This window comes from Anoxybacillus sp. TBDG-1 (assembly GCF_054815885.1).
Genome location: NZ_JBTZSY010000017.1, coordinates 1 through 47374 on the forward strand (window position 1 = coordinate 1; position 47374 = coordinate 47374).

A 47374-nucleotide genomic window follows, 5' to 3' on the forward strand; every position below is an offset into this window, starting at 1 on the left:
AATTGTATATAGAGTTTTATGGATTTTCACAAAAATATTTTAACAGTTACTAACCTCCTTTGCTTTTTTCTCATTATAGCACGACTGTTAGAGAAGAAGGGAGAACATTTTTGGACAAAATGCCACGAATTTTGTCACAAATTTTTTGTTGCAATCGGTTTCAAGTTCGTTTACAATTCAAATCAACAAGGAATCCGAAACGTTTTGGAGGAAATGAAAGTGACAACGATTAAAGATATTGCGAAAGCAGCTGGCGTGTCGGTAACGACCGTTTCTCGCGCGTTAAACGGTTATTCGGACGTCAGCGAAAAGACGCGGAAAAAAATTATGGACATCGCCAAGCAACTCAATTACAGTCCAAATACGCTTGCGCGAAGCCTTGTCATGAACAAATCGAAAACGATTGGGCTGCTCGTTTCAGGCATGACGCGTTCGGCGTTAAAAGATAACTTCACGTTTGAAGTGATGACAGGCGTCAACGATTATATTGCGAAGACGGACTATGACGTCATTTTGTTTAATACAAATTCGACAAAACAACGGGAAAAAACGTATTCGCAATTATGTCGCGAACGGCGCGTCGACGGCGTTATTTTACAAGGTATTAAAACAGACGATCCGTATTTAACGGAAGTCGTTGAAAGCGACATTCCGTGCGTATTAATCGACATTCCGATTCAGTCGGATCGCGTCGGATATGTGACGACCGATAACGTGTACGGGGCGAAAAAAGCGGTGCAACATTTGCTTGAACTAGGACATCGCAACATTGCGATGATGAACGGGCACGATTACGCGTTTGTAAGCAAACAGCGCCTGCAAGGGTTTTGTGAGGCGATGGAAGAAGCGAACGTGCCGATTCAAAAAGAATGGATTATTAATGGCGATTTTTCTGAAGAAATGGCAGAAGCGCGAGCGTATGAGCTGTTTACGAAATATGAAAACATTACCGCGGTCTTTTGCGCGAGCGATTTAATGGCGCTCGGTGTCATGAAAGCGCTCAAACAGCTCGGTTTGCGCGTACCTGAAGATGTGTCGGTCGTCGGATATGATGACATTTTGCTTGCGTCATACGTTTCCCCAGCGCTAACAACGATTGCGCAAAATAAATTTCAAATGGGCTATGAAGCAGCAAGCATGCTCATTGATATGCTCGAAGGAAATGAAGCGAAGGTTGTGACGTTGCGGACGCAGCTTGTCGTGCGCGAGTCAACGGCGAAAATGAAGAAAAGGTGAAGTGCCATCGCCCTTGGTCGATGGACGGGCGCTTTGCGCTTTTCTTATACACAAAATCCGAAACGTTTTGGAAAAACTACATTCACACGAGGAAAGGGAGTTTACGATGCTGCAATACAACTTAGGAACAGGCGAGTATAAAAACTGGATCGTGTCGGAAGTGCAATTTAACCCATATGCACTCGGAAAGTGTGAAGCAATTATGGCGCTCGGCAACGGGTATATGGGGCTTCGTTCGGCAACGGAAGAGTCGTACGTCGGACAAGTACGCAATTTGTTTGTCGCGGGAACGTTTAACCAATTTGATGAATATGAAGTGACGGAACTGCCGAATGCACCAGATGTCGTTGAGTTGGACATTTGGTTAAACGGCGAAAAGTTTTCGCTAGAAAAAGGAAAAATCATTCATTATCGCCGCGATTTAAACATAAAAGATGCGGAATTAGTGCGCCACGTCATTTGGGAAAATGCGCGCGGCGAGCAGTTTGAATTCATGTTTCGCCGATTTGTATCGCTAAAAAACTTGCATCTTATCGGCATGAAAGTTGAGATGAAACCGTTGAATTGCGCGGCGAACATTCACATCACATCAGGCATTAACGGACAAATGACAAATAGCGGGGCGCAACATTTCCACGAAGGCGAAAAGCGCATTTTTGATAAAACATATTTGCAGTTGATTCAAACGACGACGGAATCGAAAATTGATTTTGTTGTGAATGCGACGCATCGTTATATGATTGACGGAAAAGAAATTGAAAAAGATCCGCGCATGGCGATCGATCGCCGCAAAGTGTTTATTCAAGTCGCGTTCGATGTGAAACAAGGAGAGACGCTCACATTTGAAAAGCTCGCTAACGTGTACACAAGCCGCGATAAAGCGTACGACCACGATGCATACAGCCTTGATGTCATGCGGCAAGAGGCGTTAAGCGACTTAAAAGAAGAAGCGAAAAAAGGGTACGATGCGCTCTTTGCCGAAAACGTTTCGGAATGGAAAAAACGTTGGGAGCAAATGAACATTACGATTGAAAGTGAAAACGAATTTGATCAATTGGCGATTCGTTTTGCTCACTATCATTTAATCATTATGACGCCAGCGCATGACGCGCGCTTTGGTGTTGCGGCGAAAGGATTAACAGGTGAAGGATATAAAGGTCATTCGTTTTGGGATACGGAAATTTTCATTTTGCCGTTTTTCACATACACGTTCCCGCATATTGCCCGCAGCTTGCTTGAATATCGATACAACACGATTGAAGGGGCGCGCCGAAAAGCGAAAGCGAACGGCTATGAAGGAGCGATGTATCCGTGGGAGTCAGCGTTTACAGGCGATGAAGTGACGCCGGTATGGGGCGCGGTTGATATTGTAACAGGAAAAGCGACGAAAATTTGGTCGGGCTTTATCGAGCAACATATTACGAGCGATATCGCGTTTGCGGTATGGCAATATTACAAAGTGACAGGCGATGAGGATTTTATGAAACGTTGCGGCTATGAAATGTTGTTTGATACCGCGACGTTTTGGGCGAGCCGATTAGAATGGAACGAAGAAAAGAAACAATATCACATTAACGATGTCATCGGTCCAGATGAATATAAAGAGCACGTCAACAATAACGCCTTTACGAACTATATGGCGCATTGGAACATTGAAACAGCGATTCGCTATTATGAAAAATTAAAAGAAACGAACCCTGCGCTCCTTGACGCGTTGCACGAAAAAATTGGCGTGCATGAATCATATAAAAAATGGAAAGAAAAAGTCGATCTTATTTACTTGCCGCAGCCGCGCGAAGAAGATCTCGTCATCCCACAAGATGACACGTATTTAACGAAACAAATCATCGATTTAACGAAATATAAAAAGCAAACGCGCGTCGGCACGATTTTTGAAGATTACAACCTCGAACAAGTGAACAACATTCAAGTATCGAAACAGGCGGACATTATGGTGTTGTTTTACTTATTAGAAAATAAGTTTTCACAAGAAGTGAAACGAGCGAATTGGAGCTACTATGAGCCAAAAACGTTGCATGATTCTTCGCTCAGCTTATCGACGCATTGCATTTTAGCGAGCGATATGGACGATCGTGAGTTAGCGTATGCATTGTTTGAACAAGCAGCACGCATCGACTTAGGTCCGAATATGAAATCATCGGATCACGGCATGCATACCGCGTCCATCGGTGGTGTTTGGCAATCAGTTGTATGCGGATTTGGCGGCGTGCGCATGCTTGATGGGAAATTGCGCATTCATCCGAAACTTCCAAAACAATGGAAAAAACTATCGTTCCCGATCTATTGGCGTGGTGATCGGTTAGAAGTAACGGTGACGCATGAACAACTTGTTGTGAAAAAAGTGACGAACGTTCACGATGCCGTGACGTTTGACGTGTTCGGCACAGCATATGAAGTCAAAGATGAAATCACCATTCCACTTGCATGAAAGGGTTTGACATGATGAACAAACAATTGAACGCAGTTATTTTCGATTTAGACGGTGTCATTACCGATACCGCAGAGTATCATTTTATCGCATGGAAACAGCTTGCAGAGGAATTAGGCATCACGTTCGATCGCGCGTTTAACGAGCAGTTAAAAGGAGTAAGCCGCATGGAGTCGCTTGAGCGCATTTTAGCGCTCGGCGGCCAAGCGGATCGCTATACGATGGCGGAAAAAGAGGCGCTTGCGCATAAAAAAAATGAGCATTATAAACAGCTCATTGCGCGCATGACGCCAGACGATTTGCTTCCTGGTATCCTCGATTTATTGCGCGAGTTGAAACGTCAAAACGTAAAAATCGGCTTAGCCTCCGCAAGTAAAAACGCCTTTACGGTTATCGAGCGGCTACAAATTGGCGCGTATTTCGATACGATCGTCGATGCCGCAAAAGTAAAAAACAGCAAGCCGCATCCGGAAATTTTTCTTACTGCCGCCGAGCAGTTAGGCGTGCATCCGTCTACGTGCATTGGCGTAGAAGATGCCCAAGCAGGTGTGGCTGCCATTCAAGCGGCAAACATGTTTGCCGTTGGCGTTGGCGAAAAAGAGGCGTTAAAAGAAGCGGACTATATTGTCCCAACGACAGCCGATTTAACATACGATGCGATTGTACGTGCCTTTGATCGGGAATAAGGGAGCTCGTCTCCCTTCCACATATAAAATATGAATAAGAAAGGGGTCTTTATATGATGAACAAGAAAACATGGTTAACTGTTGGTATGTCGACGATGCTTTTTGGAAGCGTTTTAGCAGGATGTGGTGGTGAAGAGAAAACAGCGAAAAACGAAAACAAAGGTGAAACGAAAGAGGAAACGGTCGAAGTGACGCTTGCCGGTTGGGGCGGCAATCCAATGGAGCAAAAATTGTTGAAACAAACGTTAGATGAATTTGAGAAAAAATATCCGAACATTAAAGTAAAACATGAAGTCATTTCCGATCAATATATGGACGTTATTAAAACACGCTTAATTGGCGGGGAAGGTCCAGACGTATTTTATTTAGATGCGTTTGAAGCACCAGCGATGATTGAAACAGGCGTGTTAGAGCCATTAGATGACTATGTAACAGACGATTTTGACATCGATGATTTTGAAAAGCCGCTTCTTGATGCGTTTAAAGGTCCGGACGGTAAAATGTACGGCTTCCCGAAAGACTATTCGACGTTAGCGCTTTTCTACAACAAAAAGATGTTTGCAGAAGCAGGGCTAGACGTACCGAAAACGTGGGATGAACTGCGCGAAGCGGCGAAAACATTAACAAAAGGAACAGAAGTGTACGGTTTCGGGGTGGCACCGGAATTAGCGCGCCTATACTACATTGCGGAATCAAAAGGCGGTAAAGTCGTGACAGACAATAAAGCAAGCTTTGCTGATCCGAAAGTTGTTGAAGCGTTGCAACCGATTGTCGATATGCGCTTAAAAGATAAATCAGCAGCGCAACCAAATGAAGTTGGCGCCGGCTGGGGCGGCGAAATGTTCGGTCAACAAAAAGCAGCGATGGTCATTGAAGGAAACTGGGCGATTCCATTCCTCCAAGAAACGTTCCCAAATACGGAGTTCGGCACCGCAGAAGTACCAACGATTGACGGCAAAAAAGGAACGATGGCTTATACAGTAGCGTACGTGATGAACAAAGATTCGCAAAAGAAAGAAGCGGCATGGAAACTCATTTCATTTTTAACAGGAAAAGAAGGAATGAAAATTTGGACAAGTAAAGGATTTGCGTTGCCAACACGGAAATCGGTTGCTTCAGAATTAGGATACGATAAAGACGAGTTGCGCGCAGCGCTTGTTGCAGGGGCACCGTATGCAACCGTATGGCAAAACGGCACGAACTTGCCAATTATTATGAACAACTTTAACAACCAATTTGTGAGCGCCTTTTTAGGTGAACAACCACTTGCGGAAGCGCTCAAAAAAGCGCAAGACATTGCGAATAAAGAAATTGAAGCGAAGTAACGGCCGAGGGGGATGTTCCCCTCGCTGTTCCCTTCTTTCAAGTGAAGTGTTGCACAATCTTCACTTGAAAGAGGCGAATAGCATGACATAAAGGAGATGAAAATATGTTTAGTCGTAAGCGATGGAAAGAAGCAGGCACAGCATATACGTTATTGTCGCCAACGTTATTTGTCCTTCTTTTATTTGTCATCGGTCCGATTTTATTTGCGGTTTATTTATCGTTTCATAAAGTACAGCTATTAGGAACAGCAAGTTTTCAATTTGTCGGATTCGATAACTTTACACGCATTTTAGACGATACACGGGCAAAAATTGCGCTTTGGAATACGGTCAAATACGTGGCGATTGTCGTACCGACACAAACGATGTTGGCGCTCGTTTTAGCGGCAACGCTTAATGCGGGGTTAAAGGGGGAAAAGTTTTTCCGCATCGTTTACTTTTTGCCGACGTTAACGTCATCAGCTGTATTGACGCTTATTTTTATGTGGATGTACAACCAAAACGGGCTTGTCAACCATGTGCTTCAATTTTTCGGCTTGCCGACATACAACTGGCTTGGCGATCCGTCTGTTGCCTTAAACGCGATTATGATCATGAACATTTGGTCAACGGCACCGTTTTTTATGGTCATTTATTTAGCGGCATTGCAAGACATTCCCGATTCGTTATATGAAGCAGCGGAGCTAGACGGGGCGAACGCTTGGCATAAGTTTTGGTACGTCACTGTTCCGTATTTAAGACCTGTCACATCGTTTGTCGTCATTATGGGGTTAATCGGTACGTTCCAATTGTTTGACCAGTCATACATTTTCTCTGGCGGTTCAGGCGGTCCAAACAATGCAACGTTAACGGTTGTTCTTTTAATTTATCAATATGCGTTTAAATCGCTCGGAACGATGGGCTATGCGGCTGCGCTGGCGTTTGCGTTAGCGATTGTCATTTTACTTGCGACGTGGCTACAGCGAAAATTTTCAAAAGAAGAGTCGCTTTACTAAAGGGGGCAGGAAAATGAGAATAGGCAAAGCGTTGTTATATACAATTCTCGTCTTATATGCGATCGTGACGATGATTCCGTTTTTATGGGCACTTTCGTCATCGTTTAAAACGCTTGAAGAAATTGTGAGCGGTTCGATCAGTTTTATTCCGAAAGACTTTACGCTTGATAACTATAAACAAATTTTTATCGAACAAGAGCTTTTCCCGCGTTGGTTTATGAATAGCGTCATTATTGCGGTGACGGTGACGATTTTGAATTTAATTTTTAACTCGATGGCTGGTTATGCGCTTGCTCGTCTTCATTTCCGAGGAAAACAAACGATTTTTATGATTATTTTGGCGGTATTAATGATTCCAGCCCAAGTGACGATGATTCCGAACTATTTAATTTTAAAACAGCTCGGTTGGCTGAACTCGTATCAAGGAATGATTGTCCCAGCGATGATTAACGCGACATTTATTTTTATGATGCGTCAGTTTTTCATTAACTTCCCGAAGGAGCTAGAAGAAGCGGCAGCGTTAGACGGATTAAGCCGCATCGGCACATTTTTCCGCATCGTGTTGCCGCTCGCTCGCCCAGCGCTCGCGGCGCAAGCCATTTTCGTCTTTATGGGTTCGTGGAACGACTTTATGCGTCCGCTTATCATTTTATCCGATCCGCAACTATTTACGTTGCCGCTCGGGTTAAATAGCTTTAAAGGACAATACATTAGCTATTGGAACTACATTATGGCGGCATCAATGGTATTTACGCTGCCTGTGTTAGTGATTTATGCATTTTTCAACCGTTACTTTATTAAAGGCATTTCATTCACAGGGGGAAAATAACCTCGTGCAAACATGCACGAGGTTATTTTAATCCGCACCGTATCCGACATCTTTATCTGGGTGCATAAATGGCGCGTTTCCGCCTCGTTTTTCTTCGAGTAGTTCGCGGTTTTCCGCCGTATTCCAGCCGATGTCGTTTGTCGGGTGCACCCATTCATCACCTGACATGATGCTCGGATCCGTTTCATCGCTCCATTGATTGAGCGGGGAGTTTGGCGAATTGTATTTGCTGTCGCCGATAATGACCCCGTGTTGATTGACAAACGGCGGCTTCATCTCGATGCCTGTTCCTTTAAACGACGGGGCATGGATTTGATGCGGCTGCGTTTCATCGAAAATGGGCGATTCGATTTCTTTTTTCATTATCATCACCTCGCTATTAATGTGGCTAAATGGCGTATAAAATATGTCGCTTTGCGTGACATTACTTATGAGGGGGGATTCACATGCGTTTTCCAATTGCGCAGTTGCATGAACGCGACATCGCCCAAGTGCAACAATTTGAACGACAACTTCGCCAACAAACAGGCGAACCCATCATACTTATCGCATACAAAAAAGAACAAACAGATGGACGAGGTGAACGATCATGAAGCGAAAAGTGACACATGATGCTGCAAAAACGAACAACCAAACACCGACAGAAAGCATGCCAAAAGACGAATTTGAAGCGCAATATGCTGGCGGAGAAGATATGAGCCGAGGCGCCAATCGCAATTCGAAAAAAGGACGGCAAGGGAAATGAAAAAGAAACAAGCAGGCAAAACGGTTCCGATTCCAAGCGACATACTAAAAGAAGAATTCGGGCAAGAACAAGGCGATGTCAATGCGCATAAAGTGATGGAGCTAATCGAAGAGGCGAAGAAGAAGAAATAAATGATATGTGTACATTGACGAAATAACGGTATATTATAGGATATAGACGACATAGGTTCGGACTATGTCGTCATAGAGAAAGGGCTGCTTACGTATATACGAAAGCAGCCCGCTTATCGTTGCACTTGTTCAAAGTCTTCTTTCTTTAGAAAAAAGTGGTCATCACATAAATCTTTCAAATATCCCGCTTTTTGTTGGTCAACGAGACCAACTACGACATTTTTGCCTAGTTGCTGTACGATACGAATGGCAGGTTCATAATCAGTATCCGCGCTTAACAAGATTGCTTCATCATAGGCATGATAGTAAGCTAAAGACACTAAATCAACGGCTATGTTCACATCTGTACCTTTTTCAATATAAATGTCTTTTCCGTTTGCATCTTGACCAACATATTTAAGGTAACCAGATTTTGCAATACAGTAAGGGACGTGCTTGTTTAACGTATCAATAAACTTTTTTGTTGCGGCTGCCTTTGATTTATCGTGGCTACTCATAGCTGTATAGTAATATAACCTTTGTAGATGGCCATTTCTTATCACGGCAATATAGTTTGCTAATTTTCCGTAGTCAATTCTTTGATAATTTCCATTAAATAGATTTGTGACAGCATTTTCAAAATTATTTCCATCAATAAAAACCATAATCCTTTTCACATATTTCTCCCCTAATATGACTAAAAGCGCTAGCTCCTCATGCTAGCGCTTTTTCATCATCTCTAAGCCATCGAATTTCGAACATTCGATGGTTATCTTCTCTAGCAAGGAACATCTCCGAGTGATGTCCTTTTTCATGTCTACAGCTCCTTTACACTTGAAATTATAAAACTCGGATGAGAACCCAGTCAATTATGATGTGACTTGTTGTTCCACTTCCAAAAAATATGCCTCCGTTTTCATCGTCGTTTGATTGAAGTACACGATCATTGCCATGTCGCATTGGCGGACGTGTTTTGTTTGTAAATAATGCGGCAAGTCGAACGGGATCATTTCAACGACGGTATGTTTAAATAGCTCTTTTTCGGTTAATGAGAGAAGATGCGGTTGTTTTGACAATTGTTCATATACGTGCGCGCGTACATGTTTGTCCGTTTTTTCGTACCACCACGGTTTGCGCGGTTTTTGTTTTTGATTGCGCAAATAGTCGTATTTCATCAACGCCTCAACGATCGGTAAGTTGTCTGTGTTGATCGTTTGTAAAAACGAATACAGGCGGCGGAATAAATCTTCAAGCTGGTGACCGATGCGCGCCCAACCTTGTTCGTCCCAATACGTGCCGAACGATTGGAAAAAGTCAAACGGTGTGTCAAACAGATGGGTGACGATGTATTCGATCGTCTCATCCATACGATGATCGTTCCAATATTTTTCGAGCACATCTTCGACTTGTTTTAAGCGAATGATGTCATCAAACGGAAGTACATTGTTGCGCAAAATTTCATACGGTGCGCGATCCATAAACACGTACCCGTACTCGTTCGCCTTATGGCGCAAGCCTGTGCCGCGCAACATTTTTAAAAAGCCGAGCTGCAACTCTTCTGGGCGAAGGGCAAACACGTCGTTAAACGTTTTGCGAAACGATGTATAATCTTCTTCCGGAAGTCCGGCAATTAAATCGAGATGTTGCGCAATTTTCCCGCCTTGCTTCACCATCGTAACGGTGCGGGTGAGCTTTTCGAAATTTTGTTTGCGCATGACGAGCTTGTTCACTTCATCGTTTGTCGACTGGACGCCAATTTCAAACCGAAACAGCCCTGGGGGCGCTTCTTTATTTAAAAACTCAATCACTTCTGGGCGCATAATGTCAGCCGTAATTTCAAATTGAAAGACGACGCCGGGAACGTGCTCGTCAATTAAAAATTGAAACATGTCCATCGCGTAGCTGCGGCTAATATTAAATGTGCGGTCGACAAATTTAATGACTTTTGCGCCGTGTTTCATTAAATAACGTAAATCTTCCTTTATTTTTTCACGGTCAAAATATCGAACGCCAACTTCAATCGACGATAAACAAAATTGGCAGCTAAATGGACAGCCGCGGCTCGTCTCGACATACGTCACGCGCTTCGACAAATGCGGTACATCTTCTGGAAAGCGAAACGGCGACGGCATGTTCGCTAAGTTGATTTTGTTTCGTTGCGGGTTGATGATTGCTTTCCCGTCTCGGTGAAACGCAAGCCCTGCGATGTTTGCCACGTCTTCGCCTTGCTTTAGTGCAGTAAGCAGTTGTTTAAACGTTTCTTCTCCTTCGCCGATGACGATATAATCAAATTCCGGCACGCGCTCAAGCCAATAAGCGACGTCGTATGACACTTCTGGCCCACCGGCGACGATCGTGACGCTTGGATGCACTTTTTTTAGTAATTGTACGACTTCAATCGTCTGTTCGATGTTCCAAATGTAACAGCTAAACCCGACGACATCAGGTTTGCGGCGGTATAAATCGGTGACGACATTTAACACCGGGTCTTTAATCGTATATTCAACAAGCTCCACATGAAACTCTGGCTGGGCGTATGCTTTTAAATATCGAATCGCTAAGTTTGTATGAATATATTTTGCATTTAACGTTGTACAAATAATATGCACTGCAAACGACTCCTTTATGTGTAGGTTGCAACGAGTAATTATATCATATCCGAAAGGAAGGAAAAAGGGTGCCCTTTTTGTGAGGACACCCTTTTGTATTATGCAGATATTTGGTTTTCTGCTCGTTTCGTTTTGCCGCGGTTTGATGCCATAAACAAAATGAATGCGATAACGACAACGGCATAAAGGATAAACCATATGTTGAAGCCACCGACGATGAAGCCCATGCCGAGCATACCGGCAGCTAAAATGTAATACGTCATCGGAATGAGCGCTTTGCGAATTAAGCTTCCTTCTTGACCGACGAGCCCAACTGTTGCGGAAGCGGCGACGACGTTATGAACACAAATCATATTTCCAGCTGCGCCGCCAACAGCTTGTAGTGCGACGACAACGGCAGCACCTGAAGCCGATAAGCCGATGCTTTCTGCTGTACCGAATTGGAAAAGCGAGAACATCATATTGCTGAATGTGTTGCTGCCTGCGATAAACGCTCCGAGCGCACCGATAAGCGGCGCAACGACTGGCCATGCCGAACCAGCAATATGTGACACGCCTTCGGCTAAAACGAGCGGCATGCTCGCAAGCTCTTCTGTTTTTGAGTTAATAAAAATGTTGATCATCGGCACGGCGAAAATGAGTGCGGACCCTGCGCTTAATGCTGTTTTAAACGAATCGCTAAACGCTTTTTTGTAGCTTGAAGCGTCCATGCGATGCAATACGTATGTGACAAGCGAAACGATGACGAAAATCGTACCCGGTAAATAAAGTGGTGTCGATTTAATCGCAATGCCAGAGTTAAATAAGTTGTCGATTAAAATCGTGACGCTTTCTCCTGTTAAAAACGCTTTCACTTCAGCGACGGTGCGCGTAATGACAAGCAAAATCGCAACTAAGACGTACGGGAACCAAGCGTTCAAAAGCGAAATGCGCTTTTTCCCTTGCCCGATGTTCGTTTGTTCGTTGTTTAAACGACCGATCCACTCTTGTTCCCATGCACTACGCTGCTCAAAATCAAACGTATCTTTCGGCATAAATAGCCCTGCTTTTGCGGCTGGGACGACGATCATAAGACCAATGAGTGAACCGAGCAACGAAGGGAACTCTGGTCCAAGCACGTTCGCGATGATCGCATACGGAACAGTGAACGCAAAGCCGGCAAGCATCGCAAACTTCCATACGCGCAATCCTTCACGGAACGAACGATTTTTGCCGAAAAAGCGCGTGAGCATACCGACCATAATAAGCGGAATAAACGTTCCGACTAAGGCGTGAATGATGCCGACGTTGGCGGCAATTTGTAATAAGTAATCGGTAAATTCCATATCTCCAATGGCTTTCATGACCGCTTCTTGATTCGCAAGCCCTGTGTTCACTCCAACGAGAATAGGTGTTCCAATCGCTCCAAACGAAACAGGTGTACTTTGAATAATTAGCGCCACTAATACGGCAGCCATCGCAGGAAAGCCGATCGCCACAAGAAGAGGGGCAGCGATCGCTGCTGGCGTACCGAATCCTGCCGCACCTTCAATAAATGAACCGAACAACCAGGCGATAATGATCGCTTGAATGCGGCGGTCAGGTGAAATGTGAATAAACCCTTGGCGAATCGTTTCGATCGCGCCGCTTTCTTTCACCGTATTTAAAAGCAACACCGCTCCAAATACGATAAACATAATTTCAATCGCGGTTTTAATGCCATTCACGCTTGCGGCGGCGACGACATTCATTTTCGTCCCCCACACGAATAAAGCAATCGCCGCCGTTACAACGAGCGCGACTGGCATTGCACGGCTCGCTGGCCATTTTAATACAACAAGGAATAAGAAAACTGTTAAAATTGGCAATAGTGCGATAAATGATAACATACCGATACTCATATGCATCCCCCTTTGTTCAATATGATGATGTAATTCCTTATCTCCTTATCATAAGGTCATACAATCATCTGATGAGTATATCATAATGTAAGCGCCATCATTTTTCAATATAAATATTTAAAAATTTTTCACATTTATTTTGTAGAAAAATATGATATGATATTCTATTTGTATGGGGGACTAAACAAGAGATGATGGGGTGGACAACGTGTACAAACAAATTAAGCCGAAAAAAATATATGAAGAAGTAGCGGAAGCCATTTTACATATGATTCAAACCGGGGAGTTAAAACCTGGGGATAAACTCGATTCCGTTCAACAGCTAGCCGAAAATTTCCAAGTTGGACGGGCAGCCATTCGTGAAGCGCTGACGGCGCTTCGGGCGATGGGGCTCATTGAAATGAAACAAGGGGAAGGCACATACGTGCGCGAGTTTGATCCAGCGATGTTATCGTTTCCGATTTCTGCGGCTGTGCTTATGAATAAAGAAGACGTTGCTCATTTACTCGAAGTGCGCAAGCTGCTTGAAGTCGGTGCCGCAGGCGTTGCAGCGAAACGAAGAACAGACGAAGATTTGCGCGCGATGCAAAGCGCCCTTACGCAAATGCGTGAAGCGATTGGCGACGAAGAGCTTGGCGAAAAAGCGGACTTTTTATTTCATATGGCAATTGCCGCAGCAACGAAAAATCCGTTGTTAGTCAGCTTAATGAACAACGTATCCGGCATGATGATGGAGACGATGCGAGAAACGCGCCGCATTTGGTTGTTCGCCAAACAAGCGACGACCGAGCAGTTGCTTGAAGATCATATCGCTATTTTTGAAGCGATTCGCGACCAAAACGCGGAACTTGCCCAAGAGCGAATGAAAGATCATTTAGGGCATGTCGAAAAAGTGCTTGCTGACTACATATCTTCATAACGGAGGAGATCCCTCCATCCGTACTCATCAGATGACCAGTTGACTAATTTGGCAATGAGATGTAAAGTGAAAAAAAGAAAACGTTTTCTTGGAGAGGGGATCGGGAATGAACGTCACATTATTCGTTACATGTTTAGTTGATTTATTTCACGTCAATGTTGGAAAAGCGACAGTAGAGTTGTTAGAACGGCTCGGCTGTACGATTCATTTTCCAGAAGCGCAAACGTGCTGTGGACAACCTGCCTACAATAGCGGCTATGTAAAAGAAGCGAAAGAAGCGATGAAACATATGATTCGCACGTTCGAACATGCGGAATATATCGTCACCCCGTCTGGTTCGTGTGCAACGATGTTTAAAGAATATCCGCACATTTTTAAAGGGGATGGCGAATGGGAAGAACGAGCGCAACGCGTTGCTAATAAAACGTATGAACTGACGCAATTTATCGTCGATGTGTTAAAGGTAGAAGACGTTGGGGCGCGCTTAGAAGGAAAAGCGACGTATCATACGTCATGTCATATGACGCGTTTACTTGGCGTCAAAGACGCCCCGCTTACGTTATTGCAACACGTGAAAGGACTTGAAGTCGTTCCTTTGCCGAACGCGCACAATTGTTGTGGATTTGGCGGTACGTTTTCGGTAAAAATGGGACCAATTTCAGAACAGATGGTCGATGAAAAAATTCAATGTATCGAACAAGTGGAAGCGGATTATTTAATCGGGGCCGATTGCGGCTGTTTAATGAACATCGGCGGTCGCATCGAGCGAAAAGGCAAGCCGATTCGCGTCATGCACATTGCCGAAGTGCTCAATAGTAGATAGGGGGGATTCATATGGCGATGAAAATTAACATGGGAGAATTTCACGAGCGAGTGGAAAAAGGGATTCATAATACATTTATGCGCGGCGCGGTGGCTGGAGCGCAAGAGCGGCTGCGCACGCGTCGGTTGGAAGCAGCAGCGGAGCTTGGCAATTGGGAACAATGGCGCGCGCTCGGAGAAGAAATTCGTCAACATACGCTCGAAAACTTAGACTATTATTTAATGCAACTGAGCGAAAACGTAAAAAAACGCGGCGGGCACGTCTTTTTTGCGCAAACGGCGGAAGAAGCGAACGACTACATTTGTCGCGTCGTTGAAAGCAAACAAGCGAAAAAAATTGTGAAATCAAAATCGATGGTGACGGAAGAAATTCATATGAACGCTGCACTAGAGAAGCTTGGCTGTGAAGTCATTGAAACGGATCTTGGCGAATACATTTTGCAAGTTGATGACCACGATCCACCGTCGCACATCGTCGCGCCTGCGCTTCATAAAAATAAAGAACAAATTCGTGACGTATTTCAAGAAAAGCTGGCGTATACAAAAACAGAAAAGCCAGAAGAGCTGGCGCTTCATGCGCGCCATATGCTTCGCAACGAATATATGACGGCAGACGTCGGCATTACAGGATGCAACTTTGCGGTTGCAGAATCCGGTTCGATCACGTTAGTTACGAACGAAGGAAACGCCGATTTAGTGACTGCGTTGCCGAAAACGCAAATTACGGTCATGGGCATGGAGCGCATCGTACCGACGTTTGAAGAAATGGAAGTGCTCGTCAGCTTACTGACACGAAGCGCGGTCGGGCAAAAATTGACGAGCTACATTACGGTATTAACAGGTCCGCGTGATGAAGGAGAAGTGGACGGACCAGAAGAATTTCACCTCGTCATTGTCGATAACGGACGTTCCGATATTTTAGGAACGGAATTTCAGCCGGTGTTGCAATGTATTCGTTGCGCCGCTTGCGTCAACGTTTGTCCGGTATACCGTCATATCGGTGGACATTCGTACGGTTCGATTTATTCAGGACCGATCGGAGCGGTGTTGTCGCCGCTTCTTGGCGGCTATGACGATTATAAAGAATTGCCGTACGCATCAACGTTATGTGCCGCTTGTACGGAAGCATGTCCGGTAAAAATTCCGCTTCATGAACTGTTGTTAAAACATCGCCAAACGATTGTTGAACAGGAAGGAAAAGCGCCAATTTCGGAAAAATTGGCGATGAAAGCGTTCGGGCTTGGTGCGGCTTCGTCCATGTTGTACAAACTCGGTTCAAAAATTGCGCCGTCAGCTGTCAATCCGTTTACAGTAAACGACCGCATTTCCAAAGGTCCAGGACCGTTAAAAGCGTGGACGGACATTCGTGAATTTCCAGCGCCAGGAAAAGAACGGTTTCGCGATTGGTTCAAACAAAGGGGGGATGAATAATGGAAGCTTTTTTACAACGTTTGTCTTCTCGTCTTGGACGTGACATGCCGACATTTGTCGAACGTCCACAGTGGAAACATGCACCGCAACAAACGGTATTTCAAGGGTATAGTCAAGACGAGTTACTCGCTGAGTTAAAAAAACAATGCACTCGCATTCATACGACGCTCGTTGAAACAAACAGCGCCGAGCTTTATGATGCGATTGAACACGTCATTCATGTGCATGGCGGCGGTCCGATCATCATCGCCAACGATAAGCGCTACGAACAGTTTGGATTATCTTCTTTTTTAAAGCGAGAAGATGTGCACATATGGGACGCTACACGTGGACGTGACAACATTGAAGCGGCAGAGCGAGCAAATATCGGCATCACATGGAGTGATATGACGTTAGCGGAATCAGGAACAGTTGTATTATTAAACAATCCAAATCAAGGGAGAACGATAAGCTTTTTGCCAACAACGTACGTGGCACTTATTCCGAAAAGTACAATCGTTCCACGTATGACGCAAGCCGCACGCATTATTCGCGAGAAACGCGTCCCGTCATGCATAAACTTTATTACAGGTCCAAGCAACTCGGCAGATATTGAAATGAATTTAGTTGTCGGTGTGCACGGACCAGTAAAAGCCACATATATCGTCATTACCGATCGTTGAGCAGCCAATGAGCTGCTCTTTTTTATTCCGATAAGATTAGTAAAATTTTCGGAATTTTAAGAAGGAATAACAAAATATGTAGTGAATATATATTATAACTATGGAGAGGGAGTTTGTTAGGAGGGAACGCGTTTGAGTTTAAAAGGTATGATGGGAGAGTCAACATTCGTTCAGCTTTCGAAACAAGAGAAAGAAATGATCGATGAGCGAATAAGTCAGTACGAGTTCATTTTGCAACAAGTGACGGATGCGATCGTTTTAGTACAAGACGATGGAACGTTCATTGACGTAAATGAGGCAGCGTGCCGTTTATTTCGTACATCAAAAGAACAATTGTTGCAAAAAAAATTTGACGATTATTTGTATCTTGTACCTAAACATATTTTTCAGTTTCAAAAACAAATGTTGCATAAATTTGGGACATACGATGATGAAATGGTCATCCGCTTGGCAGATGGCGAAGTGAAGCATGTGCAGCTATTTATGCGCCGCCATAAAAAGCAATCATTTAATTTATACATGATCCGCGATATTACCTCAAAAAAAGCGCTTGAGCGTGAACGAACGATTAATGAAACGTTATTTAAAGATTTGTTTAATCGTGCTGGCGATAGCATTGTCATTTTTGATGGACAAGGTCGCTTTATTGATGCAAATCCTTCCTTTTGCGCAAGCGTCAACATTACAAAAGAAGAGCTATTTAAATTATCAATTCAAGCATTTATCCCAATTGAATATCACGATTTATTTGCCCAACTGTTAGTGACGTTAAAACGAAACGGGACGGTATCGAGCGAACTGCCGTTTATTTTAGGAGACGGCATGCAAAAGCTATTTGAGCTGACATTAACCGCAAACATACATAGTGGATTTTTTATGGCAATTATGCGCAATGTGACCGAAAAACGAAATATGGAAATGAACTTGCAACGAAGCGAAGAACGGTTTCGCGCCATTTTTGAACAAGCCCATGAAGCGATTTTAATTTGTGACGATTTCGGAAATATTTTGCGTGCCAATCCTGCCGCAAGCCGAACGTTTGAATTGCCGCTTCACGATCTCGTTCATGCGAATCTCATGCAGTTTGTCGATCCAAAAAGTAAAAAAGTGCGCCACGTATTACGGCAATTTTTCCGCCACGGAGAAATTCGCGATGAATTAACATTTCATATGCCAAACGGCGAAAAAAAACAGCTCGAATTTGCATCGAAAAAAGGCGTCATTAACGGCTATCATTTAACGATTTTTCGCAATGTCAGCGAACGGCGCAAAATGGAAAAACAGTTGCGCGAACAAGAACAAAAGTTTCGTAGCGTCTTTAATCATGCGATGGATGGCATTGTGTTAATTGACGACAAACAGCGCATTTTTGATGCCAATCCGATGGCGTGCCGCATTTTCGCTCTTTCAAAAGAACAGCTCGTTGAAAAAAGCATGCATGCCTTTATCGGGAGCAACGATTTAAACAAATTTCAAAAATGGTTGGCAAGCGGCGAGGAAGAGGGAGAATTTGCGATTACAGACGGCGAAGGAAAGAAAAAAATCGTTGAACTGTCGTTTAAACCGAACATTATTGAACATGTCGGGCTGATGATGGTACGCGATATAACAGAGAAAAAAGAAATGGAAGAGCAATTACGGAAATCCGATACGTTAAGCGTTGTCGGGCAGCTTGCGGCAGGCATTGCCCATGAAATTCGCAATCCGATGACGGCGCTAAAAGGATTTATTCAACTATTACAAGGAAGTATCGGCAACGATTCCGAACAGTATAATATGTACTTTCACGTTATTATGTCGGAATTAAAGCGCATTGAGTCGATTATTACCGAATTTCTCGTATTGGCAAAACCGCAAGCGATTCATTATGACCAAAGCGACATCGCAAAAATTATGCAAGAAACAGTCGATTTATTAAGCGTGCAAGCGACGATGCATAATATTCAAATTGAAGCGACGTATGAACGAGTTCCGCTTATTTATTGCGAACCAAAACAATTAAAACAAGTGTTTATTAACATATTAAAAAATGCGATTGAAGTGATGCCAAACGGAGGAACGATCACCGTCTCCGTTGCGCATGTCGGAGATGATATACGCATCGCCATTCGCGATGAAGGAAGCGGCATTCCAAAAGATAAAATCAAAAAATTAGGCGAGCCGTTCTATACGACGAAAGAGCGCGGAACGGGGCTTGGCTTAATGGTTAGCTATAAAATTATTGAAGAACATCGTGGGCGCATTGATGTCGAAAGCGAAGTCGGCGTTGGTACAACGTTTTATATTACTTTACCAATAAATAATGACATGCAATGAGCTGATATAGTACAATAGACTTATATGTCAAGACAGCTAAAGAGGTGAATGGCATGTTATTTAAACGCCTTCGTCCGTCGTTCAACGAATTGCTTGAAAAAGGGACAGACTATTCGTTTCACGGACGATTTGTTGATACGTTATCGTACAACCATTTTACAACCGAAGATTTCACAAAGTTAAAGCAAATTGATGAACTCATCGCCCCGCACAAACAAGAAATGGTTCGGCTCTTTTATGAAGGATTAAAACAAGTGCAGCCAGAAGCGGCAAAAACGATTACTGAAGCCCGCATCGAAGCATATTTGAACGCCTTTTTTAAGATGGAACGAAACCGCGCGTACGTTGATGAATCGCTTCGCTTTTTCCATTTGTTGCGTAAAGAACAAGTGAACGTTGGGAAGCTCATCGTTGCGTTTAACCAATTTAATTTCTTCGTTTTAACGACGTTGTTAGCGAGAGTAGCGCTTGCACCGAAACGGTGTTTAACGCTCATGGAGACATTGCAACGGGCAATTAACATCGAACAGCAACTTCTTGTCGAAGTGTACACAGAAACGATGATGGAACAAATCGCAAGCGGAACGGCAACGCTGATGGAACAAAACGCCGAAATTATGTTTATTAAAGATTTGCTTCAAGCGCTTGATCAACAAAATAGCGATGTGCAAATGGTAACCGCCGCAACAGAAGAAATGACGACAGCCGTATCGGAAGTAGCCCATGCGGCGACAGTGATCGCTGAAAAAACGACGACATCGGTTGAACGGGCAGAAAAAGGGCAACAAATGATGACGGAAGCGTTCGGAGAAATTATTGAAACGTCTGAACAATTTACGAATATGGTTGACCGTTTTGAACATTTACAACAACATTTAAGCGCGATTGAAAAAGTGATGCAGCTCGTTAACGGGATTGCAGATCAAACGAATTTGTTAGCGTTAAATGCATCGATTGAAGCAGCACGTGCTGGGGAATACGGAAAAGGGTTTTCGGTCGTCGCAGAAGAAATTCGCAAACTCGCTGACCATACGGTACAATCGCTCGGTGAAGTGCAGCGAAACGTCGGAGAATTGCGCGCCATTTCCTCCGAAGTATCATCAGCCATTTATTCCACGTCATCAACGATTCGCCAAGCGGTCCATCAAGCACAAGAAGCGATGCCGCTTTTACAAGAAATTGTATCTGCTATGGGAGACATTCAAGATAGCACAAATACGAACGCCGCGATTGCTGAAGAGCAAGCCGCTGCCGTCGATGAAATCGCAAGCCGTATGTCATCCATTGCTTCATTGACGGAATACGTGCGCGAGCTTGGTGAAAAAACAGGAAAGACAGTTCATGCATTAAGTCAAGCGATCGACCGTTTCCGTTTAAATATGGTAAATGAAAATAGCGTGAAACTATCTGCGAAAGCGCTATTGCATTTAGCAAAAACAGACCATTTATTATGGAAATGGCGCATTTACAATATGATTGTTGGCTACGAGAACGTTCGCCCGGAAGATGTCGCCTCTCACCATCAATGCCGATTAGGAAAATGGTACTTTGATGAACAAACGAAAAAACAACTGCAAGGCACGCCAGCGTACGAAAAGTTAAACGCCCCGCACGAGAAAGTGCACGCAGCGGCGAAAAAAGCGGCGGAAGCGTACGCCAAAGGGGATATAAAAGGTGCCGAAGCGCAACTGATCGAACTTGAGCAAGCATCTGCAGAAGTGATTCGTTTTATTGACGAATTAATTGAAAAAATAGAAAAAGAACGAACGTTTGAAACCCACCTCGCATAAGGTGGGTTATTTTTTGACCATATGGGACAACGCAAGTGCGAAAATTAAAATTGCTTCTCAAATAATGTCGGCAGTTTCGTTTCGTAGTCGCCAAAGATGATGCCTTTTTCGGTAATGATGCCGGTAATGAGTTCATGCGGTGTGACATCAAATGCCGGATTGTAGACGTTCACATCTGGCGCGATGCGCACGCCAGCGATATGTGTGACTTCTTCTTTCGGTCGCTCTTCAATCGGAATGTCGTCGCCTGTTTTCGTCTGTAAGTCGATCGTCGATAGCGGAGCGGCGACGTAAAACGGAATGTTGAACGCTTTCGCTAAAATGGCTAAGCCGAACGTGCCGATTTTGTTTGCTGTATCGCCGTTGGCGGCAATGCGATCCGCCCCGACGATGACAGCGGAAATGTGCTTTGCTTTCATTGTTTGTGCCGCCATGTTATCTGTAATGAGCGTCACATCAACACCAGCTTCGGATAGTTCCCATGCGGTTAGTCTTGCTCCTTGTAACACCGGTCGTGTTTCGCAAGCGTACGCATGAAGCGACATGCCTTTTTCTTTCGCTAAATGAAACGGCGCAAGCGCGGTGCCGTAACGGGCTGTGGCAATCGCCCCAGCATTGCAAATCGTCATGATACAGTCGCCGTCTTGAAACAAGGAAAGGGCATGTTCGCCGATGCGACGGCATACGTCTTCATCTTCGATTTGTATGCAAATCGCTTCATGAATAAGCGTCGTTTTCGCTTCGTTGACGGATTTTGCTTGCGCGACGCTTTTCATAAGCCGATCAAGCGCCCAAAATAAATTGACGGCGGTCGGACGCGAGCTCGCTAAATATTCACGGTCGCGTTTTAGTTCGGTATGAAATGTCGCTAAGTCATCGGTTTCATATGATTTCGCCGCAAGTGCTAAACCGTAGGCGGCAGTCATGCCGATTGCTGGTGCCCCGCGCACTTTTAACGTCACGATCGCGTCCCATACGTCTTTTATGTTTTTTAATTCTAAATATTCAGTCTTATGAGGCAACGCTTGTTGGTTTAAAATCGTAATATGTGTATCGTGCCATTGTACCGATTTCATTTTGTTCCTCCTAGCTGTTGACATGCACCGTTTGTTGTACAAGATGTTTCAAGTCTTTCATCGTCAATGTGTTTCGCTGCACGATGAGCTCACGACCGAGACGAAGGGCATGGCGTTTTGCGTGGAGTCGGTGTTCAAGCGGCAATTCATCAAGATCCGCCACATGCGCCAACCCGATCGTCCGGCGAATGACTTCACAGCCCGCAAAGCCGATCGCCTCAACGAGCGCATCGCTTATGATGTCATCAAGCACGCCACATGTGTGCGCATACGGTTCGTTGCTTTCGCGCCAAAGCTCAGCAAACGTGCGGGTAAACACGTCCCATGTGTTTTCAATATGAGCAAAAAGCGGTTTGCGGTCACGTTCATAACGAGAAAGGGCGTTTAATAGTAAATTAGCAAAAAATTGCCCTAAATCGAAGCCGATCGGACCGTAAAACGCAAATTCCGGATCGATCACTTTCGTTTCCTCGTCGCTTGCGAAAATGCTTCCCGTATGTAAATCGCCATGAAGCAACACATCTGCCTTTGTTAAAAAAAGCCGTTTTAATTTCGCTGTTTCGCGTTTTAATACGTCATCCTGCCAAAGTTGTTCGACATCCGCACGAAGCTCTGTTTCAAAGTTGTTCGTGTCGTGGTCAAAAAACGGATCAGTAAAGACGAGATCTTCTGTAATTTTACATAGCTCTGGATTTGTAAACTGTTGTACGAGCTTCTTTTTTTGTTGTTGATTCATGCCAAAGTCCGACGTGTAAAACGCCGTTTTGGCGACAAATTCGCCAATATGTTCCGATAAACGCGGGAACGTTTTTCCCTCGATCAGCCCGCGGCGTGCAATTTGTAAATGCGATAAATCTTCCATCACCGTAATAGCTAATGTCTCATCGGAATAGTACACTTTCGGAACATAGTGAGGGACGTAGCTCGCGAACGTGCGCAACGCTTGGCTTTCAATTGTTGCCCGTTTTAATGTCAGCGGCCAGCTTTCGCCAACGACTTTTGCATACGGCAACGCTTGTTTAATGATGATGCTGTCGTTTGTTCGTTCGTTGACGATGCGAAAGACGAGATTTAAGTTCCCATCACCAATTTCTTCGCTAGAAAGAAGCGCATCTTCCCCAAATAGCCCTAAACGAACAGCAAGAGCAATCGCTTTTTGTTCTGTCAATGGTTCGTACATACACATGCCTCCTCCCAAAATAAAAAACCTCTTTCGCTGAACGAAAGAGGTTTGAAGTTTGCTTCGCACCTCTTATCTCTCAGCCTACTGCTGCAAGAATTAGCACCGTGCGTCATCGCCGGTTGCCGGGCTTCATCGGGCTCGTCCCTCCACCTGCTCTTGATAAGAGTGTTTATCGTTATTTGAATGTTCTAAACAGTGAAAACGTTTCGTGAATTCGCTTGATTCGAATCATACATCGCTTTATGCTCGTTTGTCAATCCTTTTTTTCAAAAATTTTATACACATCTGGGCGACGATCGGAAAAAATCGGGATGTGCCCGCGCGCATGTTGCACTTCGTTTATGTCAATATTCGCCGCAATGATCCCTTTTTGTTCGTCCCCTTCAACAAGCACGTTTCCCCACGGATCAATGATCAGCGAATGTCCAGCAAACACGTTGTTCGGGTCTTTTCCCGAGCGGTTGCAAGCGACGACGTAACATTGATTTTCGATCGCCCGCGCCGTTAATAGCGTACGCCAATGATGAAGGCGAGAAAGCGGCCATTCCGCAACGACAAATAATACTTCTGCACCATGCAGCGCATGCGCGCGAATCCATTCTGGAAAACGAATGTCGTAACAAATGACGCCGGCGCACGTCGTTTCATCGAGCGAAAATAGCCCCATCGTTTCTCCAGCTTGCAAATACAAATGCTCATCCATCAATTGGAACAAATGAAGTTTACTATATTCGCCAACGACGTCGCCGTTTCGGTTGACGACATACATCGTATTTGTCATTCGTTCGTTCGTTTTTTTCGCGACCGATCCGCCGACGATATGTACATCGTACGTGCGGGCAAGTTCGGAAAGAAACGCTTTTGTTTCTTCCCCGTTTTCATCGGCAATACGAGCAAGCCTCGTTAAATCATAGCCTGTCGTCCATAGTTCAGGCAAAACGACGACGTCAACGTCACGAGCGATTTGTTCGATGTAGCGCAAGGCGGTTTGTTTATTTTTTTCGGGTGTTCCAAACGCAATGTCCATTTGTATGCAAGCGATGTTCATATCATTCACCTCAACAAAAAATTTTCTTTACATTTTGATTTTTACGATATATGATACTTGACTAGAATTTCAACCTTTTTGTGAAGTAGGTGTGAAAAAAATGAATATATTTCCACAATCAAACGTGTTACAACAACTACCGAAGCAATTTTTCGCCTCGCTCGTGCAAAACGTACAGGCGGTCATCGCTGAAGGGCGCGATGTCATTAATCTCGGACAAGGAAATCCCGATCAGCCGACGCCTGCACATATTGTGCGCGCGATGCAACAGGCGGTGGCAAAGCCGATGTATCATAAATATTCGCCGTTTCGCGGCTATTCGTTTTTAAAAGAGGCGGTCGCTACGTTTTACGAACGCGAATACGGGGTGACGATTGATCCAGAAAAAGAAGTCGCCATTTTATTTGGCGGAAAAGCAGGGCTTGTCGAAATGCCGCTTTGTTTATTAAACCCGGGCGATGTCGTACTCGTTCCCGATCCCGGTTATCCAGACTATTGGTCGGGGGTCGTGCTTGCGCGGGCGCGCATGGAAATGATGCCGTTGCGGGCGGAAAACAGCTTTTTGCCAAACTACGATGAGCTAAACAAAGACGTCGTTCGCGAAGCAAAACTCATGTTTTTAAACTATCCGAACAATCCGACAGGCGCGACAGCAACGCAATCGTTTTTTCAAGAAACCGTTTCATTTGCTGAAAAACATCATATCGCTGTCGTGCACGATTTTGCATACGGGGCGATTGGCTTTGATGGGAAAAAGCCGGTCAGCTTTTTACAAGTCGAAGGGGCAAAAGACGTCGGCATTGAAATTTATACGTTTTCGAAAACGTACAATATGGCAGGGTGGCGCATCGGCTTTGCGGTCGGCAACGAAAGCATGATTGAAGCGATCAACGTGCTCCAAGACCATTTGTACGTCAGCATGTTCGGTGCTATTCAAGAAGCGGCAGCAGTCGCGCTACTCGAGTCGCAACAGTGTGTCGCTGAGCTTGTTGCCACATATGAAGCAAGGCGAAATACGTTTATTCATGCTTTACGTGACATCGGCTGGGACGTCCAAGCGCCATCAGGTTCGTTTTTCGCTTGGCTGCCGGTGCCAAACGGCTATACGTCAGAAACGTTTGCCGACCTGTTGCTCAAAAAAGCGCACGTTGCGGTCGCCCCAGGGATCGGGTTTGGTGAACATGGGGAAGGCTACGTGCGCACAGGGTTACTGACAAGCGAAGAAAGGCTAAAAGAAGCGGTCGAACGAATCGGGAGGCTACAACTTTTTTAAAAAATGATTGACAAAATGAGAGACTGCTGTCATAATTCGAATTAAATTTATGAAAAACGAACCATTCAAAAAATTTCATACATTGCGAATTCTTATCAAGAGTAGGCGGAGGGACGAGCCCGATGAAGCCCGGCAACCGACTTAAACAGCTGTTTAAGCACGGTGCTAATTCTCGCAGCAGTAGGCTGAGAGATAAGAAGAGACGAACAATTAAGCCTCTTCTTATGAAGAGGTTTTTTATTTGTAAAGGGGTGGGCATATGATTACGGCAACATATTTGATTCATGACGACAAAGATTTAGCTAAAAAAGCAGAAGGCATTGCGCTTGGACTGACTGTCGGGTCGTGGACCGATTTGCCGCAACTGGAACAGGAACAGTTAAAAAAACATAAAGGAATCGTTCAGTCGATTGAGGAGCTAGAGGAAGACGAGCGCGTCAATACGTTTTTTGGAAAGAAACTAAAACGTGCGCTCGTGCGCATTTCATATCCGAGCGTCAATTTTAGCGCTGATTTTCCAGCCATTTTAACAACGACGTTTGGCAAATTGTCGCTGGATGGAACGATTAAACTTGTTGACTTAACATTTTCGGACGAACTGAAGCGCGCGTTTCCCGGTCCGCGCTTTGGCATTGACGGCATTCGCGAAAAACTTGGCGTCTTTCAACGTCCGCTCGTCATGAGCATTTTTAAAGCGGTCATCGGGCGCGATTTACGATACGTCACCGAACAATTGAAGCTGCAAGCGCTCGGCGGCGTCGATCTTGTCAAAGACGATGAAATTTTATTTGACAACGACTTGACGCCGTTTGACAAGCGTATCGTGGCAGGAAAAGAAGCGTTACAAGACGTGTACGAACAAACAGGGCATCGGACGTTATATGCGGTGAACTTAACCGGAAAAACGTTTCAGTTAAAAGAAAAAGCGAAAAAAGCAGCGGAGCTTGGTGCGGACGTATTATTGTTTAACGTGTTTACATATGGGCTTGATGTGTTGCAAGCGCTTCGTGAAGATGATGACATTCGTTTGCCGATTATGGCGCATCCGTCATTTAGCGGAGCGATCGCCTCCTCACACGTATATGGCGTGAGCTACGCTTTGCTTCTTGGCAAATTGTTGCGCATGGCAGGGGCGGACTTTTCACTCTTCCCGTCACCGTACGGAAGCGTCGCCCTTGAAAAAGAACAAACGCTTGCGATTCGCGATGAATTAACGAAAGAAGAGCCGTTTTTGCGCGCGTTCCCTGTCCCATCGGCTGGCATTCATCCGGGACTTGTGCCGCTTCTCGTGCGCGACTTTGGCATCGACTCCGTCATTAACGCAGGCGGCGGGGTACACGGGCATCCAAGCGGAGCGGTCGGCGGCGGGCAAGCGTTTTGCGCCGCAGTCGAAGCGGTGCTTGCAGGGCGTTCGCTCCATGACGCAGCAAAAGAAAACGAACCGTTGCAACAAGCGCTTGATTTATGGGGGAGCGCATCATGAAGCCAGTCATTTTTTGCGACTTTGACGGAACGATTACGTTAAACGATAACATTATTGCGATTATGAAACAGTTCGCCCCATCGGAGTGGGAAGCGATCAAAGACGATGTACTTGCGCAAAGATGTTCCGTACAACAAGGCGTCGGGCGCATGTTTTCGCTGTTGCCGACGACGCTGAAAGAAGATATCGTGCAATTTTTGCTTGACACCGCCCGCATTCGCGACGGATTTTCCGAGTTTGTCGCGTTTACGAATGAGCGGCAAATTCCGCTTTATATCGTGAGTGGCGGCATCGACTTTTTCGTGTATCCGCTTCTTCATGGACTCGTTGAAAAAGAGCGGATTTTTTGTAATAGCGCCGATTTTAGCGGGGAAACGATCCGCATTACGTGGCCGTATGCGTGCGATGAACATTGTCAAAACGGCTGCGGCTGTTGCAAGCCGTCGCTTCTTCGTAAACTAGCGCCAAAAGGGGCAAAAACGATCGTCATCGGCGACTCGATTACCGACTTGGCGGCGGCTAAACTAGCTGATTACGTCATTGCGCGCGACTTTTTGCTTGAAAAATGCCGTGAGCTTCACTTGCCGCATACGCCGTTTACGACGTTTTATGATGTCATTGACGTGTTAAAAGAAAGCGAGGCGATCGCGTGAGACAACAAAAATGGGCAGAGCTTGCCGAAGTGAAACGAGAGCTGGCGGCGCGCGATTGGTTTATGGGGACAAGCGGCAACTTGTCGATCAAAGTGAGCGATGAACCGCTTACGTTTCTTGTCACCGCAAGCGGAAAAGATAAACGAAAAGAAACGGCGGAAGATTTTTTACTTGTCGGAGCAGACGGACAGCCAGCGGAGGCGACGCATTTAAAACCGTCGGCGGAAACGTTACTTCACGTTGAAATTTACAATAAAACGAACGCCGGTTGTGTGCTTCATGTCCACACCGTCGACAACAATATCATTTCCGAATGGTACGGAGACGAAGGGGAAGTCGTTTTTACAAATCAAGAAATGATTAAAGCGTTCGGATTATGGGAAGAAAATGCGGCGTTTCGCATGCCGATTATTCCGAATTTCGCCCATATTCCGACGTTAGCAAAAGCGTTCGCCGACCATGTTCATGAAGATCGAGGGGGGGTGCTTATTCGCAATCATGGCATTACCGTTTGGGGAAAAGATGCGTTCGAAGCGAAAAAGTGTTTAGAAGCTTGCGAGTTTTTATGTCAGTATCACGTCAAATTATTACTTTTAAAACGATAAGGGTGAGTACGTATGGCAGTCATTAAAGTGCGCAACACAGGCGAAGTGATTGAAGGAAAGGAAAACGTCGCAGCGTTTTTAAATAAGCAAGGAGTGCTATATGAACATTGGGATGCAAGGAAACTTCCCGCTCATCTTCAAAACAAATTCGTATTAACAGACGAAGAAAAAGCGGACATTTTAGCAACGTTTCAATCCGAAATTGAAGATTTAGCGAAGCGAAGAGGCTATCAAGCGTGGGACGTTGTCGCTCTCTGTGAACAAACACCAAATTTAGAAGAACTGTTGAAAAAATTTGAACAAGTGCATACGCATACAGAGGACGAAGTACGGGCAATTGTTGCCGGTCATGGCATTTTTGTTATTAAGGGTGATGAACAAACAGGCTACTTTGACGTTGAACTTGAAGCAGGGGATGTCATTTCTGTTCCAGAAGGAAACCCGCATTTCTTTACATTAATGGATGACCGCCAAGTCGTTGCTGTTCGGTTGTTTATTGATCCGTCTGGTTGGGTGGCACATCCATACGAAGAAAAAGAAGGGGAATAACGCCCCTTCTATTTTTTTGTGAACAAAATGACGCCTGTAATCGTAATCAATGAACCGATCCATTGTGGTGTGGTTAACATTTCGTCAAGTAATATGTATGCAAACAGCGCAGTAAAAAGCGGATTGAAGTTTAAAAACATCCCAGCGGTTGTAGCACCGACTTGCTTCACGCCGACGTTCCAAAGAAACATCGCAAGCACCGTCGCCCCAACGCTCGTATATAAAAGCGCCAATACAAATGAGAAGTTGACGTCATGAACGGAAAAAGAAGAAAGAAACGGCAACAATCCGATGACGCCAAACACACCGGACCAAAACGTCGCCGCAAGCGGAGAATACGACTTCATAACTGCTTTTGCGCAAGCAGAATACACGCCCCAAATGATGACGGCAGCAACCATCCATATATCCCCGACGTTTACGTCCGATAGACGATGAAGTTGTCCGTGCGTCATCACGATCAGCACGCCAATGAGAGAGACGACCATCGCCAGCCATTGCTGAATCGTGAGTTTATCGCGGTAGACGGCGTATGCCACAAGCGCAATCGCGATCGGATTTAATGTCGAAATTAACCCAACATGATCAGCAGATGTATAGCGCAACGCTTGAAACATAAACATGTTAAATAAGACGACGCCTGAAAGCCCCATCGCTATAAGCGGTACGATACTTTGCTTTTGTAAACGAACGGATCGTTCTTTTTTCAACACGATCGGAAATAAAAAAAGGACGGCGATCGTCCAACGAATAAACGTTAGCGAAAGCGGGGAGGCGTGCGCAACAAGCAGTTTGCTTGCGACAAAGTTGCCTCCCCATAAGGCGCTTGTCAATAAAAGAAGTATATAATATTTCGACATGTTCATCATCCTTTAAAACGTTTCAATTAAAAACACCATCACTAACAGCCCGACAATAAAGGCATACGTTGACGATTTTTCATTTCCATCCCCATGGCTTTCAGGGATTAACTCTTTATAAATAATAAATAGCATCGCCCCAGCCGCAAACGCTAATCCGTAAGGGACGAGCGCATCGACGACAGACGTTAAATAAAAGCCGATGACAGAGGCGACAAGTTCAATGAGCCCCGTTCCCGTTGCCATGAAAAATGCTTTTCCTTTTGAAATATGTTGATTAAACAAAAAAAGCGCAACGAGCAATCCTTCAGGCGCGTTTTGGAAGCCGATCGCAAGCGCAATTAAATCGCCAATGTGCGTTTGTTCGCCGGAAGCGTAGCTCACGCCGACAGATAGTCCTTCTGGAATGTTGTGGAGCGTAATCGCCGCAAGCACAAGCAACGCTTTTTGGTCCATCTTCATGCCGCTTTTTGTATGGGTTAAATCGATGTGCGGCACGATATTTTCAAGAAACGTTAACGTAAATACCCCAATGCATAATCCGATCGCGAGGGCAAAAAACGTGCCAGAAGAAAGAGCCTCTGGAATTAACCCGAGCATCGATGCGGCCATCATAATGCCAGCTGTAAAAGCAAGCAACATATCGCGCCATTTGTGCGTTAATGAGCGCGACAAAAATAAAATCGGAATCGCGCCAGCCCCTGTTGCTAGCGCGGATAATGTGCTTCCGATCAGCATGTCAAACATCATTCCACCTCCTATTTTAAAGGAAGACGAACGGTAATCGTCGTTCCTTTCTTTTCTATACTATGAATGTCGATCGTCCCTTCGTGCATATCGACGATGCGTTTACATATGACGAGTCCAAGCCCTGTTCCTGTTTGTTTCGATGTGACAAACGGCTGAAAAAGTTTGTTTTTCACATGTTTTGGCATGCCGCAACCTGTATCAGCGACGTGCAACACCGCCCAATCGTTTTGTTTCGTAAGAGAAATTGTCAGTTGTCCGCCATTTGGCATTGCTTCGATTGCGTTTTTTGCTAAATTTAATACGACTTGTTTTACATGGTCTTTTGAACAGCGAATCGGAAGCGGCACATCGGCACGATGAAACGTATACGTGATGTTATGGAAATGCGCTTGCGACTCAATCATCGGATGAATGCTTTGTACGATGCAATTGAGATCGCACGTTTCAAGTTTTTGCGCCGTTGGCTTGCCGAGAATTAAAAATTCATTCACGATGTCGTTAATGCGTGCAATTTCGTTTTGAATGACGGAAAAATAAAGTTGTGATTCGTTATCTTTATGTTTTTCACTTAATAGTTGAATAAACCCCTTAATGCCAGCGAGCGGATTGCGAATTTCATGCGCGGTACTTGCGGCGAGCGTACCGACTAATTCAAGCTTTTGTGCTTCCGTTTCCATGCGCTCGATCATCGTTTGTCGCTTAAGCAGCCAATATTGAATGAACAACCAAATGATATGAATGAAAACGATGAGCGACAAAATATATGGAAGAGCCGTTTGCATCTTTTGTTTTATACTTACGCTTGGCACGTTCGCCTCAATCATCCACGGTGCGTGATTTAAATGCACGATCACCGTCTGGTTTGACGAACGAAGTTGATTTGTTGTGAGAAGGACGGTGCCATTCTCATCGTATAAGCGAAATGACGTATTTGGATCAATAATTTTTATCCGATGTTTTATATAATTTGTCCGTAACTCTGCTACTAAAAAGCCAGCTGTTTCATTTGTTTTTTCATATATAATTGGTGTGACAATCGTCGCTGTATGCTGGCTGTCGATGATCGTTTGTTTTGTCGCCTTCGCTAACTGCATTGCCTCATTTGTACTTTCAGAAAAAAACGAAATGCGTTCAAAGCGAACGTCTTGCTTTTGCAGCTGTTGCAACAAATTATTAATTTCTTCTTTTTCTAGCTTTGTCACATGTTTGCTGATCACGAGCGCCAATGTTTCAAGCCGGGCCGTCGTTTCCGCAAGAAAGCGATCTAAATCGTTTTTATGTATATTCGCAAACATGCGCGTTTCTTCGACGAGTTGTTGCTGATGTTGTTCATCTTGCCAAAGCACAATCCATGCGCTCCCTACAAGGCACGGCACAATGACAAGCAAGATGTACAGCCATCGTTTCATTTTCTCTCTCCCCATATATGCTCCCTCAACAAAACAAAATTCAAGGAATATTATAACATAAACATGTGAAAAAGACTGAGAAAATGATAACCGTATTAAATAGAGTATGTTTATTGACAAGTACAGAAATATATTTTGGTTAAAAAGCAATTTGCAAAAAAAAAATGATACAATAAACTAGGCTTTAAAAAAGTAAAAGATTTCTAGGAGGAAGCGGATGTGAGAAGATTGACTTTTTTCGTTATTATCATGTTATACTTGATTCCTAGTAGCAGTGTTCGTGCTTATGAGCTATTTGGTGGCAAATATAGGAATCCAAACTCGCTAAAATATTGGATCGATTCGTCGGTTATTAATGCTGGTTATGAAGCGAGAGCGGTTTATGGTTCAGAAGCGTTTAATAGTTCTTCTCTTATTGGTACGACTAGAACGTACGATGCCTCCCAAGCTAACTATAAATGGTGGGCTAGTACGAAGGATATGGGTTCCGTTGTCGCTGATTGTATTAACTATCATGTGAACTGGTTGGGACAAGTGACTGCTTGTTGGGATTGTACATACGATAAGTCGCAGTTGAGAATGTATTTACCGGGTTTTCAAAAGTTATCTTGGGTTCAAACGAGAGAAACGACAGCTCATGAGATAGGGCATGCTTTAGGATTAGATCATGAAGATGATGTTCGTGCTATCATGCTTTCGAAAGGTTTTCTAAATGATGAGTATCCGCAAAGTGATGATTGGAATGGAATAAATGCTATCTATTAGTGGAAAGGAAGTAGCCTGATGAAAAAGATTATTTTTCTTTTTTTTACCATTTTATTTTTGTCTGCCTGTAACAATACACAATCTGAACTAAGCAATGTGAATACAAAATATGTTCATAGTGAGTCGAAAATTATAGACGAATACAATTATTTAGAAGAAATGGAGAATGATAGTGAAGTTATTTTGATAGGTACGAAAAAAAATGGAGAGAGTTATTTCGATAAAGATGGCGATATGGTGACGGGTTTTTACACGATAAGTGATGTTGAGATCAAAAAAGTGTTTAAAAATGAAAAGGGATACGCGTTAAATAAGGGTAATATCATAAAAGTTATGGAGAACGGAGCGTTTGATAAAAAGGCTAATACAATGTACGGTTCGGCAGGGTACCAGTTGATGAAAGATAATAAAAGCTATCTGTTGTTTTTAAGAAAAAGTACGACACATGATGAGTATACGATTAAAGGTGTTTATTATGGAAAAGTGCCATTAGAGAGTAATGAAATCGAATACGACGGTCATTTGAACGGTAGTAAGCAAGCAAGTAATAAACAAATTGAAAAACTAAATCGAATATTTGAAGAGGCAAGAAAAAAATATAAAGAATAAAGATGGTGAGACCATGAACCCCCGCCAAATGGGCGGGGGTTTTGTTAGTGCGCTCGGCATGGGTGCAATCTCTAGGGTGAAAGTCCCGAACTGCGAAGGCAGAAGTAGCAGTTAGCTTAACGCAAGGGTGTCCGTGGCGACGCGGAATCTGAAGGAAGCGAGCGGCAAACTTCCGGTCTGAGGAACACGAACTTCATATAAGGCTAGGTATCATTGGATGAGTTTGCTAAACAAAACAAAGTCCTTTCTGCCGAAGGTGATACAGAGTAAATGAAGCAGATAGATGGAAGGAAAGATTGCACTCTTACCCGAGGAGGTCTGATGGATACGTGAAGTACCCTTCACAACCTACTTAGCGATAAGTAGCTGAACCATCAGAAGTCAGCAGAGGTCATAGTACGAATCGGTCTAGAACGATTCGGAAGGACTGAACAATCAAGAGAAAATAGCCCTTGGCATTCAGTTCGTCATGATGAACACAGAAAACATTGTACCTCCCAAGAGAAAGGAAACGGTGAATCCCGTGGGGGATCTTTTGGAGGGTGGAGTGACGACTGGCATAAGAAGATCAGCTATTTACGGAAGGAAGAGGAACGATGCTTTTGAATCAAATCTTGTCACGGGAGAATATGCTCCTCGCATTGAAACGAGTAGAACAAAATAAGGGAAGCCACGGAGTAGATCAGATGCCCGTACAAAACCTACGAGCGCATATCGTTGAAAACTGGCAGTCCATCAAGGAGGCGATTCTCAAAGGTACCTATGAACCGATGCCTGTCCGAAGAGTCGAAATCCCGAAGCCTGACGGCGGTGTTCGGCTACTAGGTATCCCAACCGTGACAGACCGTTTGATTCAACAGGCGATTGCCCAAGTATTGTCGAAGATATATGACCCGATGTTTTCCGAACATAGCTATGGCTTTCGCCCAAATCGAAGTGCCCATGATGCAGTGAGGAAAGCACAAGGATATATCAGAGAAGGATACCGATGGGTTGTAGACATCGATTTGGAAAAGTTCTTTGATCAGGTCAACCACGACAGACTTATGAGCACATTGGCGAAAAGAATCCACGATAAACCGTTATTGAAGCTAATCCGCAAATACCTACAGTCGGGTGTCATGATTCATGGAGTGGTTTCAAGTACAGAGAAAGGAACGCCACAAGGTGGTCCATTAAGTCCGCTCCTTTCCAACATCGTCCTTGATGAGCTGGATAAAGAATTAGAGAAAAGAGGACATAAATTCGTTCGTTACGCAGACGACTGTAACATTTACGTAAAATCAAAAAGGGCAGGGGAACGAACAATGGCAAGCGTTCAACGATTCATCGAACGTAAACTTCGCCTAAAAGTGAATGAGAAAAAGTCGGCAGTAGACCGTCCTTGGAAACGAAAGTTTCTGGGATTCAGTTTTATCGATGCCGAAGAGCCCAAGATTCGAGTGGCAGAGGAAAGTCTCAAACGAATGAAGAAGAAAGTACGAGAAATCACCTCGAGAAAGATGCCATATTCCATGGAATACCGAATTCAGAAACTGAATCAGTATGTATTCGGATGGTGTGGGTACTTTGCGCTGGCAGATACGAAATCAATCTTTCGGAAAATGGACGGGTGGATTCGTCGAAGACTTCGTATGTGCTTATGGAAAAATTGGAAAACACCAAAAACGAGGATACGAAACTTGATCAAATTGGGAGTTCCTTCGTGGAAAGCCTATGAATGGGGAAATAGTCGGAAGGGGTACTGGCGTATTTCAAATAGCCCCATCTTACACAAAACCCTTGGAAACTCCTACTGGAATGACCAAGGGCTCAAAAGTCTACAAGAACGTTACGAATTCTTGCGTCATTGATCTTGATTGAACCGCCGTATACGGAACCGTACGTACGGTGGTGTGAGAGGACGGAGGTTAATCACCTCCTCCTACTCGATTGCTGATTGTTTTTGTTTGTTCGGTTGTTCGTTATGTTGCTTCACAAGAAGTGGGTAAAAAAGCAAGCTGCTGGCAAGCAAGGCGACGCCGAGTAAAAATGTTTTCATATCGGCCGTTCCGGCTTTCACAAGCCAAATGGAATAAACAGTCGCAAGAAGAGCGATGATGCCATCTGTCATTCGTTGTTTCGTCGTTTTATACGTTTCACCCGTCCAAACGAGCTTGAATTGGAAGACGGAGGCGATGAAATACGGAACGAGATACGATAATGTCGCAATATAAATGACGAAATCAAATGCCGCTGCCATCGAGTTTGAAATCGTTGAAAAAATAAATAGTTGCGCAATGATGTTTGAGACGGTTAAAGAAAAGTTCGGTATTCCTTTTTTGTTTTCACGTAAAAAGGCGCGAATAAACAATTGTTGTTTTGCGGCTTGATACGGCACTTCAGCACTTAAAAACACCCAGCCGAGCGTCGAGCCGATTAAACTAATTAAACCGAGTCCGGCAAGCAGTTGCGATCCGATAGGACCTAATACAGTACCGATTGCATCGACGAGTGGTTTTTCAGATTGAATAAGCGCTTCTTGTTTTAACAGTCCCATGACGAGGATGCTAATGCCGATGTAAATCGCTAAGGCAATAAATAAACCGACAATCGTTGCGCGTTTCACATCGCTTTGTTTGCGTGCCCGTGAAGCGAAGACGATCGCCGATTCAATGCCGATAAACGCCCAAAGCGTGCTTAATGCGACGTTGTTGATTTGTGAAAGAAGTCCGAGCGTATGACCTGCTTCATCGTAACGCGGAGAAACAAACGGTTGGATATAGCTTTTTTCAAAGGCGAACAGCCCGATAACAATGAATAAGAAAAAGCCGAGCACTTTCGTTGCGGTGGCAACAAAATTTAATTTTCCAGCGTTTTCTGCTCCTTGTAAAATAATTGTATGCATCATCCATAAAAGCGCCGTACAAACGAGAAACGTCAGCAAATTGCCGAGCTTTAACGTAAATGAACCGGCGGAAAAGACGACATGCCCGCTCGTTAAAATAGGGAAAAACGTTGATAAATAACTAGCAAACGTCGTAATGATGGCGACGTTTCCAGCGACATTGCCGATCCAATATCCCCAAGATGACATAAAACCGGATAAGATCGACGCATTTGAACCTTTCGGAAACAGCTCTTTCGCATAAATTTGCGGTCCGCCGTTTAATTCTGGTTTACGAATGGCTAAGTTGCCAAAAATAATGGCAATCATGAGCACACCAGCCCCCGTCAACAGCCAGCCAAGCAACACGCCAGCAGGGCTTGCCGCCTCCGCAAGCGAACGAGGAAGCATAAAAATACCAGATCCGACCATATTGCCGACAACGAGCGCTGTCAATACCCAAAAGCCGAGTGTTTGTTGTTTCATGTTATTCATCCTTTCGTTCATAAAATATACGGTGCGTACGGTAGAGCGCTGTTGTCGTTGGAAGCGGGCGTGATAAATAAAAAAGTGCACCCTAAGTTTTCAACGGGTGCACCATGACACATCCGCATCAAACTTAAGATCGATAGCTCTCCACCGCATGCGCGATGACAGTCCTGCACCTATTCGGCAACAGGCCCAGCTTATAGCGCCAGAGCACGCTACAAACTTCGGCGGCAAATCCTTTCATCTCACTTCAGCGACGTCTCTGCGTCTCCATGAAATTACTATTATTTGCCGCGACCTCTATCTCATCTTAGTTGACGAGAAAGATTTCGTATGCAATTGACGTTACTATCGTACAAAAATCTTTTCCTTTCGTCAATGAAAAATTTTTTGCACATATGTACAAGAAAGATAAGTTTAAACAAATTGTTGAGCATTTCCAACAAAAAGGGGGACTGGCGTTGCTCCCACCGGAGACGATTATTCGGCTGACGATCACGACAATTGCCGGTTTTTTATTAACGCGCTTTATCGTCATGCCTGATTATCCGTGGGATGATGAACAAGAGATGGAGCGGACGATTCAGTTTTTGATGAATGGACTTAAAGCCTAATCCATTTGCGGATTAGGCTTTTTCAGCATGAACGACGATGCGATCGTCTTTTACATCGATGTGGATCGTGCGCACATCTTGTTCATCAAGCAACACGTCGGCAATTTCATCTTCGACATGTTCTTGCATGACGCGGCGGAGTGGACGAGCGCCAAACGTTGGATGATAGCCGAGCTCAGCTAGTTTTTCTTTCGCTTTGTCGCTAATGGTCATCGTCACATGTTGTTCCGAAAGCGTGTGTTGCAACTCCGCAAGCATTAAGTCAACAATTTGTAACATATGCGCCTTTTCAAGCGGTTTAAATTCGATGATCGCGTCGAGACGGTTTAAAAATTCTGGTTTGAAGTATAGGCTGAGACGTTGGAGCAAGTCGCCTTCGATGTTTGTGCCAGCATTCGATGTCATAATGATGACTGTATCTTTAAAGCTGACGGTACGGCCTTGGCTATCCGTTAAACGACCGTCTTCTAAAATTTGCAAGAACATATGTTGCACATCTGGATGCGCTTTTTCCATTTCATCAAGCAAAATGATGCTGTAAGGGTTGCGGCGCACTTTTTCTGTTAATTGGCCAGCTTCTTCATGACCAACGTAGCCAGGAGGTGCACCAATGAGTTTGGCAACCGCATGTTTTTCCATATATTCGCTCATATCTAAGCGAATCATCGCGTCTTTTGAGCCGAATAATTGTTCCGCGAGCGTCTTTGACAATTCTGTTTTACCGACGCCAGTCGGACCGACGAATAAAAACGAGCCGATCGGACGGTTTTTCGCTTTTAAGCCTGCACGGCTGCGACGAATCGCTTTTGCGATTTTTCTCACCGCTTCTTCTTGACCGATCACTTTTTTCGCTAAGTTTTCTTCTAAATGTTTCATTTTTGCTTGTTCATCGGATTGTAATTTTCCAACTGGAATGCCTGTTTTTTCTTCAATGATTTGTTGAATGTGAATGACATCGACGACAGGTTGTTCTGGTTGTCCGTTTTGTTGTAATTGTTTTTCAAGCTGCAATTCTTCTGTGCGCAATTTCGCCGCAAGTTCGTAGTTTTCTTCTTGCGCGGCTTTTTCTTTTTCTTTTCTTATTTGTTCGAGACGTTGTTCGATGGCTTCTTTATTTGTTGGCGTTGTTTGTAAGCTCACTTTCGAACCAGCTTCGTCTAACAAGTCAATCGCTTTGTCAGGAAGGAAACGGTCTTGAATGTAGCGATGTGACAACGTGACGCAGGCGTGAATCGCTTCATCTGTATATTTTACTTGATGGAATTGTTCATATTTTGGCTGAATGCCTTTTAAAATGTTGATCGCTTGTTCGATTGTTGGTTCGTGGACGATGACAGGCTGGAAGCGACGTTCAAGCGCAGCGTCTTTTTCAATTTTGCGATATTCTTTTAACGTTGTTGCGCCGATGATTTGTAATTCACCGCGGGCAAGCGTCGGTTTTAAAATGTTGCTTGCATCCATTGAACCTTCTGCCGAACCAGCACCGACAAGTAAATGAATTTCGTCAATGAACAAAATGACGTTTTTCCGTTGTTGCAATTCGGCAATAAGTTGTTTCATTCGCTCTTCAAATTGACCGCGAATGCCTGTGTTTGCAACTAACGAAGCGACGTCAAGCACGTACACTTCTTTGTTTAATAGTTTGGCAGGCACGGCTCCTTCGACAATTTTGAGCGCCAACCCTTCGACGATCGCCGTTTTCCCAACGCCCGGCTCACCGATTAACACCGGATTGTTTTTATTGCGACGATTTAAAATTTCGATGACGCGTTCAATTTCTTTTTCTCGTCCGATGACAGGATCGATCAATCCTGCTTTCGCTAATTGCGTTAAGTTGCGACCGAATTGGTCAAGCAATCCGTTTCGTTTCGGTTGTTGTTCTTGTTGTTGGGCGTGGAAACTTTCAGCAAGCGGTGCGAAGAAGTCGGAGAACAATTGATCAAAACGATCAAAGTGGAATCCTGCTGGAACTTTTAATTGTTGTTTTTGTTTTTCATAGCACGCCTCGCAAAGGTGTAATTGTTGTTTTTCGTTGTTGACTTGCACATGTAAAAAGATGTTTGCTTGTTTTTGTTTACATACTTGGCACATCATAGGCACCAACCTCCTTTTTTGATCTTGACTATATTTGACCTTTCTGACTTTATTATAATTTGACCTTTTTTGACTTTCAAGACCTTTTTTAAAAATTTTTTAGGACAAAAAAAACTGCCGCAATGGGCAGTTATAAAAGTTTCGTCAATTTATCTGTAATTTTCACCATATGTTGTTGTACTTGATGAAGTTCGTCGATCGCTTCGGCGCTATTGTTTATTTTTTCAGCGACTTCTTCGAGCATATGAACCATCTCCAACACCGAGCCTGTAATATGATTAAGCTGTTCTGAAATGTCTTCGGCGGAATGTTTGCTTTTTTCCGCCATTTTGCGCACTTCTTCTGCGACGATCGCAAAGCCGCGACCGTGTTCGCCAGCGCGGGCTGCTTCGATGGCAGCGTTTAATCCGAGCAAATTTGATTGCATCGCGATGTCTTTTACGAACGAAATGACGCCTTGAATTTCCTCTGTGCTTTTGCTTACTTTTTCCGCTTTTTCACTCAACTGTTTGACGTGATTGTTGATTAAGCGGGCCGTTTGTTGAATATCGCTCGTGCTCGCGTTCATTTCTTCAAGTAAACTTGCAAACTCTTCATTTAACGTTTGGTGACGGTCGGTGACATCGGTGGCGAGTTTAAAGATCGCTTGCACTTGTCCTTGTTCATCTAATACCGGAGCGTAAAGCGCCTCGAGCCATATATGTTTGCCGTCGCGTGTGACGCGTTGCACCGTTCCGTAAAACGGCTGTTTGTTTTTTAGGCGATCCCAAAATTGTGTATACTCGTAGCTGTTTGTGTATTCTGGAAGACAAAATTGACGGTGGGATAAACCGAGCAATTGTTGCTCCGTGTAGCCCATCGCTTGAAGAAACGCATCGTTTGCCCATAATACGGTTGTATCTGGACGAAATAAAATGACCGCAAATGAGCGACACATTGATTCAAATAGACGCTCTAAATCGATCGGGATGGAACTCACTTTCATTTTTGTGCCTCCTTTAACTTATCATGTATACATTGTACTATGATTCATCGTATAACGGCAATTCGACGTACACGGTCGTTCCTTTTCCTTGTTCGCTTTCAAAACGGATGGAGCCACCGTGTAGCTTGACAATTTGTTTGACGATCGCAATACCGAGCCCTGTGCCGCCATGTTCGCGCGAGCGGGAGCGGTCCGTTCGGAAAAAGCGCTCGCCTAATCGTTCCATATCTTCTTTTGCCATTCCTTGTCCCGAATCTGCAATAACGAGTTCACACATCGGATGTTTGTTTGTCGCACGCAACGAAATCGTGCCCCCAGAAGGAGTGTAGCGCAACGCATTATCAAGTAAATTTTGCAACACTTGTTCGATGCGGTCGGGATCGCCGTCGACGATTAAGTCATGGTCGAGGTCGAACAAAAAGTGAATGTGCTTTTCTTGTATGATCGGTTCGTATTTTTCCATCGTTTCTTCGATTAATTGGGCGATCGAAAAAGGGGTGCGCACGAGCGGATACGTGCCTTCAAGCTGCGCCAAATCGAGCAAATCGCGCACAAGACGTTGCATGCGGCTTGCTTCGCGGTGAATGAGCTTCATATATTTTTTTTGTTGTTCTTCATCTCTCACGACGCCGTCTAATAGCGCCTCGCTATATCCTTTCACATAGCTTAGCGGCGTGCGCAATTCATGGGAAACGTTTGCTAAAAATTCTTTTTTTCGTTCATCTTCTTTCGCGAGCGCATGCGCCATTTGATTGAACGCCTTCGCTAATTGTCCGATTTCATCTTCCGTTTCGACATTCACGTGGACGGAAAAATCGCCTTGCGAGACGCGGTAAGCCGCCTGTTGCATATGTTGTAACGGTTTTGTCAAATGCATCGCAATTTTTCGACCGACAAACACTGTAATAAATAAAAAAAGCATGCCGCCGATCATGACGAACGTTTGAATGCGTTCGAGCACATCTTCAATAGATGCGAGCGGAACGTACAAATATAAAATGCCCATGAGGCGATGTTCATCGAGTAGCGGAATAATGACGCCGACGATTTGGCGATCAAACGTTTGCTCGTATCCTTTTTTCGTTACCGTTTTTCCTGCAAGCAATTGTTGTCGTTCCGCCTCGCTAATAATGGAATGATGATCGACTTCAAACGGTAAGCAGGCGCTTAATTCACGCGGATTGTTCACAAGTACAATTTCCGTATCAGATATGTCATTCATGAGAGAGACAATGTGACGAAACGAGTCGGTCATCGCGCCGCCTTCATATTTGGCAGCGATATTCATTCCTTCTTGCAACAAACGTTGTTCGACGTTTGCAATATAAATGTTTTCATATATATAGACGACAACGATATATAAAAGAAACACCGCAAGCACTAAAAAAGCGCTGATCGTTAGCCATAGTTTTTGTTGTAGTGAAAGGGAATTAAATCGTTTCATCAAATTTATATCCCACTCCCCATACCGTTTGGATGAGTTGTCCTGCTTCGCCTAATTTAATGCGCAACGTTTTAATATGCGTATCAACGGTGCGCGTGCTGCCGACGTAATGAATGCCCCAGACGCGATCTAACAACTGTTCGCGCGTAAATACTTGCCCGCGATGTTTTAAAAACAACATAAGCAGTTCAAATTCTTTTAACGTTAACACAACCGGCTTTCCATTCACTGTCACTTTTCGTGCTTTTTCATCAACGACAATTGGACCTGCTTCATATTGCGGAGGTGCATCTGTTCCTTTCGTTCGTCGAAGTACAGCATGCACACGTGCGACAACTTCATTCGGGCTAAACGGTTTTACGATATAGTCGTCCGCACCAATTTTTAATCCGTAGACGCGATCCCACTCATCGCTTCGTGCTGTTAAAAAAATGATCGGCACTTGCGACCGTTCGCGTACGTGCATGCAAAAGCGGTAACCGTCAAGTTTTGGCATCATAATATCTAGTAAAATTAAATCGACATGTCTTCGGCTAAACTCGGCAAGTCCTGCCTCGCCATCGTCTGCCTCAATGCACGTAAATCCTTCTGGTTCTAAATAAAGGCGGAGCAATTCCCGCATATCTTTTTCATCGTCAATAATTAAAATGGTTGCCATGTTTATTCCTCCTTCGCATCGCGGAAAAAGATGTAAAACGGTCCATGTCCGACAGAAACCGTTTTTGTTTGTTTTAACGTTTTTTCATCGACAAAAATAAGTTCATTGCTGTCGTAGCTTGCGATGACGAGCTCCTTTTTCGCTTTTACCATCGCGAACGGATTTGCGCCAATATCAAGTGAGCGCATCAAATGTTTCGTTTTCGGATTAAATGCATATAGCATGTTCGAGCCGTGGCAAAGCACGTATATGGTGTCGTTCGTCTGTACAAATTGAATCGGCATTGTTTCTGCCTTCACACGTGTGAGCAAACGGCCGTCCACAAGTGAATGAACATATGCTTCTTGTTGAATATTCGCTCCGCTCCCATGTCCGCCAACCCATAGTTCATCGGTTTCAGGCACGACTAAGCCATTGACGGCAAAATCGAGCGTATCGACCGTTCGTTTCACCCGTTTTGTCGCTTTGTCAATGAATGAAATGGTGCCATCCTTAAAATGAATGACAATCCATTGATGATGTTTTTTATCTTCCATGATCGAAAAAGGGGAGGGGGGAGTAGCAATCGTATGTTTTACTTTTCCATCGAACGTCATGATCGACACCGTTCCTTTTTTTTCATTGACAACGAGCAATTCATGTGTAGTGACAAGCACGTCGGTCACGCCTTTATGTACATTCCATCGTTTCTTTTCTGTTCCGGTCGATAATGAATACGCGATCATTTCGTCCATATCTTGTCCGAATAACATCACTGTATCACGATCAGGAAGTAAGACTGCTTTTGTTATCGGTTTGTTTATCTCCCATGTTGCAATAAGCTTTTTCGTGTTATAATCAATAAATGACAAGCTTTGTTCTTTTATATTGACGACGCTAACGACCGATTGATCTCGTGGAATCGGAGTGTACGTTTGAGGGGTGCAGCTTGTCAACAAAACGACGATCATAAGCCAAAAAAAGAAACGAACTCGCATCGCACGTATCCTCCATCAAGTATGTTTATAACTATTGTATCAAATATTTGTGATTATTTTGTGAAACTATTGCAACGTGGAAGGGGGATTTAAATGAAAAAATGGTTATTGTTGTTTGCCTTCGCTTTGCTCGTTGTCGCTAGTTGTGCGAACAAATCTGAAGAAGAAGAGCTGGCGTATTTAGATGTTAAAATGGCGATCGAAGAAAAGCTTCCTGTTAATCAAGAAGTTGAGCTTGCTTGTTTTGCGACATATGGTGATGAAAAAGTGACCGATGCCTCGGAAGTGAAGTTTGAAGTGTGGAAACATGGTGAAGAAGATCGACAAATGATTGAAGGGAAACACGTCGGTGACGGAAAATATGTCGCACGATATACGTTTCCAACGAAAGGGACGTATTCGGTTGTCGCACATGTAACAGCAAAAAATATGCACAATATGCCAAAAGTCGATATAGTTGTAGAATAAGAAAAACGGCGGAAAATATTCGCCGTTTTTTTTCATATATATAGAAAAAATGGACGAGTGGGGGAGAGCGTATGTGGGTGAGAGCCATTCAAATTGCGTTTGTATATGTCGGCACAGTCGTTGGTGCGGGATTCGCGACAGGAAAAGAAATTGTGCAATTTTTTACGCAGTACGGGGCGATTGGGATGGTGATGATTGCAGTTAGTGGAGGGCTATTTATTTTTTTTGGGACGCGTTTAATGCTTATGGCAAATCGGCTTCATGCGCGCTCATATGAGCAGTTAAATGCGTATTTGTTCGGAAAAGCAAGTGTTGTTGTGAATATGTTTATGTTTGTTGTGTTATTTAGTGTCACATCAGTCATGTTGTCAGGAGCAGGGGCGGTGTTTGAAGAACAGCTGCGTATGCCGGCACATGTTGGGCTTTTGTTCACCATGGTATTGACGTTCGTAACGATGTTATTTGGCTTAAACGGCATTTTAAGCGTCAATATGGTCGTTGTGCCGCTGATGATTATATTTAGCTTGTCTATTGCGATGATGAACGGAGGAGACATCGTCTGGACGAAACCGCCGCTGGCTGCTTTTTTTTCTCCGTTTGCATATGTAGCGTTTAATTTAGCGATGGCACAAGCCGTTCTCGTTCCACTTGCGACAGAAGTGAAAGATGAACGAACGATTCGCCTTGGAGGGTGGCTTGGTGGCATATTGCTTATGGGCATTTTATTCAGCAGTCATTTGGTACTTTCTTTGCTTCCTAACTTGCAATCTTACAGCATTCCAATGGCGGAAGTGGTGAGACATTCCCTTGCGTCGTTTTACGGGTTATATGTTGTGATCATTTACGGTGAAATTTTCACATCATTTATTGCAGGCGTGTTCGGACTGCATCGAAAATTAGCACTTTTTTTTCGGACACCGATTTTTGTCCTTATTGCGCTTTTGACGGCGATGTATACGTTTAGTTTAGTCGGGTATAACGCCTTACTTAGCGTATTGTATCCTTTATTTGGATATATGAGCATCATATTTATTTTCTTACTTTTCTATCGAAAAATGCCTAGCTAGAAAAAAAGAAGTGTAGTACATTGAATGTAAGGAGGTGAAATGATGCGTCAAACGGTCATCGCTATTGTAGCTTTACTGATTGTATTTACGCTTGAAACGTTTCATGTCATTCGATGGTATGATACAAGTGTATGGTCTCTCTTTGTTTTTTCTTTTGGACTTATTGTTCATATATATGTGTTTAAACGCGGTGTACGTGAGCATGACGCGTTTCTTTTATTGCCAGCAGCCATCGCGTTATGGACGGGGGTTTTTGCATTGTTTTTGCTGAATGAAGGAACGATGTACGTATTGGCGTTTACGATCGGTTTATTCGAATGGTGGCTGTTTAGTGGTGAACAATGGTTAAAAACGCCGCTTTTCTTTTGTTTCGGATGTAGTGTTGCGACTAGTTTAGAAACAGGGAATACGTTTTTACTTCTTTTTATTTTAACAATTGGCATCGGAGCATATGCATACCACACAAAAAACGAGCGAGCCAATGCACATTAGGCTCGCTTTTCTCTCTTATTTAATTCCAAAACGATGCAAAATTTGTTTCAGTTGCTGTACTTCTTCAGCTAGTATCGCTGCTTCTTTGGCGAGTTGATGGACGCTTGTTGCTTGTTGTTCAAGACCGCTTGCAGTTTCGTGCACAACTTTTGTAAAGTCGTTGGCGATTGTGTAAATGTCTGCAACGGCTTCATATAGTTCATTTCCTTCTTTTGTCGCTTGTTGCATAAGCGTTCGATTGCGCTGAATTAAAGCGTTTAGTTCATGCGACATCGTTTGGAAATGGGCAATACTTTCGGTCATTTTTGTTAAGGAAGCGGTCGTTTCGTCAATCGTATTCGCTTGTTTCGTGACCGCATTTGCGACGGTTGATAGTTGGCGATGGGTATTCGCAAGCGATGATAAAATTTCATGCGCAAACGCATTCGTATGTTCCGCAAGTTTGCGCACTTCGCTTGCGACGACCGCAAATCCTTTTCCCGCATCTCCCGCTCGGGCAGCTTCGATGGAGGCGTTCAACGCTAACATGTTCGTCTGTTCCGCAATGGCGGTAATAGCGGATACTTTTTGCATTAACGTATCTGCTTCTTTCGCTACTGTTTGAATGCCATGTGCAGTGTCGTTCATTTGTTGTTTTGCTTCTTTCATTCGTTTTTCGATCACTTGCATATCGTCGTATCCTGTTTTGGCGGAATCAAATGTCGTTTGTGCTCGTTCGACGACTTGTTCGATGTCTGTTTGGACGGTGCGCATATATTGTAACATCGTTTGAATGCGCTCTTTCGCTTCATTTACAAACGCGGTTTGTTTTTGCGCCCCTTCACGAAACGTTTCCATCGTCGCGGATACTTCATCGAACGCTTCTGCGATGCGTTTCGCTTCTTCTTTTTGTTCGTGGCTCACATGTTCAACGGAATATGTCGCTTTGGCAATTTGTTGCAAAATCATGCGCAAACCGAGAATAACTTTATTAATCTCATAGCCAATTTGATGAAAAGCGTTGCGCTTTCCGACCGTTTTCACCTCTGTATGAAGCTGTCCAGATGAAACGGCACGAGTGACATGATACCATGCGCGGAGACGATTCATTATGATGCGATAAAATGAAAAAGAAACGAGAAAGCCGACTACACATGTGCCGACAACAAGGATGATCGTTTGTTTCAGCGACAAATGCATGAAAAAAGCAAGAATAAAAAGAGAGATAACTGGCAATAAAACGATCGCACCAAGCCACATTTCCATATACGGTTGATGAATAAGCCGCCCCATGCGTAAATTAAAGCGCTTTCCATTTTGTTCAAAAAGCGGACAAGAAGCGTCAATGAGCACTTCGCCTGTATTTCGTTTATACAGTTGTAACAGAGGAGTAGTCGTTTCAGCTGATTTTTTTCCTACTTCATCATCAAATACCATGCCTTCACGCAATCGATTCGTATGCACAAGACCATGCCCGTGTTCATCGACGATGACGAAATATTCATCGCGATCGAGTCGACGGTCTAATATAGTACGTAACGAATCGAGCTGTTGAACGAGCGATTGGTCAGATCGGATAGCTTGTCTTACTTCTTGAGCTACCCGTTGTACTTTTTGTAACGCTTTTTTTGCTTGTTTCGATTGTAGCAATATCCTTCCCCCCTTTTTTCTTATTTTAAATATACACAATTTTCAAACAATAAAAAAGTCATAAAAAAGGAAAAGGAACAAATGATAAAAAGGGAGGTGAAAGGAATGACCCAATCGAAAAGACAAAAAGAGCGACAGTGGACGGTTCGCAAGCAAGCACAAAACGAACCGCATGGAAAAGTGAAGTCATTTGAACAACTATTGAAAGAAGAAAAATAAATGGAAAAGGCTGTCCCAAAGAAGTTTGTGACAGCCTTCTCATCGTTATCTCGCTTTTAACGCACGAATTTCGTTTTCGTGTACAAGTGACCGAACAGCAAGTGATTGAATGGCAAGCTCTTGTTGCGCTTGTTTACGGATGACATCATCTAGTTTTTGGGACATTTCAGCGAGGTTTTGCTTGATCGTTGGAATTTCATTGACTGCTTCTAGTATTTCGAATACAGCTTGTTTAATGAGAGGAATATCAGCGATGTCATCTTTTGTGGCCATGCGTTGTTCGATACTTGCGATGTCATCTTTTG

45 protein-coding genes, 1 pseudogene and 3 riboswitches are annotated in these 47374 nt (G+C 44.0%); of the genes and pseudogenes, 28 read left to right on the top strand and 18 right to left on the bottom strand.

Annotated features, from left to right (window positions below):
* Positions 1–219: 219 nt before the first annotated feature.
* The 6 genes from ACYQY7_RS06895 to ACYQY7_RS06920 all read left to right on the top strand — a co-directional run bounded on the left by ACYQY7_RS06895 (position 220) and on the right by ACYQY7_RS06920 (position 7520).
* Positions 220–1236 carry a LacI family DNA-binding transcriptional regulator gene (locus ACYQY7_RS06895; protein ID WP_461201339.1) on the top strand — a complete coding sequence of 339 codons (1017 nt, stop codon included), beginning with the start codon at positions 220–222 and terminating at the stop codon, positions 1234–1236.
* 106 nt (positions 1237–1342) lie between these two features.
* The gene (locus tag ACYQY7_RS06900) at positions 1343–3685 is read left to right on the top strand and encodes a glycoside hydrolase family 65 protein (protein ID WP_461201340.1); all 2343 of its coding nucleotides are present in this window, start codon (positions 1343–1345) and stop codon (positions 3683–3685) included.
* A complete protein-coding gene (gene pgmB / locus ACYQY7_RS06905; RefSeq protein ID WP_461201341.1) occupies positions 3682–4371 on the top strand; it encodes a beta-phosphoglucomutase in 690 nt (229 codons plus the stop codon). Before ACYQY7_RS06900 ends, pgmB begins: the two co-directional genes overlap by 4 nt.
* A 56-nt stretch (positions 4372–4427) precedes the next feature.
* Positions 4428–5696 carry an ABC transporter substrate-binding protein gene (locus tag ACYQY7_RS06910; RefSeq protein WP_461201342.1) on the top strand — a complete coding sequence of 423 codons (1269 nt, stop codon included), beginning with the start codon at positions 4428–4430 and terminating at the stop codon, positions 5694–5696.
* A 104-nt stretch (positions 5697–5800) separates the two neighbouring features.
* Complete coding sequence (locus ACYQY7_RS06915) at positions 5801–6691, top strand: carbohydrate ABC transporter permease (RefSeq protein ID WP_461201343.1); 891 nt, start codon at positions 5801–5803, stop codon at positions 6689–6691.
* 13 nt (positions 6692–6704) lie between these two features.
* Complete coding sequence (locus ACYQY7_RS06920) at positions 6705–7520, top strand: carbohydrate ABC transporter permease (RefSeq protein ID WP_461201344.1); 816 nt, start codon at positions 6705–6707, stop codon at positions 7518–7520.
* Between the two features lie 27 nt (positions 7521–7547).
* Here the strand turns inward: ACYQY7_RS06920 and ACYQY7_RS06925 are convergent, their stop codons facing one another.
* Complete coding sequence (locus ACYQY7_RS06925; protein ID WP_461201345.1) at positions 7548–7883, bottom strand: DUF3905 domain-containing protein; 336 nt, start codon at positions 7881–7883, stop codon at positions 7548–7550.
* Positions 7884–7966: 83 nt separating this feature from the next.
* Between ACYQY7_RS06925 and ACYQY7_RS06930 the strand changes: the two genes are divergently transcribed.
* From ACYQY7_RS06930 to ACYQY7_RS06940, 3 genes are read left to right on the top strand one after another with little or no spacing between them, the layout of a single operon-like run.
* Entirely contained in the window at positions 7967–8113 is a 147-nt protein-coding gene (locus ACYQY7_RS06930; RefSeq protein ID WP_461201346.1) for a hypothetical protein, read from the top strand.
* Positions 8110–8265 (top strand): hypothetical protein, encoded by a 156-nt coding sequence (locus tag ACYQY7_RS06935; protein WP_006321568.1) that lies wholly within the window; start codon positions 8110–8112, stop codon positions 8263–8265. The genes ACYQY7_RS06930 and ACYQY7_RS06935 overlap by 4 nt, the downstream gene beginning before the upstream one ends.
* Positions 8262–8396 (top strand): hypothetical protein, encoded by a 135-nt coding sequence (locus tag ACYQY7_RS06940; RefSeq protein WP_461201348.1) that lies wholly within the window; start codon positions 8262–8264, stop codon positions 8394–8396. Before ACYQY7_RS06935 ends, ACYQY7_RS06940 begins: the two co-directional genes overlap by 4 nt.
* A gap of 113 nt (positions 8397–8509) precedes the next feature.
* On the opposite strand, the gene ACYQY7_RS06945 is transcribed toward ACYQY7_RS06940, so the two are convergent.
* The 3 genes from ACYQY7_RS06945 to ACYQY7_RS06955 form a co-directional block, all read right to left on the bottom strand.
* Complete coding sequence (locus ACYQY7_RS06945; protein ID WP_461201350.1) at positions 8510–9052, bottom strand: NYN domain-containing protein; 543 nt, start codon at positions 9050–9052, stop codon at positions 8510–8512.
* Positions 9053–9244: 192 nt separating this feature from the next.
* A complete protein-coding gene (locus ACYQY7_RS06950; RefSeq protein WP_461201351.1) occupies positions 9245–10984 on the bottom strand; it encodes a B12-binding domain-containing radical SAM protein in 1740 nt (579 codons plus the stop codon).
* A gap of 98 nt (positions 10985–11082) precedes the next feature.
* A complete protein-coding gene (locus ACYQY7_RS06955; protein ID WP_461201352.1) occupies positions 11083–12864 on the bottom strand; it encodes an L-lactate permease in 1782 nt (593 codons plus the stop codon).
* A 199-nt stretch (positions 12865–13063) separates the two neighbouring features.
* On the opposite strand from ACYQY7_RS06955, the gene ACYQY7_RS06960 reads away from it, so the two are divergent.
* The 6 genes from ACYQY7_RS06960 to ACYQY7_RS06985 all read left to right on the top strand — a co-directional run bounded on the left by ACYQY7_RS06960 (position 13064) and on the right by ACYQY7_RS06985 (position 20804).
* Positions 13064–13783: a FadR/GntR family transcriptional regulator gene (locus ACYQY7_RS06960; RefSeq protein WP_461201353.1), complete on the top strand. Its 720-nt coding sequence runs from the start codon at positions 13064–13066 to the stop codon at positions 13781–13783.
* A gap of 106 nt (positions 13784–13889) precedes the next feature.
* Complete coding sequence (locus tag ACYQY7_RS06965) at positions 13890–14606, top strand: (Fe-S)-binding protein (protein ID WP_461201354.1); 717 nt, start codon at positions 13890–13892, stop codon at positions 14604–14606.
* A gap of 11 nt (positions 14607–14617) precedes the next feature.
* Positions 14618–16036, top strand: a complete 1419-nt coding sequence (locus ACYQY7_RS06970; protein ID WP_461201355.1) for a LutB/LldF family L-lactate oxidation iron-sulfur protein — start codon at positions 14618–14620, stop codon at positions 16034–16036.
* A complete protein-coding gene (locus ACYQY7_RS06975) occupies positions 16036–16698 on the top strand; it encodes a LutC/YkgG family protein (RefSeq protein ID WP_461201356.1) in 663 nt (220 codons plus the stop codon). Before ACYQY7_RS06970 ends, ACYQY7_RS06975 begins: the two co-directional genes overlap by 1 nt.
* A 147-nt stretch (positions 16699–16845) precedes the next feature.
* Complete coding sequence (locus ACYQY7_RS06980) at positions 16846–19014, top strand: PAS domain S-box protein (protein WP_461201386.1); 2169 nt, start codon at positions 16846–16848, stop codon at positions 19012–19014.
* Between the two features lie 53 nt (positions 19015–19067).
* Positions 19068–20804 carry a methyl-accepting chemotaxis protein gene (locus tag ACYQY7_RS06985; RefSeq protein WP_461201357.1) on the top strand — a complete coding sequence of 579 codons (1737 nt, stop codon included), beginning with the start codon at positions 19068–19070 and terminating at the stop codon, positions 20802–20804.
* A gap of 44 nt (positions 20805–20848) precedes the next feature.
* Here the strand turns inward: ACYQY7_RS06985 and mtnA are convergent, their stop codons facing one another.
* From mtnA to ACYQY7_RS07000, 3 genes are all read right to left on the bottom strand, one after another.
* Entirely contained in the window at positions 20849–21880 is a 1032-nt protein-coding gene (gene mtnA, locus ACYQY7_RS06990) for an S-methyl-5-thioribose-1-phosphate isomerase (RefSeq protein ID WP_461201358.1), read from the bottom strand.
* Positions 21881–21890: 10 nt separating this feature from the next.
* Positions 21891–23060 (bottom strand): S-methyl-5-thioribose kinase, encoded by a 1170-nt coding sequence (gene mtnK / locus ACYQY7_RS06995; protein WP_461201360.1) that lies wholly within the window; start codon positions 23058–23060, stop codon positions 21891–21893.
* Between the two features lie 69 nt (positions 23061–23129).
* Positions 23130–23229: riboswitch (SAM riboswitch) on the bottom strand.
* Positions 23230–23316: 87 nt separating this feature from the next.
* Positions 23317–24111 (bottom strand): carbon-nitrogen family hydrolase, encoded by a 795-nt coding sequence (locus ACYQY7_RS07000; protein ID WP_461201361.1) that lies wholly within the window; start codon positions 24109–24111, stop codon positions 23317–23319.
* Between the two features lie 100 nt (positions 24112–24211).
* On the opposite strand from ACYQY7_RS07000, the gene ACYQY7_RS07005 reads away from it, so the two are divergent.
* The 5 genes from ACYQY7_RS07005 (at position 24212) to ACYQY7_RS07025 (ending at position 28674) form a co-directional block, all read left to right on the top strand.
* Complete coding sequence (locus ACYQY7_RS07005; RefSeq protein WP_461201362.1) at positions 24212–25384, top strand: aminotransferase class I/II-fold pyridoxal phosphate-dependent enzyme; 1173 nt, start codon at positions 24212–24214, stop codon at positions 25382–25384.
* An 89-nt stretch (positions 25385–25473) separates the two neighbouring features.
* Positions 25474–25583: riboswitch (SAM riboswitch) on the top strand.
* Positions 25584–25643: 60 nt separating this feature from the next.
* The gene (gene mtnW / locus ACYQY7_RS07010) at positions 25644–26867 is read left to right on the top strand and encodes a 2,3-diketo-5-methylthiopentyl-1-phosphate enolase (protein ID WP_461201363.1); all 1224 of its coding nucleotides are present in this window, start codon (positions 25644–25646) and stop codon (positions 26865–26867) included.
* Entirely contained in the window at positions 26864–27520 is a 657-nt protein-coding gene (locus ACYQY7_RS07015; protein WP_461201364.1) for a 2-hydroxy-3-keto-5-methylthiopentenyl-1-phosphate phosphatase, read from the top strand. Before mtnW ends, ACYQY7_RS07015 begins: the two co-directional genes overlap by 4 nt.
* Positions 27517–28125: a methylthioribulose 1-phosphate dehydratase gene (locus ACYQY7_RS07020; RefSeq protein ID WP_461201365.1), complete on the top strand. Its 609-nt coding sequence runs from the start codon at positions 27517–27519 to the stop codon at positions 28123–28125. Before ACYQY7_RS07015 ends, ACYQY7_RS07020 begins: the two co-directional genes overlap by 4 nt.
* A 12-nt stretch (positions 28126–28137) precedes the next feature.
* On the top strand, positions 28138–28674 hold the full coding sequence (locus ACYQY7_RS07025) for a 1,2-dihydroxy-3-keto-5-methylthiopentene dioxygenase (protein ID WP_461201366.1): 537 nt from the start codon (positions 28138–28140) through the stop codon (positions 28672–28674).
* A gap of 8 nt (positions 28675–28682) precedes the next feature.
* On the opposite strand, the gene ACYQY7_RS07030 is transcribed toward ACYQY7_RS07025, so the two are convergent.
* From ACYQY7_RS07030 to ACYQY7_RS07040, 3 genes are read right to left on the bottom strand one after another with little or no spacing between them, the layout of a single operon-like run.
* Positions 28683–29534, bottom strand: a complete 852-nt coding sequence (locus ACYQY7_RS07030; protein ID WP_461201367.1) for a DMT family transporter — start codon at positions 29532–29534, stop codon at positions 28683–28685.
* A 12-nt stretch (positions 29535–29546) separates the two neighbouring features.
* Positions 29547–30281 carry a ZIP family metal transporter gene (locus ACYQY7_RS07035; protein WP_461201368.1) on the bottom strand — a complete coding sequence of 245 codons (735 nt, stop codon included), beginning with the start codon at positions 30279–30281 and terminating at the stop codon, positions 29547–29549.
* Positions 30282–30292: 11 nt separating this feature from the next.
* On the bottom strand, positions 30293–31708 hold the full coding sequence (locus ACYQY7_RS07040; protein ID WP_461201369.1) for an ATP-binding protein: 1416 nt from the start codon (positions 31706–31708) through the stop codon (positions 30293–30295).
* A gap of 204 nt (positions 31709–31912) precedes the next feature.
* Between ACYQY7_RS07040 and ACYQY7_RS07045 the strand changes: the two genes are divergently transcribed.
* From ACYQY7_RS07045 to ltrA, 3 genes are all read left to right on the top strand, one after another.
* Positions 31913–32458 (top strand): matrixin family metalloprotease, encoded by a 546-nt coding sequence (locus tag ACYQY7_RS07045; RefSeq protein ID WP_461201370.1) that lies wholly within the window; start codon positions 31913–31915, stop codon positions 32456–32458.
* 18 nt (positions 32459–32476) lie between these two features.
* Complete coding sequence (locus ACYQY7_RS07050) at positions 32477–33067, top strand: membrane lipoprotein lipid attachment site-containing protein (protein ID WP_461201371.1); 591 nt, start codon at positions 32477–32479, stop codon at positions 33065–33067.
* A 596-nt stretch (positions 33068–33663) separates the two neighbouring features.
* The gene (gene ltrA / locus ACYQY7_RS07055) at positions 33664–34920 is read left to right on the top strand and encodes a group II intron reverse transcriptase/maturase (protein ID WP_461201372.1); all 1257 of its coding nucleotides are present in this window, start codon (positions 33664–33666) and stop codon (positions 34918–34920) included.
* 71 nt (positions 34921–34991) lie between these two features.
* Here the strand turns inward: ltrA and ACYQY7_RS07060 are convergent, their stop codons facing one another.
* Entirely contained in the window at positions 34992–36419 is a 1428-nt protein-coding gene (locus ACYQY7_RS07060; protein ID WP_461201373.1) for an amino acid permease, read from the bottom strand.
* 135 nt (positions 36420–36554) lie between these two features.
* Positions 36555–36733: riboswitch (Lysine riboswitch) on the bottom strand.
* Positions 36734–36883: 150 nt separating this feature from the next.
* Between ACYQY7_RS07060 and ACYQY7_RS07065 the strand changes: the two genes are divergently transcribed.
* Positions 36884–37036: a hypothetical protein gene (locus tag ACYQY7_RS07065; protein WP_461201374.1), complete on the top strand. Its 153-nt coding sequence runs from the start codon at positions 36884–36886 to the stop codon at positions 37034–37036.
* Between the two features lie 12 nt (positions 37037–37048).
* On the opposite strand, the gene ACYQY7_RS07070 is transcribed toward ACYQY7_RS07065, so the two are convergent.
* The 5 genes from ACYQY7_RS07070 to ACYQY7_RS07090 all read right to left on the bottom strand — a co-directional run bounded on the left by ACYQY7_RS07070 (position 37049) and on the right by ACYQY7_RS07090 (position 43194).
* Positions 37049–39130 (bottom strand): ATP-dependent Clp protease ATP-binding subunit, encoded by a 2082-nt coding sequence (locus ACYQY7_RS07070; protein ID WP_461201375.1) that lies wholly within the window; start codon positions 39128–39130, stop codon positions 37049–37051.
* Between the two features lie 130 nt (positions 39131–39260).
* On the bottom strand, positions 39261–40115 hold the full coding sequence (locus ACYQY7_RS07075; protein WP_461201376.1) for a methyl-accepting chemotaxis protein: 855 nt from the start codon (positions 40113–40115) through the stop codon (positions 39261–39263).
* A gap of 37 nt (positions 40116–40152) precedes the next feature.
* On the bottom strand, positions 40153–41559 hold the full coding sequence (locus ACYQY7_RS07080) for a sensor histidine kinase (protein WP_461201377.1): 1407 nt from the start codon (positions 41557–41559) through the stop codon (positions 40153–40155).
* Positions 41546–42217, bottom strand: coding sequence for a response regulator transcription factor (locus ACYQY7_RS07085; RefSeq protein WP_461201378.1), 672 nt, complete (start codon positions 42215–42217; stop codon positions 41546–41548). Before ACYQY7_RS07085 ends, ACYQY7_RS07080 begins: the two co-directional genes overlap by 14 nt.
* Before the next feature lie 2 nt (positions 42218–42219).
* On the bottom strand, positions 42220–43194 hold the full coding sequence (locus ACYQY7_RS07090; protein ID WP_461201379.1) for a YncE family protein: 975 nt from the start codon (positions 43192–43194) through the stop codon (positions 42220–42222).
* 93 nt (positions 43195–43287) lie between these two features.
* On the opposite strand from ACYQY7_RS07090, the gene ACYQY7_RS07095 reads away from it, so the two are divergent.
* The 3 genes from ACYQY7_RS07095 to ACYQY7_RS07105 all read left to right on the top strand — a co-directional run bounded on the left by ACYQY7_RS07095 (position 43288) and on the right by ACYQY7_RS07105 (position 45221).
* Positions 43288–43662, top strand: coding sequence for a FixH family protein (locus ACYQY7_RS07095; protein ID WP_461201380.1), 375 nt, complete (start codon positions 43288–43290; stop codon positions 43660–43662).
* A 71-nt stretch (positions 43663–43733) separates the two neighbouring features.
* On the top strand, positions 43734–44729 hold the full coding sequence (locus ACYQY7_RS07100) for a YkvI family membrane protein (protein WP_461201381.1): 996 nt from the start codon (positions 43734–43736) through the stop codon (positions 44727–44729).
* Between the two features lie 42 nt (positions 44730–44771).
* A complete protein-coding gene (locus ACYQY7_RS07105) occupies positions 44772–45221 on the top strand; it encodes a hypothetical protein (RefSeq protein WP_461201382.1) in 450 nt (149 codons plus the stop codon).
* Between the two features lie 15 nt (positions 45222–45236).
* Here the strand turns inward: ACYQY7_RS07105 and ACYQY7_RS07110 are convergent, their stop codons facing one another.
* A complete protein-coding gene (locus ACYQY7_RS07110; RefSeq protein ID WP_461201383.1) occupies positions 45237–46850 on the bottom strand; it encodes a methyl-accepting chemotaxis protein in 1614 nt (537 codons plus the stop codon).
* 105 nt (positions 46851–46955) lie between these two features.
* On the opposite strand from ACYQY7_RS07110, the gene ACYQY7_RS07115 reads away from it, so the two are divergent.
* A complete protein-coding gene (locus tag ACYQY7_RS07115; RefSeq protein WP_221248102.1) occupies positions 46956–47069 on the top strand; it encodes a DUF6254 family protein in 114 nt (37 codons plus the stop codon).
* Positions 47070–47114: 45 nt separating this feature from the next.
* Here ACYQY7_RS07115 and ACYQY7_RS07120 read toward each other — a convergent pair.
* Positions 47115–47374: pseudogene (locus tag ACYQY7_RS07120) on the bottom strand (hypothetical protein); the annotation flags it as partial.

Bases quoted from the DNA above. Each gene is read 5' to 3' on its own strand.
- ACYQY7_RS07015 (WP_461201364.1), top strand. From the start codon at position 26,864: ATGAAGCCAGTCATTTTTTGCGACTTTGACGGAACGATTACGTTAAAC.
- ACYQY7_RS07000 (WP_461201361.1), bottom strand. From the start codon at position 24,111: ATGAACATCGCTTGCATACAAATGGACATTGCGTTTGGAACACCCGAA.
- mtnW (WP_461201363.1), top strand. From the start codon at position 25,644: ATGATTACGGCAACATATTTGATTCATGACGACAAAGATTTAGCTAAA.
- ACYQY7_RS06965 (WP_461201354.1), top strand. From the start codon at position 13,890: ATGAACGTCACATTATTCGTTACATGTTTAGTTGATTTATTTCACGTC.
- ACYQY7_RS07085 (WP_461201378.1), bottom strand. From the start codon at position 42,217: ATGGCAACCATTTTAATTATTGACGATGAAAAAGATATGCGGGAATTG.
- ACYQY7_RS07090 (WP_461201379.1), bottom strand. From the start codon at position 43,194: ATGCGAGTTCGTTTCTTTTTTTGGCTTATGATCGTCGTTTTGTTGACA.
- ACYQY7_RS06970 (WP_461201355.1), top strand. From the start codon at position 14,618: ATGGCGATGAAAATTAACATGGGAGAATTTCACGAGCGAGTGGAAAAA.
- ACYQY7_RS07105 (WP_461201382.1), top strand. From the start codon at position 44,772: ATGCGTCAAACGGTCATCGCTATTGTAGCTTTACTGATTGTATTTACG.
- ACYQY7_RS06915 (WP_461201343.1), top strand. From the start codon at position 5,801: ATGTTTAGTCGTAAGCGATGGAAAGAAGCAGGCACAGCATATACGTTA.
- ACYQY7_RS07075 (WP_461201376.1), bottom strand. From the start codon at position 40,115: ATGAAAGTGAGTTCCATCCCGATCGATTTAGAGCGTCTATTTGAATCA.
- ACYQY7_RS06975 (WP_461201356.1), top strand. From the start codon at position 16,036: ATGGAAGCTTTTTTACAACGTTTGTCTTCTCGTCTTGGACGTGACATG.
- ACYQY7_RS07070 (WP_461201375.1), bottom strand. From the start codon at position 39,130: ATGATGTGCCAAGTATGTAAACAAAAACAAGCAAACATCTTTTTACAT.
- ACYQY7_RS06935 (WP_006321568.1), top strand. From the start codon at position 8,110: ATGAAGCGAAAAGTGACACATGATGCTGCAAAAACGAACAACCAAACA.
- ltrA (WP_461201372.1), top strand. From the start codon at position 33,664: ATGCTTTTGAATCAAATCTTGTCACGGGAGAATATGCTCCTCGCATTG.
- ACYQY7_RS07040 (WP_461201369.1), bottom strand. From the start codon at position 31,708: ATGGGGAGAGAGAAAATGAAACGATGGCTGTACATCTTGCTTGTCATT.
- ACYQY7_RS07030 (WP_461201367.1), bottom strand. From the start codon at position 29,534: ATGTCGAAATATTATATACTTCTTTTATTGACAAGCGCCTTATGGGGA.
- ACYQY7_RS06930 (WP_461201346.1), top strand. From the start codon at position 7,967: ATGCGTTTTCCAATTGCGCAGTTGCATGAACGCGACATCGCCCAAGTG.
- ACYQY7_RS06980 (WP_461201386.1), top strand. From the start codon at position 16,846: ATGATGGGAGAGTCAACATTCGTTCAGCTTTCGAAACAAGAGAAAGAA.
- mtnK (WP_461201360.1), bottom strand. From the start codon at position 23,060: ATGTACGAACCATTGACAGAACAAAAAGCGATTGCTCTTGCTGTTCGT.
- ACYQY7_RS07005 (WP_461201362.1), top strand. From the start codon at position 24,212: ATGAATATATTTCCACAATCAAACGTGTTACAACAACTACCGAAGCAA.
- ACYQY7_RS06920 (WP_461201344.1), top strand. From the start codon at position 6,705: ATGAGAATAGGCAAAGCGTTGTTATATACAATTCTCGTCTTATATGCG.
- ACYQY7_RS06910 (WP_461201342.1), top strand. From the start codon at position 4,428: ATGAACAAGAAAACATGGTTAACTGTTGGTATGTCGACGATGCTTTTT.
- ACYQY7_RS07095 (WP_461201380.1), top strand. From the start codon at position 43,288: ATGAAAAAATGGTTATTGTTGTTTGCCTTCGCTTTGCTCGTTGTCGCT.
- ACYQY7_RS06940 (WP_461201348.1), top strand. From the start codon at position 8,262: ATGAAAAAGAAACAAGCAGGCAAAACGGTTCCGATTCCAAGCGACATA.
- ACYQY7_RS06925 (WP_461201345.1), bottom strand. From the start codon at position 7,883: ATGAAAAAAGAAATCGAATCGCCCATTTTCGATGAAACGCAGCCGCAT.
- ACYQY7_RS07035 (WP_461201368.1), bottom strand. From the start codon at position 30,281: ATGTTTGACATGCTGATCGGAAGCACATTATCCGCGCTAGCAACAGGG.
- ACYQY7_RS07115 (WP_221248102.1), top strand. From the start codon at position 46,956: ATGACCCAATCGAAAAGACAAAAAGAGCGACAGTGGACGGTTCGCAAG.
- mtnA (WP_461201358.1), bottom strand. From the start codon at position 21,880: ATGAAATCGGTACAATGGCACGATACACATATTACGATTTTAAACCAA.
- ACYQY7_RS06900 (WP_461201340.1), top strand. From the start codon at position 1,343: ATGCTGCAATACAACTTAGGAACAGGCGAGTATAAAAACTGGATCGTG.
- ACYQY7_RS07100 (WP_461201381.1), top strand. From the start codon at position 43,734: ATGTGGGTGAGAGCCATTCAAATTGCGTTTGTATATGTCGGCACAGTC.
- ACYQY7_RS06955 (WP_461201352.1), bottom strand. From the start codon at position 12,864: ATGAGTATCGGTATGTTATCATTTATCGCACTATTGCCAATTTTAACA.
- ACYQY7_RS07025 (WP_461201366.1), top strand. From the start codon at position 28,138: ATGGCAGTCATTAAAGTGCGCAACACAGGCGAAGTGATTGAAGGAAAG.
- ACYQY7_RS07060 (WP_461201373.1), bottom strand. From the start codon at position 36,419: ATGAAACAACAAACACTCGGCTTTTGGGTATTGACAGCGCTCGTTGTC.
- pgmB (WP_461201341.1), top strand. From the start codon at position 3,682: ATGAAAGGGTTTGACATGATGAACAAACAATTGAACGCAGTTATTTTC.
- ACYQY7_RS07050 (WP_461201371.1), top strand. From the start codon at position 32,477: ATGAAAAAGATTATTTTTCTTTTTTTTACCATTTTATTTTTGTCTGCC.
- ACYQY7_RS07080 (WP_461201377.1), bottom strand. From the start codon at position 41,559: ATGAAACGATTTAATTCCCTTTCACTACAACAAAAACTATGGCTAACG.
- ACYQY7_RS06985 (WP_461201357.1), top strand. From the start codon at position 19,068: ATGTTATTTAAACGCCTTCGTCCGTCGTTCAACGAATTGCTTGAAAAA.